67 protein-coding genes and 1 pseudogene (2 of these 68 cut by a window edge) are annotated in these 55,544 nt (G+C 45.7%); 19 read left to right on the top strand and 49 right to left on the bottom strand.

Annotation, left to right across the window (positions count from 1 at the left end; all coding sequences use genetic code 11):
* From sucA to cdaS, 7 genes are all read right to left on the bottom strand, one after another.
* Positions 1-2,294 carry the 5' portion of a 2-oxoglutarate dehydrogenase E1 component gene (sucA, locus tag OVA33_RS14540; protein WP_017417966.1) on the bottom strand. It extends 541 nt beyond the left edge of the window, so only the first 2,294 of its 2,835 coding nucleotides appear in the window; the start codon lies at positions 2,292-2,294; its stop codon lies off the left edge, out of view.
* A gap of 227 nt (positions 2,295-2,521) precedes the next feature.
* Positions 2,522-4,438, bottom strand: coding sequence for a nitric oxide reductase activation protein NorD (locus OVA33_RS14535; protein ID WP_017417967.1), 1,917 nt, complete (start codon positions 4,436-4,438; stop codon positions 2,522-2,524).
* A gap of 10 nt (positions 4,439-4,448) precedes the next feature.
* The gene (locus tag OVA33_RS14530; protein ID WP_017417968.1) at positions 4,449-5,339 is read right to left on the bottom strand and encodes an AAA family ATPase; all 891 of its coding nucleotides are present in this window, start codon (positions 5,337-5,339) and stop codon (positions 4,449-4,451) included.
* 77 nt (positions 5,340-5,416) lie between these two features.
* Positions 5,417-6,007 carry a superoxide dismutase family protein gene (locus OVA33_RS14525; RefSeq protein WP_017417969.1) on the bottom strand — a complete coding sequence of 197 codons (591 nt, stop codon included), beginning with the start codon at positions 6,005-6,007 and terminating at the stop codon, positions 5,417-5,419.
* Between the two features lie 82 nt (positions 6,008-6,089).
* On the bottom strand, positions 6,090-7,331 hold the full coding sequence (locus OVA33_RS14520) for a C40 family peptidase (protein ID WP_017417970.1): 1,242 nt from the start codon (positions 7,329-7,331) through the stop codon (positions 6,090-6,092).
* Between the two features lie 322 nt (positions 7,332-7,653).
* On the bottom strand, positions 7,654-8,865 hold the full coding sequence (locus OVA33_RS14515; RefSeq protein WP_017417971.1) for a macrolide family glycosyltransferase: 1,212 nt from the start codon (positions 8,863-8,865) through the stop codon (positions 7,654-7,656).
* 118 nt (positions 8,866-8,983) lie between these two features.
* Entirely contained in the window at positions 8,984-9,610 is a 627-nt protein-coding gene (gene cdaS / locus OVA33_RS14510; RefSeq protein ID WP_017417972.1) for a sporulation-specific diadenylate cyclase CdaS, read from the bottom strand.
* Between the two features lie 277 nt (positions 9,611-9,887).
* Here cdaS and OVA33_RS14505 point away from each other — a divergent pair, with 277 nt between their 5' ends.
* Together OVA33_RS14505 and OVA33_RS14500 are read left to right on the top strand one after the other, a co-directional pair.
* Positions 9,888-11,249: an MATE family efflux transporter gene (locus OVA33_RS14505; RefSeq protein ID WP_014418126.1), complete on the top strand. Its 1,362-nt coding sequence runs from the start codon at positions 9,888-9,890 to the stop codon at positions 11,247-11,249.
* Between the two features lie 13 nt (positions 11,250-11,262).
* Positions 11,263-12,111: an STAS domain-containing protein gene (locus OVA33_RS14500; RefSeq protein WP_017417974.1), complete on the top strand. Its 849-nt coding sequence runs from the start codon at positions 11,263-11,265 to the stop codon at positions 12,109-12,111.
* A 27-nt stretch (positions 12,112-12,138) separates the two neighbouring features.
* Here the strand turns inward: OVA33_RS14500 and bshB2 are convergent, their stop codons facing one another.
* The 4 genes from bshB2 to rarD all read right to left on the bottom strand — a co-directional run bounded on the left by bshB2 (position 12,139) and on the right by rarD (position 14,411).
* The gene (gene bshB2 / locus OVA33_RS14495; RefSeq protein ID WP_007407961.1) at positions 12,139-12,804 is read right to left on the bottom strand and encodes a bacillithiol biosynthesis deacetylase BshB2; all 666 of its coding nucleotides are present in this window, start codon (positions 12,802-12,804) and stop codon (positions 12,139-12,141) included.
* Between the two features lie 17 nt (positions 12,805-12,821).
* Positions 12,822-13,172, bottom strand: coding sequence for a YojF family protein (locus OVA33_RS14490; protein WP_007611980.1), 351 nt, complete (start codon positions 13,170-13,172; stop codon positions 12,822-12,824).
* Positions 13,169-13,447, bottom strand: coding sequence for a hypothetical protein (locus OVA33_RS14485; RefSeq protein WP_017417975.1), 279 nt, complete (start codon positions 13,445-13,447; stop codon positions 13,169-13,171). Before OVA33_RS14485 ends, OVA33_RS14490 begins: the two co-directional genes overlap by 4 nt.
* A gap of 67 nt (positions 13,448-13,514) precedes the next feature.
* Positions 13,515-14,411 carry an EamA family transporter RarD gene (gene rarD / locus OVA33_RS14480; protein WP_012117756.1) on the bottom strand — a complete coding sequence of 299 codons (897 nt, stop codon included), beginning with the start codon at positions 14,409-14,411 and terminating at the stop codon, positions 13,515-13,517.
* A 97-nt stretch (positions 14,412-14,508) separates the two neighbouring features.
* Here rarD and OVA33_RS14475 point away from each other — a divergent pair, with 97 nt between their 5' ends.
* Positions 14,509-14,973: a hypothetical protein gene (locus tag OVA33_RS14475; protein WP_014418128.1), complete on the top strand. Its 465-nt coding sequence runs from the start codon at positions 14,509-14,511 to the stop codon at positions 14,971-14,973.
* Between the two features lie 35 nt (positions 14,974-15,008).
* Here OVA33_RS14475 and OVA33_RS14470 read toward each other — a convergent pair whose 3' ends face one another.
* Positions 15,009-15,248: a hypothetical protein gene (locus tag OVA33_RS14470; protein ID WP_003153736.1), complete on the bottom strand. Its 240-nt coding sequence runs from the start codon at positions 15,246-15,248 to the stop codon at positions 15,009-15,011.
* Between the two features lie 202 nt (positions 15,249-15,450).
* On the opposite strand from OVA33_RS14470, the gene OVA33_RS14465 reads away from it, so the two are divergent.
* Complete coding sequence (locus OVA33_RS14465; protein ID WP_003153733.1) at positions 15,451-15,840, top strand: tautomerase family protein; 390 nt, start codon at positions 15,451-15,453, stop codon at positions 15,838-15,840.
* Between the two features lie 52 nt (positions 15,841-15,892).
* Positions 15,893-16,261: a hypothetical protein gene (locus OVA33_RS14460; protein ID WP_012117758.1), complete on the top strand. Its 369-nt coding sequence runs from the start codon at positions 15,893-15,895 to the stop codon at positions 16,259-16,261.
* 39 nt (positions 16,262-16,300) lie between these two features.
* On the opposite strand, the gene OVA33_RS14455 is transcribed toward OVA33_RS14460, so the two are convergent.
* Positions 16,301-16,642 carry a transcriptional regulator YodB gene (locus OVA33_RS14455; protein ID WP_003153729.1) on the bottom strand — a complete coding sequence of 114 codons (342 nt, stop codon included), beginning with the start codon at positions 16,640-16,642 and terminating at the stop codon, positions 16,301-16,303.
* A 129-nt stretch (positions 16,643-16,771) separates the two neighbouring features.
* Between OVA33_RS14455 and OVA33_RS14450 the strand changes: the two genes are divergently transcribed.
* Complete coding sequence (locus tag OVA33_RS14450) at positions 16,772-17,380, top strand: nitroreductase family protein (RefSeq protein ID WP_003153727.1); 609 nt, start codon at positions 16,772-16,774, stop codon at positions 17,378-17,380.
* A gap of 43 nt (positions 17,381-17,423) precedes the next feature.
* Here OVA33_RS14450 and OVA33_RS14445 read toward each other — a convergent pair whose 3' ends face one another.
* Positions 17,424-18,026, bottom strand: coding sequence for an alpha/beta hydrolase (locus tag OVA33_RS14445; protein WP_025649771.1), 603 nt, complete (start codon positions 18,024-18,026; stop codon positions 17,424-17,426).
* 2 nt (positions 18,027-18,028) lie between these two features.
* A complete protein-coding gene (locus tag OVA33_RS14440) occupies positions 18,029-18,952 on the bottom strand; it encodes a ring-cleaving dioxygenase (protein ID WP_063636662.1) in 924 nt (307 codons plus the stop codon).
* Between the two features lie 185 nt (positions 18,953-19,137).
* On the opposite strand from OVA33_RS14440, the gene OVA33_RS14435 reads away from it, so the two are divergent.
* Together OVA33_RS14435 and OVA33_RS14430 are read left to right on the top strand one after the other, a co-directional pair.
* Entirely contained in the window at positions 19,138-19,338 is a 201-nt protein-coding gene (locus OVA33_RS14435) for a DUF3311 domain-containing protein (RefSeq protein WP_003153716.1), read from the top strand.
* Positions 19,338-20,828, top strand: coding sequence for a sodium:solute symporter family protein (locus OVA33_RS14430; protein ID WP_012117763.1), 1,491 nt, complete (start codon positions 19,338-19,340; stop codon positions 20,826-20,828). Before OVA33_RS14435 ends, OVA33_RS14430 begins: the two co-directional genes overlap by 1 nt.
* Before the next feature lie 33 nt (positions 20,829-20,861).
* Here OVA33_RS14430 and OVA33_RS14425 read toward each other — a convergent pair whose 3' ends face one another.
* Together OVA33_RS14425 and bglA are read right to left on the bottom strand one after the other, a co-directional pair.
* Complete coding sequence (locus OVA33_RS14425; protein WP_017417979.1) at positions 20,862-22,337, bottom strand: glycoside hydrolase family 30 protein; 1,476 nt, start codon at positions 22,335-22,337, stop codon at positions 20,862-20,864.
* A gap of 147 nt (positions 22,338-22,484) precedes the next feature.
* Positions 22,485-23,927 carry a 6-phospho-beta-glucosidase BglA gene (gene bglA / locus OVA33_RS14420; protein WP_063636663.1) on the bottom strand — a complete coding sequence of 481 codons (1,443 nt, stop codon included), beginning with the start codon at positions 23,925-23,927 and terminating at the stop codon, positions 22,485-22,487.
* A gap of 236 nt (positions 23,928-24,163) precedes the next feature.
* On the opposite strand from bglA, the gene OVA33_RS14415 reads away from it, so the two are divergent.
* Positions 24,164-24,889 carry a GntR family transcriptional regulator gene (locus tag OVA33_RS14415; RefSeq protein WP_014418133.1) on the top strand — a complete coding sequence of 242 codons (726 nt, stop codon included), beginning with the start codon at positions 24,164-24,166 and terminating at the stop codon, positions 24,887-24,889.
* A 60-nt stretch (positions 24,890-24,949) separates the two neighbouring features.
* Here the strand turns inward: OVA33_RS14415 and ctpA are convergent, their stop codons facing one another.
* Positions 24,950-26,353: a carboxy-terminal processing protease CtpA gene (ctpA, locus tag OVA33_RS14410; protein ID WP_017417981.1), complete on the bottom strand. Its 1,404-nt coding sequence runs from the start codon at positions 26,351-26,353 to the stop codon at positions 24,950-24,952.
* A gap of 146 nt (positions 26,354-26,499) precedes the next feature.
* Between ctpA and OVA33_RS14405 the strand changes: the two genes are divergently transcribed.
* Both OVA33_RS14405 and OVA33_RS14400 read left to right on the top strand, forming a co-directional pair.
* Positions 26,500-27,201, top strand: a complete 702-nt coding sequence (locus OVA33_RS14405) for a class I SAM-dependent methyltransferase (protein WP_063636664.1) — start codon at positions 26,500-26,502, stop codon at positions 27,199-27,201.
* 92 nt (positions 27,202-27,293) lie between these two features.
* The gene (locus tag OVA33_RS14400) at positions 27,294-27,545 is read left to right on the top strand and encodes a hypothetical protein (RefSeq protein ID WP_007612011.1); all 252 of its coding nucleotides are present in this window, start codon (positions 27,294-27,296) and stop codon (positions 27,543-27,545) included.
* Between the two features lie 43 nt (positions 27,546-27,588).
* Here OVA33_RS14400 and OVA33_RS14395 read toward each other — a convergent pair whose 3' ends face one another.
* On the bottom strand, positions 27,589-28,407 hold the full coding sequence (locus OVA33_RS14395) for a M15 family metallopeptidase (RefSeq protein WP_003153703.1): 819 nt from the start codon (positions 28,405-28,407) through the stop codon (positions 27,589-27,591).
* A gap of 83 nt (positions 28,408-28,490) precedes the next feature.
* Complete coding sequence (gene deoD / locus OVA33_RS14390) at positions 28,491-29,189, bottom strand: purine-nucleoside phosphorylase (RefSeq protein ID WP_003153702.1); 699 nt, start codon at positions 29,187-29,189, stop codon at positions 28,491-28,493.
* A 136-nt stretch (positions 29,190-29,325) separates the two neighbouring features.
* On the opposite strand from deoD, the gene OVA33_RS14385 reads away from it, so the two are divergent.
* Complete coding sequence (locus OVA33_RS14385; RefSeq protein WP_003153701.1) at positions 29,326-29,451, top strand: hypothetical protein; 126 nt, start codon at positions 29,326-29,328, stop codon at positions 29,449-29,451.
* 54 nt (positions 29,452-29,505) lie between these two features.
* Here OVA33_RS14385 and OVA33_RS14380 read toward each other — a convergent pair whose 3' ends face one another.
* From OVA33_RS14380 to OVA33_RS14370, 3 genes are all read right to left on the bottom strand, one after another.
* Positions 29,506-29,826 (bottom strand): YodL domain-containing protein, encoded by a 321-nt coding sequence (locus OVA33_RS14380; RefSeq protein WP_003153700.1) that lies wholly within the window; start codon positions 29,824-29,826, stop codon positions 29,506-29,508.
* 59 nt (positions 29,827-29,885) lie between these two features.
* Complete coding sequence (locus OVA33_RS14375) at positions 29,886-30,497, bottom strand: phosphatase PAP2 family protein (protein WP_017417984.1); 612 nt, start codon at positions 30,495-30,497, stop codon at positions 29,886-29,888.
* A 73-nt stretch (positions 30,498-30,570) separates the two neighbouring features.
* Positions 30,571-30,744 (bottom strand): YozD family protein, encoded by a 174-nt coding sequence (locus tag OVA33_RS14370; RefSeq protein WP_003153696.1) that lies wholly within the window; start codon positions 30,742-30,744, stop codon positions 30,571-30,573.
* Positions 30,745-30,861: 117 nt separating this feature from the next.
* Here OVA33_RS14370 and OVA33_RS14365 point away from each other — a divergent pair, with 117 nt between their 5' ends.
* Positions 30,862-31,005: a hypothetical protein gene (locus OVA33_RS14365; protein WP_014418137.1), complete on the top strand. Its 144-nt coding sequence runs from the start codon at positions 30,862-30,864 to the stop codon at positions 31,003-31,005.
* Here the strand turns inward: OVA33_RS14365 and OVA33_RS14360 are convergent.
* The 15 genes and pseudogenes from OVA33_RS14360 to cgeC form a co-directional block, all read right to left on the bottom strand.
* A complete protein-coding gene (locus OVA33_RS14360; protein ID WP_014418138.1) occupies positions 31,002-31,682 on the bottom strand; it encodes a hypothetical protein in 681 nt (226 codons plus the stop codon). The two genes, OVA33_RS14365 and OVA33_RS14360, sit on opposite strands and share 4 nt — an antisense overlap.
* A 231-nt stretch (positions 31,683-31,913) precedes the next feature.
* The gene (locus tag OVA33_RS14355) at positions 31,914-32,120 is read right to left on the bottom strand and encodes a VOC family protein (protein ID WP_063636665.1); all 207 of its coding nucleotides are present in this window, start codon (positions 32,118-32,120) and stop codon (positions 31,914-31,916) included.
* A gap of 303 nt (positions 32,121-32,423) precedes the next feature.
* Positions 32,424-32,648 (bottom strand): YozE family protein, encoded by a 225-nt coding sequence (locus OVA33_RS14350; RefSeq protein WP_003153684.1) that lies wholly within the window; start codon positions 32,646-32,648, stop codon positions 32,424-32,426.
* Positions 32,649-32,722: 74 nt separating this feature from the next.
* Complete coding sequence (locus OVA33_RS14345; protein ID WP_012117773.1) at positions 32,723-33,001, bottom strand: YokU family protein; 279 nt, start codon at positions 32,999-33,001, stop codon at positions 32,723-32,725.
* The gene (gene ablA / locus OVA33_RS14340) at positions 32,998-34,419 is read right to left on the bottom strand and encodes a lysine 2,3-aminomutase (RefSeq protein WP_022553216.1); all 1,422 of its coding nucleotides are present in this window, start codon (positions 34,417-34,419) and stop codon (positions 32,998-33,000) included. Before ablA ends, OVA33_RS14345 begins: the two co-directional genes overlap by 4 nt.
* Positions 34,416-35,288: a putative beta-lysine N-acetyltransferase gene (ablB, locus tag OVA33_RS14335; RefSeq protein WP_038458796.1), complete on the bottom strand. Its 873-nt coding sequence runs from the start codon at positions 35,286-35,288 to the stop codon at positions 34,416-34,418. The genes ablA and ablB overlap by 4 nt, the downstream gene beginning before the upstream one ends.
* On the bottom strand, positions 35,251-36,552 hold the full coding sequence (locus tag OVA33_RS14330; RefSeq protein WP_065180609.1) for a peptidase: 1,302 nt from the start codon (positions 36,550-36,552) through the stop codon (positions 35,251-35,253). Before OVA33_RS14330 ends, ablB begins: the two co-directional genes overlap by 38 nt.
* The gene (locus OVA33_RS14325) at positions 36,524-37,219 is read right to left on the bottom strand and encodes a 3-oxoacid CoA-transferase subunit B (RefSeq protein WP_017417987.1); all 696 of its coding nucleotides are present in this window, start codon (positions 37,217-37,219) and stop codon (positions 36,524-36,526) included. Before OVA33_RS14325 ends, OVA33_RS14330 begins: the two co-directional genes overlap by 29 nt.
* Positions 37,204-37,893, bottom strand: a complete 690-nt coding sequence (locus OVA33_RS14320) for a CoA transferase subunit A (protein ID WP_017417988.1) — start codon at positions 37,891-37,893, stop codon at positions 37,204-37,206. The genes OVA33_RS14325 and OVA33_RS14320 overlap by 16 nt, the downstream gene beginning before the upstream one ends.
* Positions 37,894-37,899: 6 nt before the next feature.
* A complete protein-coding gene (locus OVA33_RS14315) occupies positions 37,900-39,231 on the bottom strand; it encodes an aspartate aminotransferase family protein (protein ID WP_021493926.1) in 1,332 nt (443 codons plus the stop codon).
* Between the two features lie 247 nt (positions 39,232-39,478).
* Positions 39,479-39,947: pseudogene (locus tag OVA33_RS14310) on the bottom strand (AraC family transcriptional regulator).
* A gap of 137 nt (positions 39,948-40,084) precedes the next feature.
* Positions 40,085-40,231, bottom strand: a complete 147-nt coding sequence (locus OVA33_RS14305; protein ID WP_014418145.1) for a YjcZ family sporulation protein — start codon at positions 40,229-40,231, stop codon at positions 40,085-40,087.
* Positions 40,232-40,309: 78 nt separating this feature from the next.
* Positions 40,310-41,089: a GNAT family N-acetyltransferase gene (locus OVA33_RS14300; RefSeq protein WP_025649775.1), complete on the bottom strand. Its 780-nt coding sequence runs from the start codon at positions 41,087-41,089 to the stop codon at positions 40,310-40,312.
* A 38-nt stretch (positions 41,090-41,127) separates the two neighbouring features.
* Positions 41,128-42,399 (bottom strand): glycosyltransferase family 2 protein, encoded by a 1,272-nt coding sequence (locus OVA33_RS14295; protein WP_025649776.1) that lies wholly within the window; start codon positions 42,397-42,399, stop codon positions 41,128-41,130.
* 64 nt (positions 42,400-42,463) lie between these two features.
* Complete coding sequence (gene cgeC / locus OVA33_RS14290) at positions 42,464-42,763, bottom strand: spore maturation protein CgeC (protein ID WP_007407929.1); 300 nt, start codon at positions 42,761-42,763, stop codon at positions 42,464-42,466.
* Between the two features lie 210 nt (positions 42,764-42,973).
* Between cgeC and OVA33_RS14285 the strand changes: the two genes are divergently transcribed.
* Together OVA33_RS14285 and OVA33_RS14280 are read left to right on the top strand one after the other, a co-directional pair.
* Positions 42,974-43,405 (top strand): hypothetical protein, encoded by a 432-nt coding sequence (locus OVA33_RS14285; RefSeq protein WP_017417995.1) that lies wholly within the window; start codon positions 42,974-42,976, stop codon positions 43,403-43,405.
* 6 nt (positions 43,406-43,411) lie between these two features.
* The gene (locus OVA33_RS14280) at positions 43,412-44,368 is read left to right on the top strand and encodes a CgeB family protein (RefSeq protein ID WP_017417996.1); all 957 of its coding nucleotides are present in this window, start codon (positions 43,412-43,414) and stop codon (positions 44,366-44,368) included.
* 51 nt (positions 44,369-44,419) lie between these two features.
* Here OVA33_RS14280 and phyC read toward each other — a convergent pair whose 3' ends face one another.
* Positions 44,420-45,571: a 3-phytase gene (phyC, locus tag OVA33_RS14275; protein WP_014418150.1), complete on the bottom strand. Its 1,152-nt coding sequence runs from the start codon at positions 45,569-45,571 to the stop codon at positions 44,420-44,422.
* A gap of 315 nt (positions 45,572-45,886) precedes the next feature.
* Between phyC and OVA33_RS14270 the strand changes: the two genes are divergently transcribed.
* Positions 45,887-46,948 (top strand): SDR family NAD(P)-dependent oxidoreductase, encoded by a 1,062-nt coding sequence (locus tag OVA33_RS14270; protein ID WP_017417997.1) that lies wholly within the window; start codon positions 45,887-45,889, stop codon positions 46,946-46,948.
* Between the two features lie 3 nt (positions 46,949-46,951).
* Here the strand turns inward: OVA33_RS14270 and msrB are convergent, their stop codons facing one another.
* Entirely contained in the window at positions 46,952-47,386 is a 435-nt protein-coding gene (gene msrB / locus OVA33_RS14265) for a peptide-methionine (R)-S-oxide reductase MsrB (protein ID WP_007409536.1), read from the bottom strand.
* A gap of 1 nt (position 47,387) precedes the next feature.
* Positions 47,388-47,921, bottom strand: a complete 534-nt coding sequence (msrA, locus tag OVA33_RS14260) for a peptide-methionine (S)-S-oxide reductase MsrA (RefSeq protein ID WP_003153641.1) — start codon at positions 47,919-47,921, stop codon at positions 47,388-47,390.
* A 128-nt stretch (positions 47,922-48,049) separates the two neighbouring features.
* On the opposite strand from msrA, the gene OVA33_RS14255 reads away from it, so the two are divergent.
* Positions 48,050-48,475 (top strand): MarR family transcriptional regulator, encoded by a 426-nt coding sequence (locus tag OVA33_RS14255; protein WP_003153639.1) that lies wholly within the window; start codon positions 48,050-48,052, stop codon positions 48,473-48,475.
* A gap of 50 nt (positions 48,476-48,525) precedes the next feature.
* Here OVA33_RS14255 and OVA33_RS14250 read toward each other — a convergent pair whose 3' ends face one another.
* The 5 genes from OVA33_RS14250 to ilvA form a co-directional block, all read right to left on the bottom strand.
* Complete coding sequence (locus tag OVA33_RS14250) at positions 48,526-49,089, bottom strand: YpmS family protein (RefSeq protein ID WP_017417998.1); 564 nt, start codon at positions 49,087-49,089, stop codon at positions 48,526-48,528.
* Between the two features lie 9 nt (positions 49,090-49,098).
* Positions 49,099-49,854: an SGNH/GDSL hydrolase family protein gene (locus OVA33_RS14245; protein ID WP_017417999.1), complete on the bottom strand. Its 756-nt coding sequence runs from the start codon at positions 49,852-49,854 to the stop codon at positions 49,099-49,101.
* 78 nt (positions 49,855-49,932) lie between these two features.
* On the bottom strand, positions 49,933-50,514 hold the full coding sequence (locus tag OVA33_RS14240) for an SCO family protein (RefSeq protein WP_025649778.1): 582 nt from the start codon (positions 50,512-50,514) through the stop codon (positions 49,933-49,935).
* A 98-nt stretch (positions 50,515-50,612) separates the two neighbouring features.
* A complete protein-coding gene (locus tag OVA33_RS14235) occupies positions 50,613-50,864 on the bottom strand; it encodes a DUF2535 family protein (RefSeq protein WP_007409532.1) in 252 nt (83 codons plus the stop codon).
* 92 nt (positions 50,865-50,956) lie between these two features.
* On the bottom strand, positions 50,957-52,225 hold the full coding sequence (ilvA, locus tag OVA33_RS14230; protein ID WP_007612085.1) for a threonine ammonia-lyase IlvA: 1,269 nt from the start codon (positions 52,223-52,225) through the stop codon (positions 50,957-50,959).
* 184 nt (positions 52,226-52,409) lie between these two features.
* Here ilvA and OVA33_RS14225 point away from each other — a divergent pair, with 184 nt between their 5' ends.
* Positions 52,410-53,402, top strand: coding sequence for a sigma-54-dependent transcriptional regulator (locus tag OVA33_RS14225; protein ID WP_017418001.1), 993 nt, complete (start codon positions 52,410-52,412; stop codon positions 53,400-53,402).
* A gap of 16 nt (positions 53,403-53,418) precedes the next feature.
* Positions 53,419-54,057 (top strand): PAQR family membrane homeostasis protein TrhA, encoded by a 639-nt coding sequence (gene trhA / locus OVA33_RS14220; protein WP_003153625.1) that lies wholly within the window; start codon positions 53,419-53,421, stop codon positions 54,055-54,057.
* A gap of 41 nt (positions 54,058-54,098) precedes the next feature.
* Here the strand turns inward: trhA and OVA33_RS14215 are convergent, their stop codons facing one another.
* The 3 genes in view from OVA33_RS14215 to OVA33_RS14205 are tightly spaced (at most 21 nt apart) and all read right to left on the bottom strand, a layout consistent with a single transcriptional unit that may run on beyond the window.
* The gene (locus OVA33_RS14215; RefSeq protein ID WP_017418002.1) at positions 54,099-54,722 is read right to left on the bottom strand and encodes a lysophospholipid acyltransferase family protein; all 624 of its coding nucleotides are present in this window, start codon (positions 54,720-54,722) and stop codon (positions 54,099-54,101) included.
* 21 nt (positions 54,723-54,743) lie between these two features.
* Positions 54,744-55,229 (bottom strand): dihydrofolate reductase, encoded by a 486-nt coding sequence (locus tag OVA33_RS14210; RefSeq protein ID WP_012117807.1) that lies wholly within the window; start codon positions 55,227-55,229, stop codon positions 54,744-54,746.
* A protein-coding gene (locus OVA33_RS14205) for a thymidylate synthase (protein ID WP_003153622.1) crosses the window boundary here: on the bottom strand, positions 55,226-55,544 show its final stretch. 476 nt of this gene lie beyond the right edge of the window; 319 of the gene's 795 nt are visible here — the last part of the coding sequence; its start codon lies beyond the right edge, outside the window — the gene reads right to left on this strand; its stop codon occupies positions 55,226-55,228. The genes OVA33_RS14210 and OVA33_RS14205 overlap by 4 nt, the downstream gene beginning before the upstream one ends.

The following is a 55,544-nucleotide window of genomic DNA, read 5'->3' as shown; positions in this document are numbered from 1 at the left end:
AAAATGTGGAAATACTGAGCCGCACTTGTCAGGTTGGCCACCGTCCAGTTGTTTTCCGCCGCCAGCTGCAGGAACCGCTCGACGCGGCCGCTGGAGTGTTCAGGGCCCTGCCCTTCGTAACCGTGAGGCAGCAGCATGACCAGGCCTGATTTTTGTCCCCATTTTGCCCGTCCTGCAGATATGAATTGATCAAAATAGACTTGAGCCGCATTGGCAAAGTCCCCGTACTGCGCCTCCCACATCACAAGCGTTTCAGGCGAATACACGTTGTATCCATATTCAAAGCCGAGAACCGATCCTTCAGAGAGCGGGCTGTTATGCACCGTAAATGAAGCAGCGCAGTCGTCTAAGTGATGGAGGGCAACAAATTCTTCTCCTGTTTCGCTGTCATGCAGCACAAGGTTTCTTTGAGCGAACGTTCCGCGCTCTGAATCCTGTCCGGTCAGCCGGATCGGCGTGCCGTCTTTCAAAATGGAAGCAAACGCAAGCAATTCAGCCAATGACCATTCAACTTTACGGTCATCATCAAACGCTTTTGCACGTCTTTCCAGGATTCTTTTCAGCTTGCCGAACACGTTAAAAGATTCCGGCCAGTTGATAAGTTCGCCGTTCAGCTTGCGGAGAACATCAAAATCAATGGCTGTGTCAACGTCTGGAAAACCGTTGGACACCGGTTCCGGCAATTCAATTTCCCGTACGGCGTCTTCTTTTTTGGCGGGCACCTTTTTATAGGCGTCTTCAATACGTTTTGTCACTGCCGTTTCGATGTTTTGCGCTTTTTCCTCGCTGATCAGTCCTTCACTTACGAGTTTTTCCGCAAAGATCCGCTTGACAGTCGGGTGTTTTCTGACGGCGTCATACAGCATCGGCTGTGTCGTTGACGGCTCATCCATTTCATTGTGGCCGTACCGTCTGTACCCGATTAAATCGATTAAGAAATCTTTATTGAACCGCTTCCGGTATTCAACCGCAAATTTAACGGCTGACAGGCATGCTTCCGGATCATCCGCGTTGACGTGAACGATCGGGATTTCGTAGCCCTTCGCCAAATCACTGGCATATTTCGTGGACCGTGATTCATCGCTTTCTGTTGTAAAGCCGATCATATTATTGGCGATGATATGAATGGCCCCGCCGACCTGATAGCCTTTCAGAGAGCTTAAGTTCAGCGTCTCGGCGACAATGCCTTCTCCCGGAAACGCTGCGTCACCGTGAATTAAAATGGCGAGCGATTTTGTTTCGTCTTGAACCGGGTACCCCTTTTGCGTTCTTGTTTCCTGTGCCGCCCGCGTGCTTCCTTCCACAATCGGATTGATGAATTCCAAGTGGCTCGGGTTATTTGCAAGCGTAATCCGCGCGCTTTTGGTTTCAGCATCCTGAAGCTGTCTGTCTGCACCGAGGTGATATTTTACATCGCCCGTCCAGCCGTAGCTGATGCCGGTCGATCCTTCAGACGGCACAAGGTCTTTATTCGGCGCGTGCTGGAATTCCGAGAAAATAATCTCATACGGTTTGCCGAGCACATGCGCAAGCACATTTAAACGGCCTCTGTGCGCCATCCCGATATTGACATTGGTTGTGCCCGCTTTCACAGACTGGGCGATAATGTCGTCAAGAACCGGCACAAGCGCGTCTAATCCCTCAATTGAGAAACGCTTCTGACCGACGAATGTCCGGTGTAAAAATTGTTCAAATCCTTCTACTTCCGTCAGTCTTTCTAAAACGGCTGACAGTTTTTCCGGTGAATTTTTCCGGAACAGTTCTCCGGATTCGACCATTTTTGTAATCCATGCGCGCTCTTCGAAATCATGCACATGGTCAAACTCGAAGGAGATGGTTCTTTTATAGGTATTGCGTAAATGCTGGATGGCTTCTAAGCCGTTTGTTATATTGGCAGGTGCGTCTTTACAGATGACAGACGCGGGTATTGCTTTCATTTCTTCTTCTGTAAGCCCGTACTCGGATAACGGAAAGAGCTCGCTCTTTTTCGGATCCTTTCTGAGCGGATTGACGGAAGCGTTCAGATGGCCATAGGTTCGAATATCTTCTGCAAGTTTAACTGCTGCTGCGATCTTTTGAATCAGATCTGCGGTGACGCGTCCCTGTTCCTTTGTTCCCGATGCCTCTTTTATTTGGCTTGGCGGAGCGCCGAGTTCGTCAAACATGTCTTTCAGATCCGGATCAATGCTGTCTGGATCTTCAGCATATTGGTCGTACAGCTCCAGTGCGTAGCCGAGGTTCGGTCCGTAAAAATCTTCCCAATTCATTCTTTGTTTCATATTATTTTGAAACATTTGAATATTACCCCCAACCTAGATAATCAAGTGATCAATTCACTATCTTGAAATAACTTTTGAACGCTGTGCCCAAAATTATGTAATAAAAACGCTTCCAAGGATATTTTACCACTGATTGCGTTTGGATTCTACCTTGATTGTTCACAAAATAGTAAAAAAAACAGATCAATACCGAAAAAATTAAATCATTTTAAAATAAAAAGCGAAAAAGCATAGGAAAAAGCCTATCCTATGCTTTTATGAAGCAGTTTTTTCAAGAGCGGATACAGTACATCGGGCAGCTGATCGACATCCGGAACAAAAATACTGTACTTTCCGTACATATCCTGAATGGTTTTCATCTGTGATTCTTCTATCGCAGTATTGGACAGAAAAACATTTATGACTTCTATCCCTTTTTTTCTCGCTTCGATGACAGCCTCGCTCGTATCGACGATGCCGTTTTGTTCGTATCCGAATGCTGCCGGCTCTCCGTCTGAAAACACGATTAAAAATTTTTGCGCCTCACTCCGCCGCATCAGCTGTTTCGTCATTTGTCTGATGGCGTACCCGTCTCTGTTATCTTCTTCAGGCGCAAGCTGCATGATCAGCGGACCCGCCGCCTGCAGCAGCGACTCTTCAAACGGAATGACGGTATTGAAGAAATTCGGCTGGCTCGTTTCGGTCGCTTCGTTCGTATCCTCCCAAAATCCGACGATCTGGTGCGGTACGGACACTGATTTCAAGGCTTCATGAAAAAGAACGATCCCTCTTTTTGTTTCATCCATTTTGTCGAACATGCTGGCCGAACAATCGACAAGCAATGTAAAAACGGCGTCAATGTCTGAAGATGGGTCCTGCTTTTTATAGAAAAGGCGCGGGTTCCGCTCCGTAAAATAACGGATCAGTTTGCGATTCAGCCGGCCTGCGTGAAGGTCGGTCCGCGGGAGCGTTTTTTTGTGCTCAAGTGTTTTTTGTATCATCTGCTTCAGGCGTTTTTGATATGATTCTATCGTTTTTGCCTGTTCTTTATAAGACTGCTCCTCTTCAGGAGACGCTTTATGAGGCGTTTGATAAACCGGGAAGGCAAATTTGTTTTCTTTTCCGTCAGCCAGCCCCGCGCCCTTATGTTCATCCTGAATGGATTCAAGCGCTTCCAGTTTGGAGTAATCCTCTCTTTTCGTCTGACGTGCGGAGCCTTGAACGGAGCCGAGCGCCTGGTCACCGTCATCGCCTTCTCTGGCCGCGTCTTTCCCAAGATCTGATTTCGCGCCGTGCTCAATATCAAATTGAAGGAAACTTTTTGACGGCGCTTCGGTTTCCCGGTGCCACGTATTCATTTTCTCTTCAAGGATTTCTTCATCTCCGTCGGAAGACTCAGGGAGCGTGAGATCGTCACTTAACGAAGGCGCTTTTTTTACGCTTTCGAATAAAGGCTCTTCAGCCGCTTTTTCGTAATCAAGTTCCGGCAGAAAAAAGTACGTGTTCAGCATATCTTTCTCAAGCACTTCATCAAGGCCTTCCATGAGGTCTTCCGTTATTCTTGCGATTTGTTCCGTAGAATCCGCCTCATACACCCGGATGAGCTGACGTTCAATATACGGTATCATCATATCAATATGTTCATGCATGGAAGGAATGCCTTCAAGCGGAGACTCAGCTGTCAGCTTGACAAACATCGCGCAATACAAAGCGTCGGTGAAAATGCTCCGTTCTAAATTCAATGTCAGCTGCGTCGTGAAATATTTCCTGTACATCTCCCTCCGCTTCTGAAAAACACGTTTCGTTCCCGGCCGTTCTTTTTTGATCAGCTCTTCAATTCTGATATCCTCAAGCAGCATAAACAGCTGCTTGGCAAAGCTTTGGCGGGTGAAGTGCCGGTGAACGTCATTTAAAAACCCCGCAAATTCCCGAAATGAGCTGCTGCGTGTTCCGACAGCGCGCAAATAGACATCGCTTTTCAGGCCGGCTTCCATATCCCCGGCTGATCGGTCTTTCCAAAAGTGGCTCATGTAAATTTTCTTTTCAAAGGGATTGTAGTAAGACTGCACGCCGTATTCCACTTCAACTTCACTGCTTCTGGTCAGTGTTTTGGCCAGGTCAGTCAGCATCATGAACAAAAACGAATCAATCGTGCTGTCGTTAAATTTGATAAACTTCATTGTATGTCCCTCATTCGAACAGCGTTTCTGCAATATTTCTGACAGCGGCTTTTTCCCTGTCGTCATCAAGTTTTTCCACGATGCCTCTTTCAATCGCCCGTTTCGGCGGGATGTACGCAGCCAAGTCGCACGTATCAATGAGAGCCCTGATGGACGCCGCTTCTTCTGACACTTGTCCGTTATGCGCTTGTGCGATTAAATCAGAAGACAGCGTCATAAAGCGTTCAATTAATTTCTCATCTTTTAAGACAGACTGAGAGGTCAGCACCTGTTTCAGGAGGCTTCCTTTAATATACGGAACATCAATGATGACAAAACGGTTCTTAAGGGCTTCGTTCAGCGGAACGGTGCCGACGTAGCCTTCATTAATCGCGGCGATAACACCGAATCCTTCGCTTGCCTTAATCACTTCTCCTGTAAAGGGATTTGTCATCATTTTTCTGTAATCAAGCACGCCGTTTAGAATCGGAAGGGTTTCAGGCTTTGCCATATTGATTTCGTCAATGTATAAAAAATGTCCCTCGTTCATTGCGGTTGTTACAGGTCCGGGAACGAATTCAATTGTCGCCTGTCCCTGATCATTTTCAATCGTTTTATAGCCGACAAGCGCTTCTGCATCGAGGTCTACGGAGCAGTTGACGCTGTGCATCGGTTTATGAAAATAGTTCGAAAGCGTTTCCGCCAATTTTGTTTTCCCTGAACCCGTCGGTCCTTTTAATAAGATATTTTTTCCCATTGTCAAAGCGATGACGGCATCGAATACAATCGCTTTATCTTCGGCCTCATAGCCTGATGATCCGATTAAATCCCGGAATTCTTGGGAAACGGGATGATTTTGATAAGCCTGCAGTTTGTTTTGTATATCTTCCGGAAGTGATAGGTGCTGTAATTCTGAAGTCATAGGTGATGTTTCCTTTCCATTTGTATTCCATAACCGAGTATACTAAAAAAGCCCTTGTATACTCAATACAAAAGGGCTCATTCCCTGCGGGCGCTTTTTGTCAGGGGAGCGCAGGCGATTCTGGCTCCGGAATTCCCGCTCGGGTTTGTTAAATAATCGTCCGTATGTTCATGAATGACGAACGCGCTTCCGTCCCGGTCGAGCAGGCTGAGTCTGCTCCCTTCTTTTAATGAAGTTTGCGGCGCATTCATAATGACATCCACTTTACCGTCAGCCCCCACTTCAAGATTGGGGAGATCCCCGGCGTGATGACCCATCGGATTGTTGAAGCCGTGTTCTTTGCTCAAAGGGTTGAACGGTCCCCCGGCTGATTCGAAATCAGGTGCCTGACATGTCCCTTTTTCATAAATATGAAATCCGAGAGAAGCGCCGGGCGGCAGATGCCCCGCTGATATATGAATGTCTGACCCTTCATCATCAGATTCCCTCACTTCGATATATCCGATCGTTTTTCCGTTTTGATTGATGAGTCCGCCATGCTCACGGTATGCAGATGCTTCCAATGCGCGGCTTTCCTCATGTTTTTTGGGCGGAACAGGAGCGGGCCTCCCCCCGCAGCCGCAAAGCGTAATTGATGCGAGCATGAGAAAAAGCAAGAGACGATGCATGCTTCCTCCCCCTTATTTTTTTACCCATCAGTCTTGTCAAAACGTGAAAATGGTAAACAAAAAAAGCCCCGAAAGGCTTTTTTTAAAAATAACTGCGCGCTCCTAAATACGCTTTTTTCCAATACGGATTGCTTAAGTTTGAAACTTCAACCCCGGAGGAGCTTGCGTGAATAAAATCTCCTCCGCCCAAATACATTCCCATATGAGAAGGGCCCGCTTTATATGTCGTAAAGAAGACAAAGTCGCCTGCTGACGGCTGGCTGATATGTTTCATCGTATTCCAATATCCGGCCGTGCTCAGACGGGAAACAGAGGTTACCTTATTTAAAAGGTAATAGATGTAACCGCTGCAATCGAAGCCCGCAGGCGTATTGCCTCCCCAGCGGTAAGGCACGCCGACATGTTTTTTCGCCTCGCCTATCATTCTGTCAATCTTTGACCCTGTCACCGGAGGTTCGGGAGTATTCGGCTTGTTTGGCTTTGCCGGTTTGTTATCCGGCTGCCGCACAGGATCTTCTGTTTTTCCCGTTCCGTTAATCACCAGAACTTGTCCGATTTGAAGCACATCAGTTGTCAATTTATTTTTTTCTCTGATGAGCTGAGCGGTGATGCCGAACCGATTAGCAATTTTCCAGAGGGAATCGCCTGCTTTTACTTTGTAAGTGGATGGCTTCTCAGAAGGGTTTGAATGAGATGGCGGTGTTGTGCCGCTGTTTCCGTTATGTGAAGAACCTTTGATCTTTAATACTTGATTCGGATACAGCATGTCTGATGTTAATTGATTCAGCTTTTTCAGTTCGGCGATGGTGACGCCGGTTTGATTGGCGATTTTCCACAGCGAGTCACCCGGCTTCACAGTGTAAGTCCCTGATGCGCCTTTATCAGGCTTTGTCTGTCTGCCGCCTCCGTCCGTGCCGCCGGCAGACCCTTTAATTTTCAGTTTCTGGCCGGGATAGATGACATCTGAACTCAAACGGTTCAGGCTTCTCAGCTCAGAAACGCTCATTTTGTATTTTTTTGCGATCACCCATAATGAGTCTCCGTATGTAACTGTGTAAGCACCCGTGCTTCGTTTTCCTTTTTGACCCGTTTTATGTGTGCCGCTGCCGTCAGGAATGTGCAGCCGCTGTCCGGGATGGAGTATCGTTGATTTCAGTTTATTTTCCGCCTGCAGGGCTGAAATACTTGTATGATATTGCCGGGAAAGCTTCCAAAGAGAGTCGCCGCTTTTTACTTGAATGGTTTTTGCTTCAGCGGGATGCACGGCGAAGGTTGAAGTCATTACTGCAGATACAGCCAGTCCGGCTGCGATTTTTTTCTTCATATAACGAAAAACCTCCTATTTATCATTGCTGAAAGGGACGTTCCTTTTCTTTGGACGCCGCCTGTTATGCAGGATTCATTCAGAAGTCGACATTAATTCCGATTCATTTGGCCTTAGATCATCACCAATGCCACACATTTTACATAAATTGAGAACATTTAACAAAAGACTTTAGAATCATTTTCATAACATGGCTTTTTTCCGCGACATTCCACCTTTCTTGTCTGTTTTTCATACAATTCTCTTTACGGCGTGAAAAATCCTCCCGAAAAACAATCAAAAAAAGCCCGCTTCCTTTAAAGGAAGCGGGTGACGGCTGTGATTACAGAACCCGGGTCTCGGCAGTTTTCACGTCTTCTGCTATCAATTCCGCTGCACGCTGTGCTCCGCCGGCCGCTTTCAGGGATTCTCCGATTTCAGAAGCTTTTGTCTGATATTCAGGATTTTCGCTCAATTCTTTTATTGCTTCAGTGAGCAGTTCCGCTGTTACATCTTCTTTTTTAAACATCTTGCCCGCGCCCGTGTTTTCCACTTGGCTTCCGACGGCGAACTGATCTGCGCCCATCGGAATGACGATCATCGGGGTTTTGTAGTAAAGCCCTTCGCTCGTACTGTTCATTCCGCCGTGAGTGATAAATAAGTCCGCTCTCTTCAGGATCTCAAGCTGCGGAACATAAGGCTTTACAATGACATTCTCAGGAATTTCATCAAGCTCCGCCGGATCAAGATGTTTGCCGATTGACATGACGGCTTTTCCGTTAAAGTTTCTGGCCGCTTTTAAGCATTTATTAAACAATTCCTTCTGATTGTTAAAAATCGTGCCCATGGAAATAAACAGGACGTTTTCTCCTTCAAGCTGTTCAAACGGGAAATCTTGAGCCGCCGCCCTTTCGGTTATGGACGGACCGACAAAGAGATAAGATTCGCCAAACTCTTCTTCTTTCGGCTGAAACGCTCTTGAAGTAAACACGATGGTTTTTCTGCCGTCATTTGAGAAAATATCATACGGCGTTTTAATGTCTGCGCTGAATTCTTCATTGAGCCGGCTGACCGCTTCGGTATAAGCCGGATAATGAGATGATTCCTCTGATACAAGGTTTGTATTTGAAAACACTTCTTTAATAAATGCTTCATTCATTGCAAATGTCGTACAAAGTGAATATGCCGGCAGTTTCAGCTGGTTTCTCACGAGCCTTCCTGCCAGAAAATGATGATCATACAGGATGTAGTCGTAGGATTCATCCTTTACTTCTTCAAGAATACGGAGAGCGGCTTTTTTGGAAGTCTCAATCATTAATAGTAAAAACTCGGTAGCGTCCCGCTGTTCATCACCCGTTGCGTTTTTTCCGAATTCATCTTTTCGGAAATCTTCATATTCACGGAATTCCGCTCCGCTTGACGCGATTTTGTTCTCATATTCCTTCACGCCGTAATATACGACATGTTCCCCTTTTGCCTTCAGTTCTTTTACGACTCCTAAAGACGGATTGATATGGCCTTCTCCCGGAAAGCCGATCATCAATACATTTGCCATCTTTCCACTCCCTATTCTTTTAAATTTTATGTATATTTAAACGATAACATCAATACAGAAAAAGGTAAAGATGTTCACCTTATTAATATTAAATGGGTACAATATTCCCATTTTCTTATTATTTCGTATGAAGCGCCCGCGGCGAAACAAGCGGATACAGTCCGCCGTCTTTAGCAAAGGACATTTTTCCCGTTTCTTCTGAAACAACGAGCACGAGTGCATCAGTCACGGCCGAAAGTCCCATCGCGGCCCTGTGGCGCGTCCCGTATTTGAGATCGACATGTTTTGTTGTGAGCGGAAGCACATTGGCTGCTGATACAACCCGGTTTTCTCTGACCAATACGGCTCCGTCGTGAAGCGGATTGCCGGGATAAAAAATACTCTCAATTAAAGCTGAACTGATCTCGGCATGCAGGCTGGTCCCTTTTTGTATTATTCCGTCCAGCGGATCTGCACGTTCAATCACAATCAGCGCTCCGTGTTTTTCTTCCGCCAGATGCTGCACGGCCCTCGCCAGCTCTGTATAGGAAGGCGTAAAATGTTCGATATATGACTGCAGGTAAAACGACGAAGCGACAGCCTGCATTTCCTGAAACGTATGTCCCAGTTCATCTAATTCGCAAAGAAGGCATTGGTCTTTTTCATCCAATGTCCGCAGTATCATTCCGGCATCCTCTGTAATTTGTTTCAAATACGTTTGAACGGCAGCGGTAAACGCGCTTTCCGTCATTTGAGTGTGGCGCATGTCACATCAGCTCCTTTCCCCTATTTTCTGCATCGCGCGCATGGATATGCGCCGCTGTGTGCACCATAATCATGAAAGGAGGCGCACATCATATGGAATTCGCACGGCTGATGCAATATATCTGCACCTTTTTAGGGGTCATTTCACTTTCATTCATTTATGCCAAGATGTTTAAAAAGCCGAAACCGGACAAAAAAGAGTAGGCCGGCTTTCATTGCTTTTTATACATAAAATGTTATAATTTCTCTCGTTAAAATAAAGAAACGGGGAACCTAACTTGAGAGAAACGAACACGATCGGCCAAAAGGTCAGACAGCTGTTACATATCTTCATTCCGATTTTAATCACACAGGCGGGCCTTTCCCTGATCACCTTTTTGGATACGGTGATGTCAGGGAAAGTGAGCGCTGCCGATTTAGCCGGGGTTGCAATCGGTTCAAGCCTGTGGACGCCGGTTTATACGGGCCTTGCAGGAATATTAATGGCCGTTACGCCCGTTGTTTCGCAGCTGTTTGGAGCCGGCAGACAAAAGGAAGTGCCGTTTTCCGTCATCCAGGCCGTTTATGTAGCGGCCGTTCTCAGTGCGGCGGTTATCCTGATCGGCTTTTTCACCGTTGATATGATCTTGGGACATTTGGGCCTGGAACCTCGTGTCCGGACGATCGCAAAACACTTTTTAGGCTTTTTATCCCTCGGTATTTTTCCTTTGTTTGTGTACACCGTTTTGCGCTCGTTTATTGATGCACTCGGCAAAACGCGAGTCACAATGCTTATTACGCTTTGCTCATTGCCTATTAATTTTGTTTTAAATTATGTATTTATTTTCGGGAAATTCAACATGCCGGCATTGGGCGGAGTCGGTGCGGGGCTCGCTTCTGCCCTGACTTACTGGTGTATTTGCGCCATCAGCTTTTTTATCGTCTGCAGATTTGAGCCGTTTGCCGGGTACTCTGTATTTCGGAAACTGTACCGTTTTTCTCCGTCTGAATGCAGAAAACTTTTGAAAATCGGTTTACCTATCGGTTTTGCGGTATTTTTTGAAACGAGCATTTTTGCGGCTGTCACACTGCTTATGAGCCATTTTCAGACGGTGACGATTGCAGCCCACCAGGCGGCAATGAATTTTGCCTCCCTCTTGTATATGCTGCCGCTCAGCGTATCCATGGCCATGACCATTTTAGTCGGCTTTGAAGCAGGCGCAAATCGCTATAGAGATGCCCGCTCATACAGCTATATCGGGATCGTGATGGCGCTTAGTTTTTCTTTATGCACGGCGGCTTTCATTTTACTGTTCAGGCCGCAAATCGCCGGAATGTATACATCAGATCCGGCGGTGCTCATGTTGACGCAGCACTTTTTAATCTATGCGCTGTTTTTCCAGCTTTCTGATGCCGTAGCAGCTCCGATACAAGGCGCTCTGAGAGGATATAAGGATGTCAACTATACACTCGGCGCGGCTTTTGTTTCGTATTGGATTATCGGGCTTCCGCTCGGTTACGCAGTCGGCACTTATACGGGCCTCGGGGCATACGGCTACTGGATCGGGTTAATTGCAGGACTTGCCGCAGGAGCTGTCGGTTTATTCTTCAGACTGATGAAACTGCAAAAGCGTTATGTGAAAAAAATGATGATTTTATAAAGGAGGAGCAGCAATGCCAAAACATAAACTGCTGTACGATTATTTAACTGAACGGGCGGAGGACATCAGTCAGACATGGTTTGATACGCTTCATGAAACGGATCCTGATTCTGTTTATGCTTCTACTGACCCGGCTGTACTCACAAATCTGAAAAAACAAAATCTGGCGTTTAATTATCAGCTCAATCGGATTTTTTCTGAAGAGAAGGAAGTATATACAGCGGCCTTGGAAAAGTGGGCGTTTAAAGCCGCACGGGATAAAGAACATTTAAAAACTCCCATCCATTATATTATTCGCGAGTTTATCAGAGTTCGTGATTTGTATGTCGGCCATGTCAAGCAGTTTACCAGACTTCATTCGGACACCGTGACAGAAGAAGATGCCGAAGATATATTCCATACGCTGATCAAATCGTTTGATGTGGTCATTCATATTTTCATAGAGGAAATGTATAAAAACACAAACATTCAGCTTGAAGCGCAAAAAGAATTGATCACCGAGCTGAGCTCGCCGGTAATTGTGCTTTTTGACAATGTCGGACTGCTGCCGCTGATCGGGGATATTGACACGGCAAGAGCCAAAATGATTTTGGAGAATACGCTGCACCAGTGTTCAGAGAAGCGCATCACGCAGCTGTACATTGATTTATCAGGTGTAGCCATGATTGATACGATGGTTGCCCAACAGCTTTTCACCTTAATTGAATCACTCGGAATGCTCGGCGTGAAAGCGACATTATCCGGAATCCGTCCTGAAATCGCCCAAACCGCGGTGCAGCTCGGACTGAGTTTTTCAAATTTATCAATACGGTCTTCGCTTGCGGAAGCGATCGCTTCCGATCTGACACAAAAAAAGGGATAAGGCATTTCAGCCTTATCCCTTTTTTTATCAGTCTTTCCACGGATATGTCCAATACACTTCTTCTTCAAACCATGTCTGAAGAACCGGCTCGTTATTTTTTATTTTTTCTTCCAGCTCTCTCAGCATGCCTTCCGTTTGGGTGCGGTGCGCTTTTAAGGCATTCATTTTAATATCGGCAACCTCTTTAATATCAAGAATGACATCAGGCTTGCCGACGGCTTCCTCCCTGTTGCGGGTGATTGCCATGCAAAGCGTGCGCGGGCGGTCCTCTTTTTTCTTTCTGTAAAGCGCTCTGATGACCGCTTCGCCGCATGCATCATGATCCGGATGGACGCCGTGCTCCGGATAGAATGTGACAATCAGACTCGGTTTTACATCGTCGATAATCTCTTCCATCATATCCGCGAGCCACTCGTCATCTTCAAATTCAAGTGTTTTATCACGAAGCCCGAGCATTCTCAGGTCAGTAACGTCCATTGCTTTGCATGCGTCAATCAGCTCTTGCTTTCTTAACAGCGGCAGTGTTTCACGGTTCGCGAAAAAAGGGTCTCCCATGTTTCGGCCCATTTCGCCAAGCGTTGCGCATGCATACGTAACGGGAATATCTTTTTGTCTGTGTAAAGCAATCAGCCCTGCCACTCCGTATGATTCATCATCAGGGTGAGGCAGGATGACGAGTACATGTTCTTTCATGATTTTCACCCTTTTCTTTAAACTGTAAACGGCTTTTCGCTGATTTGAAGCGAAATCGCCAATTTTCCGCCCGGCAGATGCCCTGCCATTAACAGACGGTCTTCGTCATCTACTGTATACTCAGTCAGACCTTCTGCGTAAATCCAGCCCTCTTCTGTTTTCAAACCGACGCGGTACGGGCCGTTTCCTTTGATTTTCGCCTGATGGTACGTCACTTTTGCATTGCGTATATAGGCTACAACCGTCATGTTTTTCTCATTCAGATGCGCTGAATAAGAACCGGTCGTTGTTTCCAAATGGATATATACAGGACGATCGGCATATCGCTCTAAAGAAGTTTGCACATCTTCTTTTATGATCGCTTTCATAGCTGCTCCCCTCTTTCTTCTTTTAAAAATTGCAAACGCTTCGTATGTAGTTCAACCAATTCATATTTCTCAATCGGCCGCAGCCGGGAATCTACAATTCGCTGCACCGCCAGAGCAAACTTTTCCTCGGGTGACTTCCGGAGCCTCGGATGTGTTCTTTGATCAAGCAGTTCAAGATCAATTGCCTTCTCCGCTTCTTCAAGAGTTGAAGCCGGGAGAGTGCGGTTATTCCACAGTGTCTGATAGGCTTTTGCTATGTCTTTATCAGTGCCCATTGTACAGCTCCTTTACATACTCGTAATGATTATACATAATTTAAGCTATCGCTGGAAAGCGAAAGGCTTAGCGGCTTTTTATCGGCCGCTTCCATTTGATCTGTGAAAAGGTAAACAAAAGCAATGCTGCCCATATACAAATGAAGGTAAACGCTTTTTGCCCGGAAAACGGTTCATGATACACAAATACGCCGAGCATAAGGGTAATGGTCGGCGCTATATATTGCAAAATGCCGACTTGATACAGCGGCAGACGCTTTGCCCCCTCCGCAAACAGTAACAGCGGCAGGGCCGTAAATACGCCTGCGAAAAATAGGAGCGCCCATGTTCCTGCCCCCAAGGACCCGGAAGTGCTCCCGTCAGCTGTATATCCTAAATAAATAAGTGCAGCCGGGGTAATCAAAAGCGTCTCCAGCGTCAGTCCGATCGTGCTGGACATGCGGGTTCTTTTTTTACATAAGCCGTACAGGCCGAAGCTGAATGCAAGCAGCAATGCGATATAAGGAACCGCGCCATATTGAAACGCAGATATGATCACGGCCGCCCCGGCAATAGAAACGGCTGCTGTTTGCATCTTGTTAAGCTTTTCTTTTAAGAATAGGATGCCCAAAAGAACGGAAACGAGCGGATTAATGTAGTACCCGAGACTTGCTTCAAGCAAAAAGCCGTGATTGACGGCCCATATGTACACAAACCAATTAACGGAAATTAAAACGGAAGCGAAAAAAAGCGCCAGCAGGCCCCCTTCCGATTTCAAAAGACGCAGTTCACGCCATCCGGTTTTCCACTTCTTAAGCACAGTTAAAAGCACACACATAAAAACAAATGACCATAAAATCCGGTGAGCTAAAATGTCCAATGCGGGTATTTGTTCAAGAAGTTTCCAATAGACCGGAAACAGCCCCCACATGGCGAAAGAACAAGCGGTATAAATGATTCCTTTTCTTGCGTTATTCCCTTGCACGGCCTTCCCCTTCCTTTCTGTAAACAGATTATATTATATCACGGGATGCTTCCGGCGGGCATATACTATGTTGTCCGTTAAGAAAGGGTGAGATGCCGTGTTTGATTGGAACAGATATTTTCCCTTCCAAAATCAGTTCTCTAAAGAAACGTTTAAAAATGCTGATCCGAAAGATGTCGAGACATATGTCAACCGAGTGATGGAAAGCGTATTCGGCGCCGGTTATGCCGGACAGTTCCCTTTTCGCGACCCAATGTCCAAAAAGGCCGATCCGGTCGAAGCGGAACCGCCCAAGCCGGAAATTGACCTGTTTGAAACATCCGATCATGTTTTTGCGAAAATTCCCGCAGAACAAGAGGAACTCGACCGTATCAGGATTAAGCATACGTCACACAGCCTCGTTGTAGAGAACAGCAGTCTGGGAGAAGGAAAAAAAGAAATCATCCTTCCGAGCCTCGTCAAACGGAAAGGAACAAAAGCAGTCTATAAAGACGGGATGATTGAAGTTATGTTTTCAAAACAGGAAGACTACAATTTATCGGAAGTGGAGATTTTAAGATAAAAAAAACGGCCCGCGCGATGCAGGCCGTTTTTTCTTTAATAAAATGGCGGATAACCGCCGGCTCCCGGACCGAAACCGCCGTATGGGACGCCTCCGTATCCGTAACCGGCGAACCCGTACGGATAGCGGGGTCTTGTAAAACCTGTGGCAATTACGCCTCCGAGAAGACCGCCTAAAAATCCGCCGAATAAAGGAGCGCCGAACAAAAAAGGACTTCTCGCCGGAAATCCGGCAGGACCGAAATTCCCGCGATACAATGCATGACGAGGGTACATGTTTTTCCTCCTTTATGTCTGCCTATTCTTAAGCGTATTCATAAAATGAGGAAATTGATTGGGCGATTGTAACAACATGTGCCTCTCTCTGATATTGCATTAACGTATAAATATTTTGGTTATAATTTGATTACATTTTGATTAACTGTTATACTTTTTTACAAGTTGCGACATTATAAAAAACCATCAGGGGGAATAAAATATGCCATTACTTCGTTTTGACGTTATTGAAGGCCGGGATGACGCAGCATTAAAAAAATTACTGGATACCGCCCATTACGCCATGGTTAAAGCTTTTGACGTCCCTGTAACGGACCGTTATCAGATCGTTCACCAGCATCGGCCTCATGAGCTTATCATTGAAGATACCGGGCTCGGTTTCAAAAGAAGCAAAGATCTTGTCATCATCAGCATTGTCAGCAAAGCGCGCACCGAACATCAAAAAGAAACATTATATCAACTGATGGCTGATCAGCTTAAAACAGAATGCGGCATATCACCCGAGGACGTCATGATTTCCATTACAGAAAACGGGAACGCCGATTGGAGCTTCGGGCTTGGTGAGGCTCAGTTTTTAACCGGCAAACTGTAAAAGGCCTCCCCGCTTGTTCTGAATGATTGCAAATTGAATAAAAGAGGGATGTATGTTGGTTAGTGAGTTGTACCCTTGTTTGATATGCGGATTTAAAGGATTAGAGACAAGTCCCGTTTATAACGGCGAATATCAAAAAACATTTGATATTTGCCCCTGCTGCGGGTTTGAATTCGGCTACAGTGAGGACCATGACGTAAGCTTAGGGTTTATTGTAACGCCTGATCATTTAATTGAAGCGGCATTTCAGTTATACCGGAAACAGTGGATTGAGGGGGGAATGAAACTATTTTCTCCAAATGATGTTCCGGCGGAATGTAAAAATGATCATTTCCTTACATTCGATGCTTTATTAAAGCAATTAAAAGGCTTGAACCTCAATCTGAACAATTTTGATATTAATGGTTTTTATGACGAGTAAACATTATTATTAAGAAAAGGCTGCCTTGGGCAGCCTTTGTTATTCATCACATGTGTCGTTGGCAGATCCCCCGGGCTCGCAAAAACTGTCTGCCCATTTTTGCATTTCCTGAAAAACGGCTTGCAGGGCCATGCCTTTATCAGTCAGTTTATAAATGACTTTGACAGGTGTTTCAGGCAGCACCTGACGCTCGACGATTTCATTTTGTTCCAGCTCTTTGAGCCGCTCCGCGAGCATTTTTTGGCTGATTGTCGGTATCGTTTCGGTCATATCTTTAAATCGTTTCGGCCCGTCCATCAGTACATGGATAATGAGGCCGTTCCAGCGCTTTCCCAAAAGGGAAAAAGCGGATTCCATTTTAGGACACATTGTATATCCCACGTGAGTTCATCCCTTCATCTATGAATTGACAAGTTTTTTGTGATCCATTAAAATTAGTTTTCGAGTTACATTTAGTAAGCTTCTAACTTTTCTATTATGATAACACGTTTATCCGAAGGAGGAAACATGATGACATCCGTATTAGACGTTTTAAAGGAACGCGCATCTGTTAAAGAATACGATAAAGACGCGGTCATTACAAAAGAGGAATTAACAGAACTCCTTGAAATCACAACGCAAGCGCCTTCCGCCTGGAACCTTCAGCATTGGCATTTTCAAGTCTTTCACAGTGATGAAGCAAAAGCTGCCCTGCTTCCGGTTGCTTTTAATCAAAAACAGATTATTGATTCATCAGCAGTTATTGCCGTATTAGGCGATTTAAAAGCAAATGAAAATGGTGAAGACGTTTATGCTGAACTGGCTGAGCAAGGCAATATCACAGAAGAGATTAAACAAACGCTTTTAGGCCAGATTAACGGCGCATACCAAAATGATCAGTTTGCCCGTGATTCAGCATTTTTAAACGCTTCTTTAGCAGCGATGCAGCTGATGCTTGCCGCTAAAGCAAAAGGCTACGACACTTGCGCGATCGGCGGATTCAATAAAGAGCAATTCGTTAAGGAATTCGACGTGAGCGAGCGTTTCGTGCCCGTCATGCTGATTTCAATCGGCAAAGCCGTTAAGCCGGCGCATAAAAGCAACCGGCTGCCTGTATCTAAAGTGTCAACTTGGCTGTAAGATGAAAGAAACCCTTAGTCCGCTTAAGCAGACTAAGGGTTTTTTATAGGAATCGCTCACTGTACCAGGTTCTTGCCTGCTCTGCTTCCTGCTGTGTGAGCTGATGACCGCCCTCCTGCCAAACAAGAGAAACGGATGCATGAGCATCTGTCAGATACTGATAAAGCTCCTCCGATTCTTCTTTTGTACATAGGGGATCGCGTTTTCCCGCACCGATAAACACAGGCATCCCTTTCATATCAGGCAGCTTCACTCCGCGTATCGGCACCATCGGATGATGCAGAACCGCTCCTTTCAGTACATCTTTATAATGAAACAAAAGACTTGCTGCAATATTGGCGCCGTTTGAATAGCCGGCAGCAATCACGTTTTCTCTGCTGAATCCGTACATTTGCGCCGCTTCATCAATAAAATTCTTTAATTCTTCCGTCCGTTCAATTAAATCTTTCTCGTCAAATACGCCTTCTTTCAGCCGCTTAAAAAAACGGGGCATGCCGTTTTCCGACACTGATCCTCTGACCCCGAGCAAACTTGCTTTCGGATCGATAAAACGTCCGAGCGACAGAAGATCATGTTCATTTCCCCCCGTTCCGTGCAAAAGCAGCAGAACATTTTCTGACGTCCCCTGTTCAAACACATGTTTCATCATCATTCTCCTTTCTCCATTTTGGGCAGAACAGCTGTAATCTGGCTGCGATGCTCTTCCAGCCATTCCGGAAGCTTCAGCTCTGTTCCGAGATTTTCAAAGGATTCATCCGTCATAAAGCCCGGTTCATCGGTTGCCATTTCAAATAAAATGCCGCCGCTTTCTCTGAAATAGATTGAAGTAAAGTAAGACCTGTCAAGAATGTCAGATGAAGCAAGATGAGAAGCAGCAAGAATGTCCTTCCACTCCGCCTGCTCTTTTTCGGTAGTGCGGAAAGCGACATGATGGACTGTCCCGTAACCGCCGATACCTGCTTCTTTCGGCGCGAGATCAACATCTATAATATGTCCGATCCGGACCTCCGATTGCAGCCTGACAATCTGATTTTCTTCTCCTGTCTTTGAATAACCGAAGCGTTCTATGAGAAATTGAATGGTTGCTTCAGGACGGTACGAGTACAAAAGAACACCTCTCATGCCTGTGATCGCTTCTTTTTCAGTAATGCCCGAAGGCGTCCATTCACTCTGTCCGCTTCTTTCATCTTCCATTATGGCAAGCGGCAGGTCTTCTGTATCATTAAAGAGAAGCACTTGTTCAGACAGTATGATCTGCTCTTTTACAGACAAGCCGTTTTCTTCAAGCCGGCGCTTCCAAAACGCGAGTGCTCCTTTCGGCACGGAGAAATAAATTCTTCCGGCCTGCCCTTTTCCCACGGTTCCCGGGCGGCTTCCCTGAAAAGGAAAAAATGTAATGATCGTGCCCGGCTCTCCGTTTTGGTTGCCGAAATAAAAGTGGTAAGTGGCCGGGTCGTCAAAATTAACGGTTTTTTTAACGAGCCGCAAACCCAGCACTTCAGTATAAAACCGAAGATTTTCAGCAGGATCTTTTGCAAATGCGGTAACATGGTGCAATCCTTGTGTCTTCAATGTATTCACTCCTAAATATCTTGATTTCGAGATATTAACTATTCTAATTTAATATGAATGAAGATGCAACTAAAGTGTTTCAGTTAAAAAAGTAATAGAATTCTTTTTTTTCTGAAAAATATCTTGTGATCTTTTCTGACACCTGCTATGATAAGGAGCATTATCAAGTTTCAGGAGGAAAGTAAATGGTCAGAAAAGCACTAATTTTCGTTCTCATCTTAATCCCTTTCAGCCAGCTGGCCCTGCTGTCAGTCGCTAATCGGGTTCATCCGATCATTATCGGGCTGCCTTTTTTTCATTTCTGGCTGCTTTTATGGATCGCAGTCACTCCATTATGTTCGTTTCTTATTTATAGGCTGCAGAAGAAACAAGGAGGACTGGACTGATGCCCGCAAATATAACAGCATTGATCATTACAGCCGTCATCGTTTTAACCGTTGTCTGCATCGGCTTTATAGCCGGGAGAGACAAATCATCACGCACTTCTGTTGAGGAATGGTCTGTCGGCGGCAGACGGTTCGGGGGGCTCCTCGTCTGGTTTTTAGTCGGCGCGGATCTCTATACGGCTTATACGTTTTTAGGCTTAACAAGCACAGCCTACACAGGGGGAAGCGTTGCTTTTTTTGCAATCCCGTATTCTGTTTTGGCGTATTTTATCGCTTATTTCTTTCTGCCGAAGCTGTGGAAAGTGGCAAAAATACACAAATTAACGACGCTTGCCGATTATGCCCGTGAGCGTTTTGACAGTAAACTTTTGGCCAGTCTTGTCGCGATTGTCGGCGTTCTTATGCTCATTCCTTATATTTGTCTCCAGCTGAGCGGAATTCAAGATACGCTTCAGGTGGCCGGAACGGGTGTCATTAATGTCAATATGGTCGTCATCATCTCTTTTATTCTTGTAGCGCTGTATACTTTTTTCAGCGGAATTAAAGGGCCGACGTTTACGGCGATTATTAAAGACATTCTCGTGTGGGTGATTATGCTGTTTATGGTCGTCTCACTCCCGCTGATCCATTTTCACGGCTGGACGCCGATGATTCACACTTTGGCTGAAAAAGCGCCGCAAATGCTGACGATCCCGGACTCGGGGCCGAAAGGAATTCCTTGGTTTATCACAGCTTCCATCGTATCTGCGCTGGCGCTCTTTATGTGGGCGCATGCGGCAACCGGCGTATTTACGGCAAAAAGCGCAGATGCCGTCCGCAAAAACAGCATGTTTCTGCCGCTTTATAATATTGTTTTGATTCTTGTTATTTTTCTCGGCTTTATCGCGTTTCTTGTCCTGCCGGAAGATACCAATCCGCGGCTCGCTTTATTGAAGCTGATTCAAACGTCTTACGGCGGAGTCGCGCAGGGCTTTGCTTACTCCACGATTGCCCTTGCGTCATTGATTCCCTGCTCTATCATGGCCATCGGAGCATCAAACTTATTTGCGAATAACTTATATCGGGATTTGATTCACCCGAATGTGTCACCAAGCAAGCTGACGATGATCACCCGTTCAATGGTATTTGTCGTCATCGGGCTCGCGCTTTTATTCGGCATGCTGTTCCCGACTGCGCTCGTTACCCTTCAGCTTCTCGGTGTTTCCGGCATGGTTCAGATCTTTCCGGCTATCGCCGTCAGTCTGTTTTGGAAGAATCAAACGAAAGAAGCGACAATTATCGGTCTTCTCGTCGGTCTTATCGTGACATTCACGGTAAATATCACCCAATCCGCCCACGGTATATATGAAGGCTTTTGGGGTTTGACCGCTAACATGGCAGCCGTTATTATTCTTAACCCGTTTTTTGTAAAAAAAGCGGCTTCAAACGCCGTCAAAGACGGTTTATTTAATAAAGCGCCTTCTGATCAACTGAACCAAAAAGGCGCTTAACAGAAAGAAGCCGGCACGTAAATGTGCCGGTTTTTACTTTTTTTGCTTCCATTTGTAGGTAGCCACGGTTTTAGCCGGGATGACGGCTTCAAACTGCCGATTTTCTGAAACGACATGGAATTTTTGGTCGGCGGATGTCTGGTTGATTACGACTGTCACAATGGATTGATCAGGATTAAGGAACGATACATTCGAGACTGTGTTTTTGGAGCCGTAATTACTTTCTATCCGCTTTGCTCCCCGGTCGATAAATTTTGAAAAGTTGCCTGTCATATGAAAGATCGGGATATTCCAATAGCGGTCAGGGTTTTTAGCATCCTGAATAAACAGCGTCGGGTCTGGGGTGCCTATCCAATGATGCGTCTTGATTTGACTGTCGAGCATCGTCACCCACGCATTGTAGCTCGACGCGCCGTTGCGGAAATACTGCGCGATCCGGTCCGCCCCTGCCGTCCCCCAGACAGACCGCTCCGTTAAGTGAATAGATTGATCAGGATATCTCTTTCCGATCTCCGACATGACGGAAAGGTCACCGTCATAATCGTGAAAAGCGATGCCGTCTGCCGCCCGGTTTCCTTTTTTATCATCTAAAATCGGCGGAATATAGTTCCACGCCCCGCTCGCATTGTGATCATAAATCCAAATTTTCGTGTCAATTACGTGTTTTTTCATTTCTTTTTTTAAGGCCAGTGCCAGTTTGCGCTGCTGAGACGGCGGCATATACATGCTCGGATAGTCGATTTCCAGCAAAGGTTCATTTTGAAGGGTCATGGCATAAATCGGAATTCCTTGCTTTTCGTACGCCTCAATAAATTTGCGGAAGTAAACGGCCAGTTCGCCGATATATTTATCTTTCAGCTTTCCCCGCTTAAGGTTTTCATTCGTTTTCATCCAAGCCGGCGGGCTCCACGGTGAGGCAATGATTTTCAGTTCCGGATTTATCTCCAGCGCTTCCTTGATGGTTGCTGTAATGTGTAAATCAATATCCTTTTGGATCGAGAAATGACGGAGCTTAGGATCTGTTTGCCCTTCAGGCATATCATCATACGTATAAAATTCCTGTGCCGTAAAATCAGATGTCCCGATCGTTATACGCATAACGTCCATGCCGATACCATCTTTGGGATCAACCAGTTTTTTCAGCACTTCTTTTCTTTTTGCGGGTGTCATTTTTGATAAATTATGGATTGTGGATTCTTCCAGGGACGATCCTACGCCTAACACACTTTGATAGCGGCGCGACGGATCAATATACACGGCGGCGGAGTCAGAAGTCTTCTTTTTTGTCAATGTAAGCGGTGTTTGTTCGTCTAAGGCGTATTTCACTTCCTGCGGCCCGTCATACCACGTACGGGAAGCCGGATCTTTTTCAGAACTGAACCACACCCTTACTTTGTTTTTGTCTGAAGCCTTCCGATCAGCCGCATACACTTCGGTCATGCTGCTTGATATGAAAAAGAAAAACATAAGAAAAACCAGCGTCATGTGCAGACCTTTTTTAAAAAACATGAGCCACCATCCCTTTCCTTATTTTTATAAGCGATCCTAAATGAAAAGCCGGACAGTCACCTCCTTCCCGCTTGAATGAATACGCTTTCAAAATTACTGATAAAAAGCCGGCTTCACACAACGGTGAAGCCTTCCCTTTTTACACCTTTAGGATACATATGAGCCGTTTGTTTCAATCACTTTTTTATACCATTCAAATGAGTCTTTCTTAAGCCGCCTCATTGAACCGTTGCCTTCATTATCCCGATCAACATAAATCATGCCGTAGCGTTTTTTCATTTCTCCGGTTGTAAATGACACGATATCAATAATTCCCCATGGTGTATAGCCCATTACATCCACACCATCATATGTAATTGCTTTTTTCAAAGCTTTTATATGTGACGATAAATATTCAATTCTTGAAGTGTCATGAATTGAACCGTCCTCTTCTAATGTGTCAATGGCGCCAAATCCGTTTTCCACGATAAATAATGGAATCTGGTAGCGGTCGTATAAGCGGTTTAATGTGTACCGTAAACCGGTCGGGTCAATCGCCCAGCCCCAATCACTCGCTGTAATATAAGGATTTTCCACGCCGTTTGGCAATCCTCCGTTTACGACATCTCCGGTATTATCGTTTGATACATCACTTTTTACGGTTGTAGACATGTAATAGCTGAATCCGAGGTAGTCCACCCGGCCGTTTTTCAAAATCTCTTCATCACCGTCTTCAAAGTGTATCTGATAGCCTTCTCTTTCAAATTCTTTTAACGCATAGCTTGGATAATATCCGCGAACCTGCACGTCCGGGAAGAAAAAACGCTGTCTCATCGTTTCTTCAGCCAGCATCACATCATCGGGGTGAGATGAGTACGGGTAAATCGGAACATGTGATACCATCGCGCCGATCCTGAACTCGGGATTGATTTCTCTTCCCTTCGAAACAGCCAATGCGCTTGCCAGCAGTTCGTGATGGCCGGCCTGATACATGACTTCTTTTGCGTTTTCGTTTTCTTTGACGGCGACGCCCGAGTTCGTCCATAAAAAGATCGGATTATTCACATCCATCTTATTATTGATTTCGTTAAACGTCATCCAATACTTCACCTTATGTTTATAGCGTTCAAAACACACTTCAGCGAATTTCACAAAAAATCCGACTGTTTTTCTGTTTCTGAAACCGCCGTATTCCCTCGCCAAATGCAGCGGCATCTCAAAATGTGACAGCGTGATTACCGGTTCAATCCCATGTTTCAGCAATTCATCAAACACCCGGTCGTAAAAAGCCAATCCTTCCTCATTGGGCTCCGCTTCATCACCTTTAGGAAAAATTCTGCTCCAGCCGATGGACGTTCTTAAACATTTCAGACCCAGCTCGCTGAATAATGCGATGTCCTCTTTATAACGATGATAAAAATCGATCGCTTCATGATTCGGATAAAATTCCCGCTCTTCAATTGTATCTGTTATTTTCCGGGGCACACCATGCGCGCCTGCCGTCATGACGTCCACTACACTCGGCCCCTTGCCGCCTTTATTCCATCCCCCTTCAAATTGGTGGGCGGCGAGAGCGCCTCCCCATAAAAAATCTTTTGGCAATGTCCCCATCGTTTATATCCTCCTTTATTTGACTGCCGCTTGCAAGCCGAATAAATGCACTGCATCCGCTTCGATAGTGTAGAAGAATTCCTGCCTTTATTTTCATATTATACGTTTACATTATAATTGTACCGGTATAATTTATCAATGCATAAACAATTATAGTTAATTTACGAAATGGCTTTTAAAAACGATTATGCTATAATTCTGAAAGAAGCGGGACAATAAATGAATGAGGAATGTATATGTTAAAATACCAGCAAATCGCGATAGATATTGAAAAATACATAGAAGAACATCAGCTGCAGCAAGGGGATAAACTGCCTGTGCTGCAAACCTTAATGACCCGGTTTAACGTGAGCAAAAGCACGATCACCAAGTCCTTGGATTTATTAGAAAAAAAGGGGATTGTGTTTCAAGTGAGGGGAAGCGGCATTTTTGTCAGACGGAATAAAAGAAAAGGGTATATCAGTCTGCTTTCTAATCAGGGATTTAAAGAATCACTTGAAGATTTTAATGTCACTTCCAAATTATTAGCGCTGGAAGTGAGAAAACCCACGCCTGAGGCTGCCCAAAATCTGAATATGCCGCCTGACGGCGACGTGTATTATGTCAAGCGAATCCGATATATTGACGGGCTGACATTGTGTATCGAAGAGTCATTTTACAACAAATCGATTATTACGTATTTGAATAAAGAGATCGTGGCAGAATCAATATTTGATTATATTCGAGAAGGTCTCGGGTTAAAGCGCGGTTTTTCAGATTTATATCTGTACGCGGGGATGTTAAATGAGGAAGAAGCGGAGTACTTAGGTCTGTTTACAGGAGCGCCTAAGCTTTGCGTTGAAACGATTTTTCATTTAACCAACGGCCAGCCGTTTGACTACTCAAAAGTCACCTATCACTATGAGCAATCACAGTTTTTCATTCAGGCGAACAGCCACCTTTTTGAACAGGAAACGACATAAGACGGGCTTTTCGCAAACAAAAAACACCCAATGCGCGAGCGACGCATCGGGTGTTTTTTACTATTTCATATTCTTATTTAATGTTTCAACGGCTTTTTTCATTTGTGTATCGTTGTCCGCAAGCTGTTTTTGCAGATCCGTCATCAATTTTGCCGTTGTGTCTCCCGTTACAATGCCTGTTTGTTTCAGTTTCTCTTTTGCTTGGAATTGTTTAACGGCTTGTTCAAATGCTTTATCATACGTGCCGTTTACTTTCACGCTGTACCCCAGCGCTTTCATCATTTTTTGCGCATTGGTGACGGTGGCTCCGGAATCCCCGTATTTGTATGTTTTTTTCGCATCTAAATACGGCAGGTTCGCATATTCAGGAAGCTTAACCTGATATTGCGGTTTGATGCCTTTTTTATGAATCCACTCTCCGTCCGCTGTCAGCCATTTAGCGATTGTCAGTTTAACGGTAGAACCGTCGCTGTAATCTTTTGCCGTCTGCACGGTTCCTTTTCCGAACGTTTTCTCGCCGATCAGCGGAATGCCCGATGATTCATGCAGCGCAGCCGACATGATTTCCGCGGCGCTCGCGGTGCCGTCATTGACGAGGACGACTGTCGGTTTTGTCACTTTGCGCTCTTTCGTCGCTTTCATGACCTCTTTCGTGCCGTCTTTGTATTCGACCTGCATGATATTTTTCCCTTTATCGATAAACATGTTGCTCATTTTGATGGCTTCATCCATCAGTCCGCCCGGGTTGCCCCTTAAATCGAGAATGTATCCTTTCGCTCCTTGTTTTTCGAGGCTGTCAATGGCTGAATTCAGCTCTTTTGCCGTCGATTCGGAGAAGGATGTGATTTGGATTTCGCCGATGTCTCCTTTTTTCATTTCAGAGTACACCGTTTCAACCGGGATGGTGTCACGTTTGATCGACAGGTTCAGATCGCCGACACCCGCTCTGTGCAGCACGAGCTTGACGTTTGTTCCCTTTTTGCCGCGGATTAATGCGACGGCTTCGTTTACATTAAGGCCTTTAACGCTTTTGCCGTTGACCTTCAAGATCTGGTCATTCGGTTTAACCCCCGCTTTTTCCGCGGGTGACCCTTTAATCGGCGATACGATCAGGATGCTGCCGTCCTTTTCTTCCACTTGTGCGCCGATGCCTTCAAACGAAGCGGAAATTGTTTCTTCAAAAGACTTTCCTTCCTGCGGGTCCATATAAGAAGAATATGGATCATCCAGGGAACTGATCATGCCTTTTATCGCTCCGTCTACTAATTTGCTGTCATCTGTTTTTTGATAGTAATCACTTTTAATCTGCTCGTAGGCTTTATTGAATTTCTCAAATTTGCTGTTCGTCAAAGCAGCCGAGCCTTGTCCGAAAATGGTCGTATTGCCCGTGATAAACAGCGTAAGCGCCGAGGCTGCGACCGCGGTGATCAATATAATAAAAAACAGTTTAAATTGCCGCTTCAAGAAAACACCACCTTTTTATTCTTACATTATTATCATAGACGAACGCTCATTCGTCAACTTCAAACGTGAGGCGCCCTTCTTTCCCGTTTACCCAAACCTATGCTTTTCTCTCAACATATGCTGAGGAAAAAAGGAGGATTCGGCCTTTGAGCAAATATTTAGATATGCTGTCCTTATTCGGAGTCGGAGGGGCTCACCCCGGCGGACTCGCTTTTTCCAAAGCCGTTCTCACAAAAGCGGCTCCTCCTCCTGGCGAACCGATTCTTGACGCCGGCTGCGGAACGGGACAGACGGCCGCTTATCTCGGCCACCTGCTGTATCCCGTCACCTGTGTTGATAAGGACCCCCTTATGCTTGAAAAAGCAGCAAAACGATTTGCCGCTGAAGGCTTAACCATTCCGGGCTATTTGGCGGAGCTTGAGCGGCTTCCGTTTGCTGAAAATCAATTTTCCGCCGTTCTTTCCGAATCAGTTCTCACCTTTTCAAATCTTGATTCATCGCTGTCTGAAATCCTGCGGGTCCTTAAACCCGGGGGTATGCTGATCGGCATTGAAGCTGCTTTACAAAAGCCCATGCCGGAAAACGCCGTCACGCAGATAAAAGACTTCTACGGTTTTACCGTATTGCAGGATGAAACGGCATGGAAACAGAGATTGCTTCAGCAAGGCTTTCAGAAAGCGGATTTCATTCCCGCTGTCTATGAAAACAATGCGCAGGAGCCGACTACAGAAATGGATTTATCGCCCGTTATTCAGCCGGTTCACTACGATACGCTGACGGCTCATTACGAGCTTATGCAGACGTACCGTGAATATATGGGACACTGCGCTTTTGTCGCTTACAAGTAAAACGGCGATTGTCCTCCTGTTTTCGTCCAACCTTTTTACCGCACTCTATCATAAGCTGACATAGAAAGATAGGTTGGATAGGAGGAGAAAAGATGCAAAACTATTATCATCTTTGCCGGCAGCACCAGGGAAAAGTAGCAAGAATTACAGAACGAAACGGCAGAGTCCACGTCGGAAGAATCGTACGGGTGACTAACAGCAAAGTGTATATCGCCCCTGTCGGCGGCCGTCACAGAGGATACGGGTTCGGCTATTGGGGAGGCTGGGGAGGCTGGGGAGCAGCCTACGGTATCGGCCTTGGTTTAATTACCGGATTTGCGCTTGGAGGTTTACTCTTCTGGTAATAAAGAAAGCCCGCTTTCTATTTTTCAAGCGGGCTTCTTCTCATTACACTTTCTTTACTTCATTAAAATATTCTTCAAGCGTTAATTGATGGTCATGGATGGCTTTTGCCGCTTTTTTGCCTACATAGCGTAAATGCCATGGTTCATACTCATACTTTGTGACATTTTCTTTGCCTTTAGGATAGCGGATGATAAAGCCGTATTCATACGCATGGTCTTTCACCCATTTGCCGTCCGCCGTGTTTCCGAACGCTTCATTCAGCTCATATCCGTTGCTTTTGCTGGAAATGTCCATGGCAAGCCCCGTCTGGTGTTCGCTTTGCCCCGGATATGCGACGGCTTCTTTGGCCTTTTTTTCACCTTTCAGACTGACTTCATTATCGAAAATAACTTTCTGTCTGTCATAAGAGCGGTATCCTGAAACGGCAACCAGGTCATAACCTTCTTTTTTCCCGGCGCTGAATAGTTCCGCCAAAGCATCGGCGGCAGGTTTGCGGATATATCGTTTCTCGATTTTCTCAGTAAAAGAAAATTCGACTTTCGGGATCACGAGATCATTCGGTTTATAATCTCCCGGCAGCGTGTATGTCTTATTCACGAGCGCAAGTGTATTTGTCGGGTTTTGAATGGTCTCAAGCCCGTTCACTTCTTTAATATCATTAAAATATTTGCTCTCCAATACAAAATCGCTGTTTTCTGTCTTCGTTGTTTTTTTGCTTGATGTGTCATCTGATTGTTTTGTTTCAGCTGCTGTTTTTGTGTCCTTGTGGCTGTCGCCGCCTGAAATGCTGCAGCCGGTTCCCACGATTGCGGTTACGCTGAGGGCGGCAGCGAGCGAGAACCATTTAGTGGATTTCTTCATTTTACACTTACCTTTCTTTTTTTGAATCAGGGCGATGCATAAAGAAGAGGGCTGCTTTAATCAGCATAACCCTCATCTCAAGTTTACGATACAGTATGCAGCGCCAGTTTAATCATATCATGAAAAGTCGTTTGACGCTCTTCTGCCGTTGTTTCTTCTCCCGTTAATACGTGATCGCTTACAGTCAGGATAGACAGCGCTTTTTTGCCGTATTTAGCGGCAAGCGTATATAAAGCAGTCGTTTCCATCTCTACGCCGAGGACGCCGTATCTGGCAAGCTTTTCGATTTGGGAGTCTTCATTGTAAAACTGATCGGCGGTGAATACGCTTCCGACCGCTACGGGAAGATTGTTTTTTTGCGCTTCCTGGTACGCTTTATGGAGCAGTTCGAAGTCTGCGCAAGGAGCATAATCTACACTGCCGAAGGCGACACGGTTCATCTGTGAATCCGTTGAAGACGTCATAGCCAAAATCACATCACGCACCTTCACGTCATTACGGATGGCTCCGCATGAGCCGACTCTGATTAAGTTTTGAACATCATAGCTTTGAATCAGTTCATTCACATAAATAGAGATAGACGGAACACCCATGCCGGTGCCTTGGACTGATACTTTTTTACCGTTATATGTACCCGTAAATCCGTACATTCCTCTGACTTCATTATAGCATTCCACATTTTCAAGATAAGTTTCCGCAATAAATTTCGCTCGGAGCGGATCTCCCGGCAAAAGCACTGTATCCGCAATTTGGCCTTTTTCTGCGTTTATATGTACACTCATTTCCTTTTCCTCCTGCCTATTCAAACTCCCACCCATTGTACACTGAATAACGGTAAGAGACAATCATCAGCATGATCAGGGCGATCTTGGGCAGAATATGCGGGATGACAAGCCTAAAGAAAAAGGAGTGAACATAATGGGCAAAAAACAGCGCAACCGGGTGACCGGCCAGAAAAAGAACAATCATGTGCCCGTTTCAGACGTCATTGCAGCTGATGAAGCGCATGGAAAAGAGCATTCCGCCGCTAAACGGAAGCCTTAACACTGTCTTTCCCAGACAATACGGAAGCCGGCTGAAGATTCAGCCGGCCCCGTCTTACCTCGGCTGGACGAGCAGCCGGTTAATTTTGCTCCATCCCGCAGGGTTAAGCCTGTAATAGGTCTTTCCTTTTCTTCCTTCGTCTATGAGTATGACATCTCCGGTCGCTATGAATCTGGCTTGATAGTCGTTTGGGACCGTATCAGGCACATTAAAAACAGAAAATGCCCTTTCCAGTGCGTCTTGATGATTGTCAGCGGCCAGCTCTGTCCGATAGACGACCCTGTATCCCTTTTTCTCGCCGTAGCGGGGTGTTTGAAAAATCGTCACATCATAGGCGCAAGTCTTTTTTTTAAACACGGGCAGCGATAACAGCATCAAGATCCCTCCCTCTTATTTCTTAATAGTATTAGCGTTTTTTCTCATTTTTCCTGTCTCTATTTTTGTCGAAACGGATGATACTTTTCGTCAAAGAGCGCAAAAAGCGAAACGAGGCAAAGTCCGAGACTGAATCCGGCAAGGACATCCGTCGGAAAATGCGCGCCTAAATAAATTCTGCTGAGTCCGATCAGAATGACGAGAACTCCGGTAAAGACGGTGACGGCCCGTTTTCTTTTCGTAAAAAACGGAACATGCTTAATCAAAAAGTAAGCGATGACGGGATACATCACTGCCGAATTCATGGAGTGGCCGCTCGGAAAACTGTATGAGGTTTCATGGACGAGCGGTTCAAAAGCGGGTCTGGCTCTTTCAATCAATTCTTTTATTTTTATGTTTACAATCCGTTCAATGAGAAAGAGAAGCGGCAAAAAAACAACATCCGGCGTTTTTTTGTACATATACAGAGCCGCGCCTGTCAAAAGAAGAAGCGGTAAAAGCACCGCGGTCGTGCCGAGCTCCGTTATCCATAACATCAATTCATTCAGCCAGGCAGCCCTGATCCTGACAGCCGCTTCTATCACACGCTCATCAAAAGCCCGGACGGCTTCTATCCGGATCGCTGCTGCGAGCAGAATAAACAATGCGAAAAGACTTGCTGGCTTGTACAACGTTTTCCCCCCATGTTTCATTCTCCCGAGCCGATTGAAAAAACCGAAGCTTTTTCACTTCGGTTCCGCAGTTTCAGTCTTCATCAAGCTCTTCGTCTATCATACATTTTTCTAATAAATAATCAAAGGTGATGTCGGCTATTTCGAAGATTTCCTCTTCACTCGGTATGTACCCGCGCATAGCAAGCTGACTGTAAAAATAATCAGCTATTTCTTCTGTGTCAATCACAAGATCTATTTCTTTCATGCAAACACCGCCTCCTTTTTTATGTTTTATGAAAAAACCGTTCAAATTATACCCGAAAGTTCTAAACGTTTTGTCCGCTCATATACTTTTAAAAAACAAGCCCCGGAGGGAGAAAAGATGATGACGAAAATGATGGCTTTTTTGGACGGAGATGGATTTGATATCGTATTGGAAAAAGTGCTGAAAGGAATGTCGTTTGTAATCTTTGCCGGCTGTCTGCCCTGGTTTTTATATGTCACCGTCCGTTTTTTTGCCGGCTAGCTGAAATGCTCCCGCAGGCTTTCCAGCACAAAATTCATCATATCTTTATATTCTTCGTCACCGAACAAATGATAAAGAATCTTATAATCGTTATAAATATCAAGCAGCTCATCTACAATCGATACCGCCAGCACATGCAGGGTATCGGGATCATCAGCATCGCCTTCAAACTGAAGAAGAGCAGACGCGACGGTATCCTCGCCGATCTCATGAGATGCTTCCCCAACATAGTGGACAAACAGCAGCTGATGCACAAACTGATCCATTTCATATTTTCTCAGAACCAGCGTGAGATCCTCTTCCTCCGTTTCAAGCCACTCTCCGTCTTTCAGCCGAGTCAGCTCATAAATAATATCCTCCCAGCCATCCTCTAAATATCTCCATATTTCAGTTCTGTGGCCGATGACACGGAATAATTCCTTTCCGTAGTCCTTTACATATACGACGTCGCCGATCAGAAATTCATATTCAATATCCAATTTCTCCATATCGACGATCACGCCCTCATAATCTTTATAAAGCTGGATGGACGATTCAAAATAAAGCACTTCATTATGATTGACTTCGTAAAGATAATGTTTATCAATTTGATGAACCTTCGTAATGGTGCCGACGGTTCCGTACATCACGACGACCACGATGTCTCCCACTTGAAATTTCGGTTTATCTGGCTTCATGCTGTCTCCCCCTTGCCGCGGACTGTCATACGCTATCGTATGCCGGCCGCCATAATTTCGCATGGGCATGAAAACCACAGGAAATATCTATTTCTGCACCTGTTCAAAATGTCAAAAACCGCAACATGCTTGTGCGTTTTTTCACTTACCGTAACTGAAGCGTCCGATGACATTCCGCTCTCGATCGAATGAGCAGTAACAATACTGAGACAAAAAGCTTCTATTTTTTCTCTATGACGCAAAGGAAAATACCCGGCCCGAAGGCATGTTGACAATATCACCGCCGTGATGTTCAAGATTTGCCGTGAAACACATCATCGAAGGTGTATGGAGATCCAATTCCGGCTGCATATTTGCAATGGCTTGTGTATCATGAAGAACCAAACTCGTTTCGACTTTCAATGAAGCCACAGCTTCAATCCGCTTCAACCTTGTCACATAAAATCCCCTTTTCCGTCCAAACGTCAGTGCCTCATCAGCCTTACCTAATGGATCATTCGATTCCCCTCACTTCATTAAAAACATTTCTCAGTGAAGATGCTCCTTACACGGGACCCCGCCGGCAGCAGGCCTGATCCGTTGAACTCTGCAGCTATACATTCTACTGCCTTAAGATACGTGCCGTCAGGAAGATTTGTTTACGTGCTGATCAAAACGGACGGCGTTGCGGGATTTGATCATACGGCACCTCATAAGCGAGTGATTTCAACAGAAAAAAACCGCACAATGTGCGGTTTTTCGTCAGGCGTGATGGACCTCGGTCTCATATTTTTCCCAAGCTTCATCAAAGGTCGCCATCGTTTCTAAATAGTCGGCGCTCAGTTCTAAATAAGAACTGAGCTCGTGATAATCGCTTGACGTTTTCGGAAAGCCGTGATCTTCGTATGCCTGATTCGCAAACCGGCTGATTGCGTCCTGCGGTTTGGGATGCCTGTATTTCATCAAATAGTGATAAAAGGATTTCATGGGTTTCCCCTCCTGATGACTGTCTTTTGTTGTACTATTATACAATTCAAGTGTGAAATTACAACAAAAGAAGACTAGGAGAAGTCAAAATAATTCCGTTTCAAGATCCGTTCTGTCTCCATCAGCTCTTGATATGTGAGTGTTTCCGGTAATTTTTTTGCATTGACTAAAAAAAGCTGATTTTCGATTTCTGCTATGACCGCTTCCTCCTGATAAGTCATGCCGCAGGAGGAACAGGCGAATGCAGGTGTTTCTGTAATTTCTATGGCCCTCGTACCGTCAGGAAGCTCCCAGTACACAGCCGCCTGACAAGCTGACGCCTTCTGATTGCCGCACCACTCGCATGGCTTCACGGCGATTCACCTCCGACTTCCGATCCTGCTTTTTGCTCTTTCTTTTGCTGTGCAATAAATTTCTTTTCTTTCAATTCATCTCTCTTTTCCCTGCGGTCTTTCAGCGTTTCATGATCAGGGTTTGATGTAAACGTTTTCCTCCTGTCGATCCTCGATACATTTTCCGGTGTGAACGAAACCTCTTTGTCCGCGAAAATGGCGCTCAGTCCGACCGGCTCTTGTTTGGCCATCGTTCCCGGAAAAACAGATTCAAAATAGTCGTCGGCTTGATTCGGGATATAGTTTTCCGGCTCGGGATAAGATGTAATCACCCCTTCGAAGTTTCTGATCACAACTTTCTCCGGACTTTGGGAGAGCAAGTAGTTCGGCTGCAGGGCGATTTTACCGCCTCCGCCCGGGGCGTCGACGACAAAGGTCGGCACGGCAAAGCCCGTTGTGTGGCCCCTCAGTCCTTCAATGATTTCCAGCCCTTTTGACACAGGCGCTCTGAAATGGCCGATTCCCTCTGACAAATCACATTGATAAATATAATACGGACGCACGCGGATTTTCACTAAATCATGCATGAGTTTTTTCATAATCGGCACCGAATCGTTAATGCCCGCTAAAATAACGGCCTGGTTACCGACCGGAACACCTGCGTTAACGAGCTTTTCACACGCCGCAACCGATTCTTCCGTCAGTTCGATGCTCGTATTAAAATGAGTGTTCAGCCAGACCGGATGATATTTTTTCAAAATCTGACAAAGGTTATCCGTTATCCGCTGCGGAAATACGACGGGCGCTCTCGTTCCGATCCGGATAATTTCAAGGTGGGGAATGTCACGCAGGTTTTTCAAAATATATTCCAGAATCTGATCGTTGATTAAAAGCCCGTCTCCGCCGGAAATCAGGCAGTCACGGATTTCCGGCGTTTCCCGGATGTAAGCGATTGCCGCATCGAGCTGTTTTTTCGGCACCCCCATTCCGATCTGTCCGGAAAAACGCCTTCTGGTGCAGTATCGGCAATACATCGAGCATTGATTTGTCACCAGAAAAAGAACGCGGTCGGGATAGCGGTGCGTAAGACCGGGAACCGGTGAATCTTCATCTTCAAACAGCGGATCTTCAAGGTCATATTTCGTTTTGTGCATTTCTTCTGACAGCGGCACGGACTGCATGCGGATCGGACATCTCGGGTTATCGGGATCCATTAAAGAAGCATAATAAGGCGTAATGTTCAGGGGAATGGTTTTTACAGACATCCTGACGCCTTCTTCTTCCTCTTCGGTCAAATGAATGACTTTTTTCAGGTCATCGACGGTTCTTACAGTATGGGTGAGCTGCCACAGCCAATCATTCCACTTGTCTTCCGGCACATCTTTCCACAATTCAATCTCCTTCCAATGACGCTTTGGCTGAAACCATTTGTTTGTCAAACGAATTCCTCCTTATGAATGGCCAAACGTAAAGTCTTGCACCATATATTCATATTTTCGAGCCCTTCTGAAATGCGGCAGTTGTTCACAAGCCTGCCTCTGTAGCCGTATCCCGCATGGTACAAAACGGCATTCATCCCGTAAGACGCTGCACGGGCCAAGGAAAAAAGATGGATGATTCCCCGGCCCGCGAGTTCCTGCTCCAACGCTTTAAACAAGTGTGCCGTTACGGAGTTCCCCCTGTAATCTGACAGAACCGCGCAATCGGTCATTTCAGCGTGCCCCAATACCGGATTGATATCTGCGCTTGCCGCCCCAATGAGACGATCCTGATCGAATGCGGCATAATAGATGGTGTTTTCTCTCATTGTTTTTTTAATATAAAGGGGATTAAAGACAGGAGTCGGATAGGTAAGAAAAACATGTTTATATAAGTGCGTTAAACGGTCTGCATCATCTTCGTCCGCTTTTCTGAACATCAGCGTGCTTTCTGTCTGAGTCAGTCCCCGCCGCGGTGTCTCATATAAACGGTCAACAGTCGAATCTTCTGATACATATGAATCTGACCGTCTCCGTTCCTCTGATAAATAGCGCACCATCATAACAGCCTCATGCCCGTTGTAATACCCGTCTATGACACCCTCAACAATAAAAAGATGCTTGACAAATTCCGGCTCATCGCCGCGCTTAGCAAAGAAAATTACCTTTTGGGCTCCTTCTTGCTTTGCTTCTGCCAAAACGGCCGGAATAAGCGCCGTAATCTGCCCGTCATAACGAATGACTCTGAGCCGCTCATTGAAACGGTCTGCATCAATCTCAGCCGCCCCCTTTTCAGCCCTCAGTTCCTTTATCAGCTCCGTCACCCCCATCTGCCACCCCGCACCATTCCATCATAAAAAGAGAAATGATTTTGACGGCATCGATTAACGCCCGGATTTCAATGTATTCATTCGCCTGATGCGCCGCCTTGACTTCTCCCGGACCGAAGACGATGACCGGCGTCTGTCCCGCGTGCTGCAAAAGCCCTCCGTCCGTTCCCCACGGGGACGCTTCACGAACCGGTTTTGCCCCTTTCATTTTCTCAAAAGAAGATTCCAGAGCGGAAATCAGCGGATGCTCATCCGGGAGATCATTCGGAAGCCACTGAGCCCCAAACCATTCTATTTCCGCGGGGTGGTGTTTAAACCATTCATCCCGGTACTCCAAATCTTTCAGCCAGCTTGCCAGTTCTTCTTTTACTGCTTCCGGCGTTTCATTCGGCGCTATTCCGCACCTGCCTTCTATCACCACACGGTCAGCTACCGATGATGGCCACGTTCCCCCTTGGACGGTGCCGATATTAATGGGAACCGGAATCGGAACGTCCCGATAAAGCGGGTCTGTGATACGGGCGTTGCGGACGTGTTCAAGCTCTTTAAGGGCTGTGATGACATGCAGGCTTTTTTCAATGGCGCTCACCCCTTCATAGCGGGTGCCGCCGTGTGCGGACAATCCTCTTACCGTAATGCGGAACCACATAGATCCTTGCTGCTTAACAAACAGCTTTAAATTAGTCGGTTCCGGAATAAGCGCCCCGTCAGCCTTGTAGCCCCTCATAACAGCCGACAGCGTTCCCGCGCCGCCGCACTCTTCATCTACGACACTTTGAAACAGGACATCTCCTTTTAACGTAATCCCGCAGGCTTCAAGCGCTTCTAACGCAAACAAGAGGGCTGTATTGCCGCCCTTCATATCCGTTGAACCGCGGCCGTAAACTTTGCCGTCCTTTTCAACAGCGGTAAACGGTTCATACGTCCATGCGGCGGGATTTCCTTCCGGGACAACATCAATATGTCCGTTCAGTATCAGTGATCTTCCGCCCCCGGCCCCTTTCTTTATGGCTGTGATATTCGGGCTTTCATGGAAATTTTCGCGTTCCGATACAAAATAAGGATGCTCTTTCAAATGTTTGACACTCGGCTCCCATACATCAATATCCATGTCAAACTGTCTCAGTTTTTCTAAAACGACTGCCTGTGCGTTAAATTCATGGCCGAACGTGCTTTTTTCCCCGATCAGCCGTTTCAGCAAGCTTACCGCTTTTGCTGTGTTTTCTTCCGCCCACTCAGTGACTTTCTTTTCTAATTGATCCATGGACAGACCCCCTTTTAAGAAAACATTCTCCCAATCTGATTTCGGCATCCGTTGTTTGAATGACATCGTCTATGGTCGTGCCATTCAGCAGTTCCTCAAGAACAAAAGCCCCATCATCTATGCTGATGACGGCTTTCTCTGTAATGATGAGATCTGCACAGCTCGCTGCTGTAAGCGGCAACGAACAGCTTTCGACCAGCTTCGGCCGGCCTTTCTGATCGGTGTGGCTCATGACGACAACCACTTTTTTCGCGCCTTGGGCAAGCTCCATCGCCCCGCCCATTCCGGGCACTTTTTTCCCCGGCACGAGCCAATTGGCGAGATCACCTGTCCTGCTGACTTGGAGCGCGCCTAAAATGGTAATATCTATCAGCCCTTTTCTGATCATGGCAAAAGACAGAGCTGAATCAAAATAGGAAGCACCCTTAACTGTACTGACAGGAAATCCGGCCGCATTGCATAAAAGCTCATCCTCTTCTCCGCGCTCCGGACTTCCGCCGATCCCCAGGACGCCGTTTTCCGCCTGCAGCATTACCTCCATGCCGTCCGGCAGAAAATTCGGCACTAAAGAAGGAATGCCGATCCCCAAGTTGACGATCATTCCTGAGGTAACTTCACTGGCGGCCCGCCTCGCAATACTCTCTCTTCCCGCTATTCCCAAGCCCATCTCCACTTCACTCCTTCACTTTGCACGACACCCTCCACGAAAACGCCCGGCGTTACAATATGCTCGCTGTCAAGTTCGCCGGCAGGCACAATCTCTGCAGCCTCAGCAAATGTTCTTTCGGCCGCCGCAGCCATCAGAGGGTTCATGTTGCGCGCCGTTTTGTCAAACGTCAGATTCCCAAATTCATCAGCAGTATGTGCGGACACAAAAGCGAAATCAGCCGTCAGCGCTTTTTCAACTAAATAGGACTTTCCGTCAATCGTTACGGTTTCTTTGTTTTCACAAACGGTTGCGTTATCAATGCCGATATCAGTTAAAATACCGCCTAGCCCCGCTCCGCCTGCGCGAATCCGTTCAGCAAGCGTCCCTTGCGGCGAAAATTCCACCTCAAGCGCTCCGTCAGTCATTTGCCTGCCCGCGACAGGATTTGAGCCGATATGGGAAGCGATCAGCCTTTTTACCCGTTTATGAACGATAAGCGGGCCGATGCCGATTTCCGGAAATCCGGCATCATTGCAGATGACGGTCAGCTCTTTAACGCCGCTTTCCAAAATCGCTTCGATTAATGACGGAGGTGAACCCACTCCCCCAAAACCGCCGAACATGATGACAGATTCGTCCTTGACATCGGCAATTGCTTCATGAATATCGGTTTTTTTATGAAAAATAGACATATCAGCTCAATCCTTCTTCATCATTTTTTCAACTTCTTCTGCGGCCTGGGAAAATAGATCTGACAGCTCATCCAGCTCAGCATATGAAATCGTGAACGGCGGGGCGATGATGACGGCGTCTCCTTCCCCGCTGTCAATACCGGGCTTTGCAGGGTAAATAAGCAGGCCCCGTTTTTTTGCCGCTTTAATGATTTTTTCGGTGAAGGCCTGTTTTTTCGAAAAAACGTCCTTCGTCGTTTTATCCTTAACGAATTCAACCCCGATCAGGAGGCCTTTACCGCGGACATCCCCAATCACCCCGCTGCGCTCTTTGATTTCTTCTAATTTCCGTTTCAGCATTACGCCTTTCTCCTCTGACTGCCGAAGCAGCTCGTGTTTCTTAACATAGCGAAGCACTTCAAGCGCCGCTCTTGCACAGTATGGGTTGGCACTGTACGTATGTCCGCTCATAATGACCCCGGAGCCCCGCTTGATCGTTTCAACGATGTCATCAGACGCAACAGCTGCCGCTATCGGAGCGTAACCGGCGCCTAACCCTTTTCCGAGCACCGCGATATCAGGTGCGATCCTCCAATGCTCAGAAGCAAGCATCCGCCCTGTTCTCCCGAGCCCCGTCATGACTTCATCCGCGATAAACAAAATACCGTGCCTGCGGCAGACATCCTCAAGCGCTTCATAATAATCTGCCGGCGGAGTGATGGCCGCCCCGGCTGCTCCGACAATCGGTTCTGCGACAAATCCCGCGATAAATGAGGAACCGACCCGCTGAACAGCCGTTTCCAGTTCAGCCGCCGCAGCCTTCACAAATTCCTCTCCCTGCAGCTCAGAACGATACATATTAGGCGCTGAAACGGCCGGAAACCGTTCAAGCAGTTGGGTGAAGCGGTATCTCCGTTCGTAGAATCCTGATAATGAAAGCGCTCCCAAAGTAATACCGTGATAACTGCCCCATCTTGATAGAAAGACGGATTTTTGGTATTGCCCTTTTTCCTGCCAATATTGAACGGCTATTTTCATCGCTGTTTCGACTGCCTCTGAGCCGCTGTTTACAAAAAATGACCAATTCAGCCCGCCCGGCAGATGATCGGCCAGGAATAAAGCCAGTTCTTCTGCCGGAGTACTGGTGAATTGCGAGCGATACACAAACGAAACGGAGTCAAGCTGCTCTTTTAAAGCTTGTATAATATCCTCCGTGCCGTGGCCGATATTGCAAGTGACCGCCCCCGATGCTCCGTCAAGATACTTGTTCCCCTCCTGATCATACACATATGATCCCTTTCCATGACTGACTGACGGATAATTCCCGTCAAGCTCCGGTTTGATTAAATAGCTCCCCATATCTTTCCACCTCGAAAACCCATTTGCTTCATTGTATGAACAGATGAATAACCGCATTCTTATCCTTCAGAAAGTTTTTTGCAGAAAATACCTTTCTGTAAAACAGGCTGCCGGAGATGTCCCGACAGCCTGAAGAGCGTTCTGGAAATTCTATTCCTGTTGTTGATTTTATTCTTTGCTCAGCTCATCATCACATCATTTTTGATCTGAATCAGTATAAGCAGAAAGCGGAAAATTCCCGTCTTCTTTACTGTATGGGAATCAATATTTCACACAAATGATGATTCACCTTTTGTAAAGTATACCTTTCGATAATGGGCTGTTCTCTGATTGATAAATTATTTTTTTCGATCTCAGAAAAAACAGTGTTCCAAAATCCACTGACTGCCTCTTTTGTATGATCAAGCAAGAAAACAGCGTACTTCCCTCCGGAAAATGTACCGATCCGGGCTGGTTCAGGCACATGGTCTTGATTGATAACAAGACAAACATCATAGCGGCATTTCTCTTTAGGAGTACGATTCGGATGATCTTGCGGAATTCCTAAGATGATCTTGCGGAATTCCTAAAATGACATAATGATCAAGCAGGCCATTCAATTGCGCCCAGTTTTTAAATGACTCCATCAGTTCTTTGTTTTGCTTTCCGCCATACTCTCCGACGTTTCGGAAATAAGCAATTCTTGATTCAGGTAATTCTTCAATCGTTATGTCCACATTTTCGCCCCCTCCTCCAGAAAGGTAATATGTATTAAAATGTTTTTCAAGCTGATTTTTCAGCATGGAAATAACAAAAAGCCTGCAGAAAGTGATGTTCTCTGCAGGCTGATTTTCATTATAGGATTTTTTTCAGTCTAACAAATAAAAGCCGCACCGACGATGATTAATAAAATAAACAATACCACAATCAGCACAAAAGTGCTGGTTCCGCCTCCGCAGCCGCCGTGCCCGTAACCATAGCCAAAACTGCCGCAGCCGTAGCCATATCCGTATCCGTACATACGCAGATCATCCTTTCTTCTTACGATATACGGCATTGTATGCGGGCCAACTCCCAATTGGTTTATGCGAATGCCCAACTATGTAAGAAAATAATGAAAAATTGTATGCACGCGCCGAAATCTTTTGAAGCCGAGTTTTTCATAAAAGCGGTTTACACCGTCCATCCCGGACGTCACAAGGTATACGGTTTCCATGCCGTTCAGCTTTGCCGCCGCCATCAGCTCATTCATCAATATCGATCCGTAGCCTTTTCGTTGGAATTGATCCAGAATTGCGACTTCTTCTATTTTTGCGGTTTTGTCTGCTTTGTTGATGAAAAGCTCTCCGCAGCCGATCGGAATCGTTTGCGAGGCGTCGCTGTAGCACACGACAAGCATAACCGTTCCGTCCTTATACAAAGGATATTTCCGCTCAAGCTTTTGTGCGGCCGCCGCCTCGCCAATGTAAAGGGCATCATAGATGTTCATAATAGACGACCCGTCGGCGAGGCTTTTTTCCGTCCCCCAAGCAGTGAGCGGGTGCCCGGCCTGCAGGTCTCCATTTTCCAGTTTCCTTGCAAAAAACAGCTCATCTTCCACTACGCAGCCCTGTTTTACCAGAGTTTGTTTCAGAAGAAGCGGAAACGTGTGCTCCGGAGCCGCTTTCACATGAATATAATTGGCTTGAAGCATGCCCGGAACGGACGAAAAAAACGGCAGGAGTTTGTCTAACGGAAATGTACGGTGCAGCTGAACAAAGTTATGCGAAAAAATCTGCGGCAAAAAAGGGTCCGTATATACACTGAAATGCTCGAACCTCTGAATGCCGGAAGTAAGCTCTATATACTGCTTCTCGGTTTTATCAAATTGATCGGTCATAAAAGCTCTCCTTTTCCTTACACATCCAACTGCATCTCTCAACCTTTTGTTATATTGAGATTTCTCATAATTTCATCGTACACCGGATAGAACGGCATTCCAATTGGTAATTGTTTAATTTGCTGAAAGGAAATGGGTATCGCCTTCTGTTTCGCAAAAAAGCGTTTCGCTACGTCATGACTGATCGGATGGAGAACCCCTCTCAAATAAACATAAAATCCCCGTTCAATGCGAAACAGCATTCTCCCGGGCAGATGTTGAATACAGCCCGATGTCCCCCGGCTGATCGGCGGACCGTCCGGAAACGCTTGTATTTCGTCCCGTTCTAAAGCCGGGATGCCATGCCGTTTAAATCGGTAAAAGCGAAATGCGCTATGATCAACCAGCCTTTTCTCCCCGTCTTCTATAAAATAAACATGAAACTGATCCCTGACGAGCTGAAAATTCGGAATACTGACGGAGTTCTCTTCCTCATATTGAAATAAAAACGGATCCGGAATGACGACGGTTCGCCCTTCATATAACGTATGCCAGCGCTCGTTTACAGGCTTCCTTTTATTTCGGTCAAGCTGATATACTTTCTGATCCGTCCCCTTTACAAAGGACCCGTCGATCAGGACAGACGGAAGCGATTGATACGTGTTCTGAAATGAGTGGGGTGTTTTATAGGTCGTATCCAACACTTCTTTTATCGGCAGAAATGATGTAAATGTGTTGAGCCTGCTCCAAAAAACAGAGTCTCCGTGATTCCAATGCATAACATCTTCGTCCCAAAAGCTGCCGAACTTCTCTTTCACACGCTCAAGCAATGATCTCCGGTGCATCACCGAACAGTGATCAACGAGAAAAGCGGCCTGATCAAGCACCTCTTCAGCAAAACGATAGAAGTGGAATTGTTCTGTTCCGCGCCCGTTTACATGTATCACCTTCTGGCTGGAATAGACGGCATCAAACCCGCTGCATTGATTAAGAACTTCCGCCATGCGGCTGAGCCTATCCGGATGAAATACGGTGTCGTCTGTCAAATAAGTGATGTATTCGCCTTTAGCCCGTGAAAGCGCATCATTAATCAAAACGGCATACCGGGTCGACTTCAGCCGTTCGGCAGGATTGATAAAACTGTTGTCATAATATATGCGAGGATCTTTTATATACGTACTGATGGCAGCCGAAGTTTCTTCATTTGAATGATCATCCATCACAAACAGCTCCCAATTGCTGTAGGTCTGATGCAAAACACTTTCAATCGCCTGTTTCACAAGATCCGGTTTGTTGTAACTCGTTAAGATAATTGAGATCTTCTTTTCCATCCCATCACCCCTTCTGTAAAACGTAAAAAACGGCTCCGAAAGAGACAGAGCCTGATATCCGTTATTAAAAAGCACCCCAGCTGACGATGCTTGAAATCGCGACGTTTGATCTCGTATTATTGAGCGGATTTTGAAAGACGGCCAAATCTGACAGCACTTCTTTGACAATTACGTTTTGCAGTGTGCTGCCGTTAATCAGATTGACGCGTGATACAGGAACCCCAAGCTCTTTTGCCATTACAAGCTGACGCCGCAAATCTGAATGATCTCCGGACGGCTGACGGGATAACAAAAGAAGAAGAAGCAGTACGAGCTGAAATTCCTCCTCAAAACCCCCGTGTTTTACAGTTTCTTCTGAATCCAAAGTATTCCTCTCCTTCATTTTTTAATCTATACAACGTATGTCATTCTCTTACAATCCGCATAGGCAAACAAAGCCTGATTCGAAAATTCAGCTGTTTGATTAAATATTGAAAAAAACACAAGCAAAACGGCATTCGACTTATACCAATCTCTTCAATCAGGAATATGAATAAACGTGAGGTTGAAATTGTTAAAGGAGGTGTATGTCCGCATGAGCGAGGATCGTTTGGAGCTTAAAAAGAACTTATTGAAAACTCTTTTAGCCCCTGTATTTGACAACAGCGCTTTATCTGGCGGCACAGATGGAGGAGATAACGTGAAAAACAGCGTAAAAGAATTATTGGAATCGGCAATTGATGCAAAAGTAGATGAAGCAGCGGCGAAAGACAGTCTCAGCGCACAATCAGTATTGGGAAGCGGTATTTCATTAGCGGCGAGATGGATTTTTGCAAGAATTCAGCCCGGCACTGTCATCAGCATTGTATTGGATTCAGGAGACATGATCGGCCCGGTTCAATTTGTTTCCTTTGACGAAATTCACGGAATCGTTTTTGTTACGCAGGAAAATTCCGTTACACCGGCAGGCTCTGCTACAACATTGCTTGACGTCGACAAAGTTGAAAGTGTCACGTTCACTTCGTAACAGCATATGAACGTTTTATATATCCGTTCAGGATATAAAGGCATATACACGTATTTTGACCGCTGGATCGAGGAAGGCTTTTTACGGTCTTCCGTCCGCTTTTTTTCTGTTTCTGAGTTTGAGGAAGATACCATCCGCAGTATACGGGCATTCAAACCAGACATCAGTCTGATGATGACGGGAGACCGTATTCCGTCTGAATGGCTTCAATGGCTGAAGACAGAACAGATTCCCGTTTATCTATGGATGACGGAGGATCCTTTTTATTTCGATGTGAGCATGACAATCGCCCCGCTTGCCGATGCCGTTTTAACGATAGAACAAAACGCGCTTGATGCTTACCGGCAAATGGGCTTACAGCACGTATATTATGTCCCGATCCCCGTTAATCAGCGGCTTTTTAAGAAACAACCTGCTGAAGCCTCTCTTCACACAAATCTGCTTCTGATCGGATACCCGTATCCGAACCGCGTTGAACTGGTGAAAGCAGCGGCGAAGCTTCCGTATACGCTTCGTATTATCGGGAAGGGATGGCGCAGACATCTGCCTAAAAAAATCGCCAGGCAGCAAAATGTGCTCGTAATGGATGAATGGATTGAACCCGAACATGCCGCATTATATTACAACAGCGCAGACGTGGTCTTAAACCCTCACCGTTCTTATCGGTTTGCGCTCAATCAGAACGGACGCGGCATCGAAAATACCAGTTTAAATACGAGAAGCTTAGACATTGCGGCTTGTCAGGCCTTTCAGCTGACAGACCTTTCTCCCGCGCCCCCGTTTTCATCATTTGTTTCTTACAGCGGGTTTGCGGATTTTGCGGATAAGATCCATTTTTATATGACAAACCCGGGTGAACGTAAACAAATCGCGGCGCTTAATTACCAAGAGACAGTACCGGCGTACACGTATGACCGGCTGCCGGCTGTGCTTGCGGCTATCCGTTCCAGGACTTTCTCATGAAACGCTCTTCACATCAAAAAAAGCAGCTTTGATAAGCTGCTTTTTTCATGTTTATTTTCCGCTTCTGTCAGTCAGTTTTCTCGGGTCAACCTGTTTATTGACCTGCGGGTGAAAGCCGATTTTATCAGCGATTCTTTCCCAAGGCACCATTTTAAAATTTTGATTCACTTTTTGGCCGTGATCTATATTTTCTCCATCTTGTGCGACAAAAAGGCCGAACGGATATTCAGGCCCCAGCCCGAAACCCAGAACGTCAATTCCGTCTGTATCGCTTGTGCCGTCTGTTTCAGGCCCGTCTGTTATCTGAAAGTCCGCAACATATTTGTTCTGTCCCTGTCTTTCATAAATCGCATAGCTGCTGTTACCCTGGCTTGAGGCAAGCAGATAACCTTTCCCGTCAGCAGCGTAGTAAATCGTCAGTCCTTCAATATCAGGGGTTAAATGCCTGCCGTCGGCACGATCGATCACCGTTCCGTTACTGCCGCCGTCCGGCTCAGCGCTGAACTTCCAGATGGCCTCATCTTCTTCTGCGATATAAAGACTGCCGTATTCATCGTCTGCTGCCATCCCTTCTGTCTGAGAATTCATTTTAAACGCCCTTACCTTTTTGCCGGATATGTATCCATTTTTATCCGCATTTAATTCGTATTGTTCAAATTCGCCTTCTTTCCCTGTCACCATCGCGTAATATTTTCCTGTTTTTTGACTGTGGTACAAGCTGAAACCGTATACTTCATCAATTGCTGATGCAATCGGGCGGTCTGGATCTGTAATGCTTTGTAATGTGCCGTTTTTCCCGTCAATGGCGTAAATCTCAATGGTATTCTTTCCTTCAGACCGATTGGATGCCGCCGCAATATCGACTTTTTTTCCGTTCAACGGAAAATCATAGCGGATATCAACATTGTTCAGCTTCCCGGTATGATAGGAATGAAGCGTCTTTCCCTCTAGGCTGTACACGACTAAGCCTGATTTTTTATTGGTTGTGATCAATTTGCTGTTCTGAGGATTCTTGGGGTCCAGCCAAATCGCAGGATCATCAGCTGCATCACCGGCTGTATCAACCGGCTCCGTTTCCGCCGCCGCATTCACGGTAAAGTGATAAGGATCAGACAGCTTATGCTTGGCCTGGGAAGAAACCGCACCGCATGTGAGCATCAATCCGGCTGCCGCGGTTAACAAAAGTGTTTTTGAATGATTCATTTTCCTTCCTCCTTTTAATGAACGTTCACTTTAATTGTAAAATACATACAGGAAGTTCAGTGTTAAGTTTTTGTGAAGATTGTCCGCATGTGAGAATTTATGGAGAGAAAAAATTGACATGAGCAAATATTTAAAATGAATATTTAGTACAATGTTTTATTTGTATTTCTATTCTATTAATCGGATAAAGCGATATGAAAGCGCATCAGATTAATGTTTTTCTCTAATTTTTGATTTATTGGTTTCTTTCATTAACTCGCTGAAATTGTTCAACATATGATGCATGGTAGAGAAACGAGAGTTGGAGGATAAGCCATGCCTAAACAGCAAGCAGTAGAGCTACAACCGTTTTTTCACGATAAAACTGTTCTCGTCACCGGCGGGACAGGGTCAATCGGAAGCCAAATTGTAAAACGCCTTTTGCTCTTAACCCCTAAAGAAGTCATTGTGTTCAGTAAAGATGACAGCAAACAATATGTGATGAAACAAAAATACGCGGATGAACAAAGACTGTCGTTTGTGCTCGGCGATGTTCGTGACTACAGAAGAGTCAACCAAGTGATGAAAGGTGTTGATATTGTCTTTCACACAGCTGCGCTGAAGCAGGTTCCGACATGTGAGGATAATCCCTTTGAAGCCATTCAAACCAACCTTATCGGCGGACAAAATGTCGCAGAAGCCGCTTTGCTGCAAGAGGTGACGCATGTGATTAATATCAGTACCGATAAAGCCGTTTCCCCGGTAAACACAATGGGAGCTACGAAGCTGTTGTCCGAAAAGCTGTTTCATCAGGCAAATCATCATGTTCAAAACCGCGGTACGGTGTTTTGTTCGGTCCGCTTCGGCAATGTGCTCGGTTCACGCGGTTCCGTTATTCCTATTTTATTTGAGCAGTTGATGGCAGGCGGTCCGCTCACCATTACGGATAAAAACATGACGAGGTTTTTTATGTCGATTGATGACGCCGCAACGCTCACCCTGCAATCTGCGGCGATCACAAAGGGCGGAGAAACGTTTATTTTTAAAATGGAGTCCCTGAGGCTCGAAGAACTGCTTCACGGGTTTGAAGAATATGCGTTCCGGCACGGGCTGCCGCGCCCCGCCGCTGTTGAAGTGGGAAAACGCCCCGGTGAGAAGCTTCATGAAGAACTGACCTCTCCTCATGAGACGGAATCTTTATATGAATGGGGCAATCTGTACGCAATATTGCCGGAACCCGCCAAACATCCGGAATTTCGGAAGGTCAATCTCCCCAGATATCAATCCGATCAGGCGCCGCTCATCACAAAAGACACAATCGTAAAGATTATTGAACGATTACATGAAGAAAAAAAACATAGAAAAAAGGCCTGTCTGATAGGCAGGCCTCATTGCTGAGCTCTATTTTTCAAATAAATGCAGACAGGCTTCATAGCCCTCTTCCTTCAGCTTGTCTTTCGGAATAAACCGGAGTGCCGCAGAGTTAATGCAATAACGGAGACCGCTTGGCCCCGGACCGTCATTAAATACGTGGCCTAAGTGGGAATCAGCTGTTTTGCTTCTCACTTCCGTCCGGATCATCCCGTGGCTTGTGTCCAGTTTTTCGTCAACCTCTTCTTCTTCAATTGGTTTTGTAAAACTGGGCCAGCCGCAATGAGAATCGAATTTATCCAGAGAAGTAAACAAGGGCTTTCCCGATACGATATCAACATACAGCCCCTCTTCTTTGTGATCCCAGAATTCATTTTGAAACGGCGGCTCCGTTCCGTTATTTTGCGTGACTTCATATTGCATGCGGTTTAATGATTTGATTTTTTCTTCTTTATTAAAAGCCATCTTATCTGTCCCTCCAATGCTCATCCAGAAAGCCTTGACGTCCGGAACCTACACGGTAGCGCCCGTAGTGATCAGGATTTTTCTTATAAAAGTGCTGATGATAGCCTTCCGCTTCATAAAAAGGCTCAGCCTTTAAAATGTCTGTCACGATCGGCTTTTTAAATATGCCGCTTTCTTCAAGCTGTTTTTTTGAGGCTTCAGCGATTTGTTTTTGTTCATCGTTATGGTAATATATCGCCGCCCGATATGAACTTCCGCGGTCTGCAAACTGGCCGCCTGCATCAGTCGGGTCGATCTGCTGCCAAAACAGCTCGACAAGCTTTTCATACGGATAAATGTCAGGTTGAAATGTGATTTGAACGGCTTCTCTGTGTCCGGTCGTTTCACTGCACACTTCTTCGTAAGTCGGATTCTCAGTATGGCCTCCTGTATAGCCGGACACCACCTTTTCAATTCCGGGCTGTTCGTCAAACGGCTTCACCATGCACCAAAAACAGCCGCCTGCAAATGTGGCGATTTCTTTTTTTTCTGACATACGGGTGCCCTCCTTTGTTCATACGTGGTATTATTATATTATAGCATGTATAAACAGAATAAAAATAATTCTGCTTTCAGGGGAAGCTAAACGAATGCCACGCTGACTACATATTGGAGGTTCATGATTTGAAAGTAAGGACACAAATGATGTATGATATGGAAGCTTTGCTTCGAAAAGTGTTTAAACAAATCAGAAATGAAGTTAATGAAATTCTAGATAAAGAGCTGTCCAGGAACGAATTCACCATTTTGCGGATTCTCAGTGAACAAGGGCCTAAAAAAGTAACGGAATTCGCCCCCATTCTTGAGGTCTCCGCAAGCCACATTACCGCAGTGACCGACGCTTTAGTAGAAAAGGAATGGATCACCCGCATCCGTTCCAAAGAGGACAGGCGAATTATCAGAATCCATATTACGGAAGCCGGGGAGAAAATTGTCGATCATTTCAACCAGAAAAAAACAGAATACTTTTTTAAACGGTTTGACTGCTACTCTGATGAAGAGCTCGCAACGTTAATCAAACTGTTCAGCAAGCTGGACAAAAAACGCTGACACGAAAAAACACAAATCCCTGAAAGGATCTGTGTTTTTTTTATGAAAACTTATTGTTTCGGATGATAATAGGAAAATTCAATTTCATCCGTGTCGAGATTGATTTTATCCGCTTTTACATACATGCCGTTGTCTAAAGGCATTTCCGACAGACGGATCTCGATGCTTTTATCCCCGGAATGAACGTGCACAAATGACGGGAGTTCATAAAAGCTGTCCATATAATTCAGCACAAAGCTGATCGGCAGACTTAATTCGCCTAATGAAAATTTCGTCACTTTCAAAATCACATCTCCGTTCTCCTGTACGGACGGTTCAAAAGTGACGACCGCGTTAATGGAGGTTGAGAATGCTTTGATTTTACCTGCCACGTGCACATCGTTATTGATGTCCACTTTGTAGTCAAGCTGATTCGATGCCTTCTCTTTTAAGTACGCATTCACAAACCTGGCAAGAGATTCTTTGGAGCTTGTGATATGAAAGCCGTACTCACTTTTTGTCTGATCTTGTATTTTCGCCTGCTCTCCCGGCATAACCAATAATGTCACAATTACCGCGGCGGCAATCACATTGAGTGCGAGAAGAACAAAAAACAGCGATTTCCACTTTTTCATCATTTCACCCTATTCTGCTGGTAACCCTTGTTTTTCAATGATGCCGTACAATCGATCGGCGATGAGTGCATACCCTTTTGCGTTCGGATGAAAATCATCATCCTTTGAAATCTGTCTGCTGCCGCTTTTTTGACTGAACAAGTCTTCAACATTCACCGCGGCGGCGTGGGGATCTTTTTCCAGCTCTTTTGCGGCGATCTTGTTCCAATCCGTTACAACCCCATTAATTTCTTTTAATTCAGGCAGCGTAAACGTGAATGGGTTATACATGCTGACATACACCAGCTCTGCGTTTTCATTATATTTGCGGATTTTTGAAACGATCGCCTTGAATCGTTTCTCAAAAGGTTTCTCTTCCTTTTGGAACGGCTGAACCGTCAGCTGCATCATATTCTGGCGGAGCACCTTCATTAAGTCATTGCCGCCGATGGTAAAAAAGATATAGTCGGCGCTCTTTAATGATTTCTGAACTTTTTTATTATCAAGCTTTTCCAGCAGGTCCGACGTTTTGTCCCCCTGCACCGCATAATTTTTAATATCTACCGTTTTCACATGTCCCTTTTTCTTAAGAGACTCCGCTGCCCTGCCGACGTATCCTGAACCGTCAGGATCTCCTACTCCTTCAGTCAATGAATCACCGACCGCAGCTATGACAATATGATCTTTCGTTTTCGGTTCTTCAGTGTCAGAACCGGTGCGCTGGACAGAACATGCTGATAAAAGCAAAGCCAGTCCGGCGATCAATGAGAACATTCGCAGCTTCAATCTGGTTGCTCCTTCCCCGTCTTACTAGTGGAAAGTGTAACATGTTTTTTCAGATTTGAAAATGTCTAATCTGCCAGTTTACTTGAGCTCCTCAGCCGCTTTGACATCTGACAGGATATCATCATACGGAACTTTCTGCACGCCGTCATAATCTTTAAGCACCTTCCCGTCAGGTCCGACTAAATAAAAAGAGGTTTTATGTATGACCTGGTCCTCTCCCTCCGGCTTTTTGACGATTGATTTAAAGCTGTTCAGCGCAAAATCTTCAATGTCCTTTTGGCTGTAACCGGTCAGAAAATCCCAGTTGCGAAGCGAAAGCGGATATTTGGAAGCAAATGCTTTCAGCTGTTTCGGCGTATCATTTTCAGGATCTACACTGAACGACACAATCCGCACGTCCAGGTTCTCAGCCTTCAGTTTTTTTTGCAGTTCGGTCATGTGAGCCGTCATCGGCGGACAGACTGAATTACAGTTTGTAAACATAAAATCGGCAATCCAGACATGCCCCTTCAGGCTTTTCAGTGACACTGTTTTTCCGTCTTGGTTTTGATATGAAAACGGTTCAATCTGATAGTTCAGCGGGTCTTTTATCGTTTTTCCCCCGCAGGCGCACAAGAGCAGCAAACAAAAGACGGCAGCGAAGATTTTCATTTTTTTCATTTCCATTCCTCCCATGGATAAAACGCTTACAGCATTCATCATAAAAAAATTCCCGCACCCTCCCTTATCAAAAGGAAGGCGCTAAGGAATATGCACCGTTAAGCGTTATGTTTTAAAATCTCTTGGTTGAAAACGGCCTCGTAATCTTTCCACTTCATACGGCGCTTGACATATTGTCGGAATGAATACACTGTTCTCACACTTTGTGAAGCAAAAACTTCTCTCAAATAAAGCTCAAGGTGCTGATGAATTTGAAAAAAATAATGTTCACCTTCCGTGACAACCGGTATTTCTGTCACTTTTACCTGAATCCCGTCCTGTCGTTTGAACTCTAGGCTTTTGAGTAACAAGATATCAATCCTTCTTTTTCGATTGTTTTCTTTTTATTATATACAATCTGAGAAAGCGTGTCTGTCATTTTGCGCGGCCGTTCTAAAAAAAGTCAGATTAACAGGTGGAACAGATCCTGATCTTTATTCACCTCTACGTAATGAAATCCTTTTTGATTCATCCGGGCAATGAGCGCGCCGTAATCTTCCCGATGCTTGAGCTCAATGCCGACCAATGCGGGGCCGCTGCTTTTGTTATTTTTTTTCGTGTATTCAAACCGGGTGATGTCATCATCAGGCCCGAGCACTTCATCAAGGTATTCGCGAAGCGCTCCCGCCCTTTGCGGGAAATTAACGATAAAATAATGCTGCAGCCCCTCATAAATCATCGAGCGCTCCTTCATCTCCTGCATTCTGCCGATGTCGTTATTCCCTCCGCTGACCATGCAGATGACGTTTTTTCCTTTAATCTCTTCCTTGTACAGATCAAGTGCTGATACGGACAATGCACCCGCCGGCTCCGCTACGATGGCGCATTGATTATATAATTCGAGAATCGTGCTGCACACTTTTCCTTCCGGGACAAGCACAACGTCATCGACGACGGTTTCGAGCGTTTGAAAGGTTTCGGCGCCGATTTTTTTTACGGCCGCCCCATCGACAAATTTATCAATTTTCTCAAGTTCAACCACTTGTCCGGCTTTTTTCGATTCAAAATAGGAGGCTGCGCCCTTCGGCTCTACCGCTATGATTTTTGTATCCGGCGAGATGTTTTTCATGTACGTGCCGAGCCCGGACAGGAGTCCTCCTCCCCCTACGCTTGCAAAAAGAAAATGCGGTTCAACGTCAATGTCATTTAAAATTTCGATGGCAGCCGTTCCCTGTCCGGCCATGACATCGGGATCGTCAAACGGATGGATAAACGTGCGGTTTTCTTTTTCACAGCATTCCGCAGAACTCTTATACGCATCATCGAAAGTGTCACCCGTCAATATGATTTCAACAAATTCTTTTCCGAACAGTTCCACTTGGGATACTTTCTGTCTCGGTGTGGTTGACGGCATAAAAATCTTGCCGTGAATGCCGAGGTGTTTGCATGAAAACGCAACCCCCTGCGCATGGTTTCCCGCACTTGCGCATACAATTCCGTTTTCAGTCTGCTCTTTTGAGAGCTGCCTCATTTTATTATAAGCCCCTCTGAGCTTAAATGACCTGACCACCTGCAGGTCTTCTCTTTTCAAATAGATATTGCAGCCATACCTCTCAGAAAGTCTGTCATTCCTCTGCAAAGGCGTATGGATCACAACGTCCTTTACGTTTTGGTGCGCTTTTAAAATGTCTTTTACCTGGATGAGAGAGTCTTCTTTAAGCAACGGTTTCATTTACAGAGTCCTTTCTTATTTAAATCCCTATTTAATATGCCATTATAACATGAATATTCAAACAATAAGATAATTATTTTAATTTCGTAAATAAAAATAAATAAACCGATACAAGAGAAAAAGATATTTTCGATCGCACAAACGTGTTATACTTAAACCAATTAGAACCAAAAGGAGCCAATTCATGAGTGTAATTGAACAAACTGATCCTTTTTATCAACTAGCCGGCGAACATCACACCTTTTCACAAGCGAAACGATTGGCCTCGCAATTTGCCTTATCTGATTTTCCGGTCTTCATAACAGGTGAAGTCGGAACCGGAAAAAAACAAATGGCCAGAGCGATCCACCATAAATCCCGCAGAAACAGCGAACTATTTATTACCGTTCACTGCAGCCAAAGCGAAGAGCGGCTCGAGTATGAACTGTTCGGCGCTGAAGGCGCATTAAACAGGGCCCGCCGCGGAACATTATTCTTATATGAAATCGGAGACATGCCGCTTTCGGTACAGGCCCGCCTTCTTTCCGAGCTGGACGCCGGGCTTTCCGCCCGCATCATTGCAAGCAGCACGGCGGATCTTGGCGATACCGGCGCAGAAAATACGTTCAGCCAAGATTTATTTTACAGGCTTCACGTGTTATGCCTTCCGCTCCCTGCTTTATCTGAACGAAAAAGCGATATACCGCTTCTTTTGCAGCATATGCTGACAGCCACGGGGCAGCATGTTCATATCGATCCGTCCGTTTATCCGCTGTTTGAGCGGCACACCTTTAACGGCAACATCAGAGAACTTCAAAATGCGGCGTACTATATGGCCGCGGCAGCATCCGGCAGCACGATTTATCCCGATGATGTCCCGCTGTATATCAAAAACAGCCAGAAAGCGAAAACAGCTAAGAAAAAAGAAAAACGGCTGACATTGATGGAGAAAGAAGAGTTTTTGTTTATTTTGGAATCAATTAAAGACTTAAATACAAAGGGCGAACCCGCCAGCAGACGGAGCATATCCGAATTAAGCGAAAACAGCACAATGACATTATCGCCCCAGCAGGTCAGAAACAGGCTTGATTACTTAGAAAAGATGAACTATGTGACAAAAGGCCGAGGACGCGCAGGAACAAAAATTACATTAGAAGGGTTGAGCTTTTTGCAGTCACTGCAAAAACAAATCCTTTAAAAAGGAGGACATTTGATTGTTCACAATAAAAGAAGAAATCGCAAATGCCGTCACACACGGAATCGGTGTATTGCTGTCGATTCCGGCGCTTATTTTTCTCATTATCTTCGCGGTGAAATACGGCTCGCCGACAGACATCGTCAGCTTTTCAATCTTCGGCGCTTCAATGCTGCTGCTGTATCTCAGCTCGACTCTTTTGCACAGCATTCAGCACAAAAAAACGAAAGACATTCTTGAGATTGTGGATCATTCCGCGATATACGTATTAATAGCCGGAACATATACGCCATTTTTATTAGGACCCCTTAAAGGGGCGCTCGGTCTGACCCTTTTAATTATTGTTTGGTCGCTTGCCATCGGAGGCATCGTGTTTAAAATCTTTTTCGTAAAGCGGTTTATCATTTTTTCAACGCTTGTCTATTTAATGATGGGCTGGCTGATCATCATCGCCATTAAACCGCTGTACGCTTCGCTGTCAGGCCCCGGTTTCGGCCTTCTTCTTTTCGGCGGCTTATTGTATTCAGCCGGCACAATATTTTATATTTGGAGAAAGGTTCCGTATCATCACGCCATTTGGCACAGTTTTGTTTTAGGCGGCAGCGCCTCGATGTTTTTCTGTATTTTGTTTTATTGCGTCAAAGTTCCCTTTATCTGAAATAAAAAAGCACAGCCTCTCGTATAGAGACTGTGCTTTTTTTATGCACGGAGCCGTTTCTGACCGGCCGGATAATAAGCAGGCTTTATATGTAATTCAATGTCAGCCGGTTTCAGCCGTTTCAGTAATCTGCCCCGCAGCAGCTGGTCTGTTCCCGAAGTGCTGACAGGCACAATCGGGAGATCGAAACGAAGGGCCAGTTCCTCCGGATTGATTTTGCCGTCTTCGGACAGAATCAGACTTTGCCCTTTTTGCAGACGGACTTCCGCCTCCTGAAACACGGCATCCTGGCTGTCTCCGTCACAAATGACACCCATCAGCCGCAGCCAATTTCCGAGAAACGGCATCCGGAAAGCTTTCTCGCCAGCGATAAAACCAGCCGGCTCTTCAAGATGTCCCGCAAGCAGAAGAAGATCAGCCGGGCGCAATCTGGGATGCACATACAATACGGGGCCGTCCGGTATCGGCTGATCATGATGAATGCCGATTGCCGATCCCGACACGTCAATGCAGCCTCTCATAAAGGCTTTCGGCCGCTCATACACCAGCCTCATCTGTTTTTGAAAAGAAAGCCGCGGGTCAAGCTCTTTTTGATTGATATATTCCTGAATATTTTTCATGAACATAAATACAACGTACATCACAAGGCAGCCGTAACGAATCAATTCTTGTCCCCCTGCTTAAACTCAATTCTTTTTCTCGTATACAAGGTACTCATAATCGTAAGGGTTTTTTTCATCTTTTACTCCCTGTTTGCGGGATGTCAATTCCCATTCAGCTTCATTAAATTCCGGAAAAAAACGGTCTCCTTCAAAGACATGGTGAATTTTTGTCATGTAAAGTCTGTCCGCATAAGGAAAGAGCGCACTGTACAGCTGGGCGCCGCCGATCACAAAGCATTCTTCATCGGCCGGGATCAGCTTGAGCACTTCCTCAGCCGAGTCGGCGGTAATACAGCCCGGGAATGAAGATTCGTCCCGTGAGGTTACAACGATGTTACGCCGGTTCGGAAGCGGGCGTCCGATTGATTCAAACGTTTTCCGCCCCATTACAATGGTGTGACCCGTCGTCACTTTTTTGAAATATGCGAGATCATCGGGAAGGTGCCAAGGCAGATCGTTATCTTTTCCGATCAGCCGGTTTTCATCCATCGCAAAAATAAACGAAATCATACGCTGACAGCTCCTTTGATGTGCGGATGCGGGTCATAATCCTCAATGATAAAGTCTTCAAACGTAAAATCAAAAATAGAATCAACATTTCGCGCAAACCGCAGTTTCGGCAGCGGACGGACATCCCTTGTCAGCTGCAAATTCACCTGCTCCACATGGTTTTGGTAAATGTGGACGTCTCCGAATGTATGAACAAACTCACCCGGTTCAAGTCCCGTCACATGCGCGATCATCATTGTTAAAAGCGCATAAGACGCAATATTAAACGGCACACCGAGAAAGACATCCGCTGAGCGCTGATAAAGCTGACACGAC

The sequence above is a fragment of the Bacillus sp. KICET-1 genome, from assembly GCF_027721405.1.
GTDB lineage: Bacteria > Bacillota > Bacilli > Bacillales > Bacillaceae > Bacillus > Bacillus velezensis.
The sequence above is the reverse complement of the archived record's forward strand: the minus strand, read 5'-3'. Positions and strand labels throughout refer to the sequence as shown.

Bases quoted from the DNA above. Each gene is read 5' to 3' on its own strand.
- OVA33_RS14535 (WP_017417967.1), bottom strand. From the start codon at position 4,438: ATGAAGTTTATCAAATTTAACGACAGCACGATTGATTCGTTTTTGTTC.
- OVA33_RS14530 (WP_017417968.1), bottom strand. From the start codon at position 5,339: ATGACTTCAGAATTACAGCACCTATCACTTCCGGAAGATATACAAAAC.
- OVA33_RS14525 (WP_017417969.1), bottom strand. From the start codon at position 6,007: ATGCATCGTCTCTTGCTTTTTCTCATGCTCGCATCAATTACGCTTTGC.
- OVA33_RS14520 (WP_017417970.1), bottom strand. From the start codon at position 7,331: ATGAAGAAAAAAATCGCAGCCGGACTGGCTGTATCTGCAGTAATGACT.
- OVA33_RS14515 (WP_017417971.1), bottom strand. From the start codon at position 8,865: ATGGCAAATGTATTGATGATCGGCTTTCCGGGAGAAGGCCATATCAAT.
- cdaS (WP_017417972.1), bottom strand. From the start codon at position 9,610: ATGCGCCACACTCAAATGACGGAAAGCGCGTTTACCGCTGCCGTTCAA.
- OVA33_RS14500 (WP_017417974.1), top strand. From the start codon at position 11,263: ATGCCAAAACATAAACTGCTGTACGATTATTTAACTGAACGGGCGGAG.
- bshB2 (WP_007407961.1), bottom strand. From the start codon at position 12,804: ATGAAAGAACATGTACTCGTCATCCTGCCTCACCCTGATGATGAATCA.
- OVA33_RS14490 (WP_007611980.1), bottom strand. From the start codon at position 13,172: ATGAAAGCGATCATAAAAGAAGATGTGCAAACTTCTTTAGAGCGATAT.
- OVA33_RS14485 (WP_017417975.1), bottom strand. From the start codon at position 13,447: ATGGGCACTGATAAAGACATAGCAAAAGCCTATCAGACACTGTGGAAT.
- OVA33_RS14470 (WP_003153736.1), bottom strand. From the start codon at position 15,248: ATGTACCCTCGTCATGCATTGTATCGCGGGAATTTCGGTCCTGCCGGA.
- OVA33_RS14465 (WP_003153733.1), top strand. From the start codon at position 15,451: ATGCCATTACTTCGTTTTGACGTTATTGAAGGCCGGGATGACGCAGCA.
- OVA33_RS14460 (WP_012117758.1), top strand. From the start codon at position 15,893: ATGTTGGTTAGTGAGTTGTACCCTTGTTTGATATGCGGATTTAAAGGA.
- OVA33_RS14450 (WP_003153727.1), top strand. From the start codon at position 16,772: ATGACATCCGTATTAGACGTTTTAAAGGAACGCGCATCTGTTAAAGAA.
- OVA33_RS14445 (WP_025649771.1), bottom strand. From the start codon at position 18,026: ATGAAACATGTGTTTGAACAGGGGACGTCAGAAAATGTTCTGCTGCTT.
- OVA33_RS14435 (WP_003153716.1), top strand. From the start codon at position 19,138: ATGGTCAGAAAAGCACTAATTTTCGTTCTCATCTTAATCCCTTTCAGC.
- OVA33_RS14430 (WP_012117763.1), top strand. From the start codon at position 19,338: ATGCCCGCAAATATAACAGCATTGATCATTACAGCCGTCATCGTTTTA.
- OVA33_RS14425 (WP_017417979.1), bottom strand. From the start codon at position 22,337: ATGTTTTTTAAAAAAGGTCTGCACATGACGCTGGTTTTTCTTATGTTT.
- bglA (WP_063636663.1), bottom strand. From the start codon at position 23,927: ATGGGGACATTGCCAAAAGATTTTTTATGGGGAGGCGCTCTCGCCGCC.
- OVA33_RS14415 (WP_014418133.1), top strand. From the start codon at position 24,164: ATGTTAAAATACCAGCAAATCGCGATAGATATTGAAAAATACATAGAA.
- OVA33_RS14400 (WP_007612011.1), top strand. From the start codon at position 27,294: ATGCAAAACTATTATCATCTTTGCCGGCAGCACCAGGGAAAAGTAGCA.
- OVA33_RS14395 (WP_003153703.1), bottom strand. From the start codon at position 28,407: ATGAAGAAATCCACTAAATGGTTCTCGCTCGCTGCCGCCCTCAGCGTA.
- deoD (WP_003153702.1), bottom strand. From the start codon at position 29,189: ATGAGTGTACATATAAACGCAGAAAAAGGCCAAATTGCGGATACAGTG.
- OVA33_RS14385 (WP_003153701.1), top strand. From the start codon at position 29,326: ATGGGCAAAAAACAGCGCAACCGGGTGACCGGCCAGAAAAAGAACAAT.
- OVA33_RS14380 (WP_003153700.1), bottom strand. From the start codon at position 29,826: ATGCTGTTATCGCTGCCCGTGTTTAAAAAAAAGACTTGCGCCTATGAT.
- OVA33_RS14370 (WP_003153696.1), bottom strand. From the start codon at position 30,744: ATGAAAGAAATAGATCTTGTGATTGACACAGAAGAAATAGCTGATTAT.
- OVA33_RS14365 (WP_014418137.1), top strand. From the start codon at position 30,862: ATGATGACGAAAATGATGGCTTTTTTGGACGGAGATGGATTTGATATC.
- OVA33_RS14360 (WP_014418138.1), bottom strand. From the start codon at position 31,682: ATGAAGCCAGATAAACCGAAATTTCAAGTGGGAGACATCGTGGTCGTC.
- OVA33_RS14350 (WP_003153684.1), bottom strand. From the start codon at position 32,648: ATGAAATCCTTTTATCACTATTTGATGAAATACAGGCATCCCAAACCG.
- ablB (WP_038458796.1), bottom strand. From the start codon at position 35,288: ATGGGGGTGACGGAGCTGATAAAGGAACTGAGGGCTGAAAAGGGGGCG.
- OVA33_RS14330 (WP_065180609.1), bottom strand. From the start codon at position 36,552: ATGGATCAATTAGAAAAGAAAGTCACTGAGTGGGCGGAAGAAAACACA.
- OVA33_RS14325 (WP_017417987.1), bottom strand. From the start codon at position 37,219: ATGGGCTTGGGAATAGCGGGAAGAGAGAGTATTGCGAGGCGGGCCGCC.
- OVA33_RS14320 (WP_017417988.1), bottom strand. From the start codon at position 37,893: ATGTCTATTTTTCATAAAAAAACCGATATTCATGAAGCAATTGCCGAT.
- OVA33_RS14315 (WP_021493926.1), bottom strand. From the start codon at position 39,231: ATGGGGAGCTATTTAATCAAACCGGAGCTTGACGGGAATTATCCGTCA.
- OVA33_RS14305 (WP_014418145.1), bottom strand. From the start codon at position 40,231: ATGTACGGATACGGATATGGCTACGGCTGCGGCAGTTTTGGCTATGGT.
- OVA33_RS14300 (WP_025649775.1), bottom strand. From the start codon at position 41,089: ATGACCGATCAATTTGATAAAACCGAGAAGCAGTATATAGAGCTTACT.
- OVA33_RS14295 (WP_025649776.1), bottom strand. From the start codon at position 42,399: ATGGAAAAGAAGATCTCAATTATCTTAACGAGTTACAACAAACCGGAT.
- OVA33_RS14285 (WP_017417995.1), top strand. From the start codon at position 42,974: ATGAGCGAGGATCGTTTGGAGCTTAAAAAGAACTTATTGAAAACTCTT.
- OVA33_RS14280 (WP_017417996.1), top strand. From the start codon at position 43,412: ATGAACGTTTTATATATCCGTTCAGGATATAAAGGCATATACACGTAT.
- phyC (WP_014418150.1), bottom strand. From the start codon at position 45,571: ATGAATCATTCAAAAACACTTTTGTTAACCGCGGCAGCCGGATTGATG.
- OVA33_RS14270 (WP_017417997.1), top strand. From the start codon at position 45,887: ATGCCTAAACAGCAAGCAGTAGAGCTACAACCGTTTTTTCACGATAAA.
- msrB (WP_007409536.1), bottom strand. From the start codon at position 47,386: ATGGCTTTTAATAAAGAAGAAAAAATCAAATCATTAAACCGCATGCAA.
- msrA (WP_003153641.1), bottom strand. From the start codon at position 47,921: ATGTCAGAAAAAAAAGAAATCGCCACATTTGCAGGCGGCTGTTTTTGG.
- OVA33_RS14250 (WP_017417998.1), bottom strand. From the start codon at position 49,089: ATGAAAAAGTGGAAATCGCTGTTTTTTGTTCTTCTCGCACTCAATGTG.
- OVA33_RS14240 (WP_025649778.1), bottom strand. From the start codon at position 50,514: ATGAAAAAAATGAAAATCTTCGCTGCCGTCTTTTGTTTGCTGCTCTTG.
- ilvA (WP_007612085.1), bottom strand. From the start codon at position 52,225: ATGAAACCGTTGCTTAAAGAAGACTCTCTCATCCAGGTAAAAGACATT.
- OVA33_RS14225 (WP_017418001.1), top strand. From the start codon at position 52,410: ATGAGTGTAATTGAACAAACTGATCCTTTTTATCAACTAGCCGGCGAA.
- OVA33_RS14210 (WP_012117807.1), bottom strand. From the start codon at position 55,229: ATGATTTCGTTTATTTTTGCGATGGATGAAAACCGGCTGATCGGAAAA.